Below are 55,727 nucleotides of genomic sequence, written 5' to 3' on the forward strand. Positions count from 1 at the left end.
GCGCTTGCGGCGTTGGCGCCTCGTATTTTTACGCCGCCGTTATCCTTGTCGAGATCGATCTTAACGCCAAACCTTTCGCATAGCTCGGTAATCACCGCTCCGCCTTTGCCGATAATCGCCGGAATAGCTTTTGGATCGACGCTAAAGTTTTCAAAACCCGGTAGAGCCGACGAGTTGATAACAATCTCGTCGCACGCGCTTTGCATCTTTTCAAGAATGCTTAACCGCGCGACGCGGGCGCGTTCCAAGGCTTCGGCGAGCAAGTTTAACGGCAGACCGCCGAGTTTAATATCCATTTGCAAGGCGCTTACGCCGTCTTTTGTCCCCGCGACCTTGAAATCCATGTCGCCGTCGTGATCCTCAAGCCCCGTAATATCGGTCAAAATCTTGTAACGATCGCCCTCGGTCATAAGCCCCATCGCAACGCCGGCGACGAGTTTTTGAAGCGGAACGGCGGCGGCTTTAAGCGCCATTGTAGCTCCGCATACGGTAGCCATCGACGAGCTTCCGTTGCTTTCTAATATCTCGCTGACGACGCGGATCGCGTTCTCGTAAGCGGGATCGATCTGACACTCGATCGCGCGTTTAGCGAGGTTGCCGTGTCCAAGCTCGCGCCGCCCGGGCGCGCCGATTCGCTTCGCCTCGCCCACGCTGAAACCGGGGAAATTGTAGTGGAGCATAAACTTCTCAAACGATTGCGCTTTGTTGGTTAGTCGCTCCAAACCTTGCCGATCGCTATCGCCGCCAAGCGTTACGACCGCTAGCGCCTGAGTTTGCCCTCTTGTAAATAGCGCGCTACCGTGCGCTTTTGGCAGCAGGTTGGTCTCGATTAGTATCGGGCGAATCTCGTCCAAAGCGCGCCCGTCGGCGCGGCGATCGTCCTCCAAAACGCTTTTGCGGGAGAGAAAGCGTTTTCGCGCCTCGATCGCAAGCTCGACGCTTTTTGTATCGTCGGTTTCAAGCGTCTGCGCGGCGCGTTTAACTATCTCTTTCAGCGCGCCGCCGCGTTCGCTTTTGGACATACGAAACAGCGCCTCTTTGATCGCGCCGTCGTAATGTTCGGCGACATGCGCGGCGACTAATTCGTCGATTTGATCGCTCTTTAGCGCAAAAGATTTGGTCTCTTTAGCCGCGAACGCGAACGCGTCTTCGTATATTTTCGCCGCTTTGGCGACGTTTTCTTGCGCCAAAGCGATCGCTTCCAAGAGCTTATCTTCGGGCAATTCCGCTTCGCAAACTCTCAACGAGCTAGACCATACGGCGCGCATCTCGATCATTAGCAACTCTTCGGCGCTACCGCAGACAAATAGATCGAGAACGCTTTTTTCCATATCCGAAAGCGTCGGATTTACGACGAAACGATCGTCTATCAGTCCGATGCGAACCGCGCAAACCGTCTTTTTAGCCGGCAAAGAGCCGACAAACAGCGCCGCGCCCGCCGCTAAAACCGCTAACCGTTGCAAATCCGCGTCCGCGTCGCAACTTAAGACGGTAACCACGATTAAAACGGGCGTTGTAAGCCCTTTTGGAAAAAGCGGGCGAAGCGTGCGATCGATAATTCTCGCGGTCAAGGTTTCAAAATCGCTAGGCTTGTTTTCCCGTTTTACAAAACCGCCCGGAAACTTGCCCGCCGCGTAGGTTTTCTCAATATATTGCACGGTCAGCGGCAGAAAATCGTCGTCGCTCTCTTCGGCTTCCTCGTAGGTAACGGCGGCTAACAAGACGTTAGAGCCCTCTCTAAACCAGACCGCTCCGTCGGCTTGATTGGCGTATTTGCCAAACTCGTATCTCTCTTGCGCCTTTATAGGCGCGACGCTAACGACCTTCTCGTTCATAAATCTCCTTTTGGTTTTTCAACTTTGATCTCGCTTTTTTCGCGGCTAAAAGCGTTGATTAGCGCCGCCGCGTCAACGTTTTCAAGCGTTTGATAGTAGCTCTTAGCCTCGACGTAGTGCGGCATGCGATGAGGCAGATAAAGGTCGTCGATCAAGCTGTAAAGCTCGACGGCTAGATTTTCGGGAATTACGGGCAGGGCGACGGCGACTTTGGCGGGGTTCATAGCGAACACCGTTTTAAGCGAGACCATCAACGTAAGCCCCGTATCCGCCCCTTCGTCCGCTAACATAACGTTTTTGCCAGCCATATTTCTTAGCGGCGCGCCTTTGCGGTATTTGTAGAGATAGCTTAAAATTTTCTCGTCGTGTTTGCGTTTGGCTTCGCCGTATATGTAATCTACGCTAATATCAAAGGCGTTCGCTAGAAAGTGATTGATCACAATCTCTTCCGTTTCGCTTACTACGGAAATCCAACAGTCTTTATTGATTGGAGAGCAGATCGGCTCGGTAAAAATATACTCTAGCGAGCCGCCGATCGCTTTAGCTATATCGAAAGCGATCTGCGAGCCTTGATCGCTCATAGCTAAAACCTCCCACTTCTCCTTTTTCATCTGCTGGATCGGCATAACGGCGAGCAGTTTTTGAGCGGCGTCGGCGCGGTTTTCAAAGAGGATCATTGCGCTAAACTCGCCGCGCTTGAACCGCTAAGCAGCAGATATTTCAGATCGTCGTCTATAAAATGCACGCCCGCTCCCGCGAAAAAGTTGTCCGCGTCGGAGTTGAGAAAATTATCGTAGCCGCCATATACGGCTATAAACTTCCACGGCAGATAACGGGCGGTAAATCTTAGATGCGCGTTAGAGCCGCGAATATCGTTGATAGCGTTGAAGTCATACGCCTCCAACGAGAGTTTAAGCCGATCGTCGTCGCTGAAATAATCAATCCCCACCCCGCCCGTATCGCGTATCAGCCCGCCGCGCAGTAGCCAATTTTTGTAGCGCTTGCCAAGCTGCGCGTTTACCAGAAACTCCTCCTCGTCGCTGTGGAGCTTGGGCAAAATCGCTTTGCCCGATCCGTCTAGGCGTTTGATCAGCGGCGCGGAACTTACGCCCAGCATATAGTAATTTGTCGGATTTGGCAGGTAGGCGACCGCGAGTTCGGATTCGCCGAAGCGATCGTCAAGCATTCTGACGTAACCTAGATCGATCTGTAATTCGGCTTTATCGACCTTGCCGAACATGCCGTCTAGGCTTTCGAGCGTGTCGGTTCCTTTATCGAAGAAATTTTTCACGCTAGAGATCGTTACGCCAAGCGACGAGGCGTTATCCTCGCGCTCGCCGACAAGCGCGATCAGGTTGTCTTCAAGATCGGAAAACTTCTCTAAAATTTCGGGTAGTTTGGCGTTGATGTCTTTTCCCGTTTTGCGAAACTCCGCGCTTAGATCGTCGATCTGCGCCATAATTTTCGGCAGGCTTTCGTTGATCGTCTTGCCCGCTATTCTAAACTCCTCGCCCGCCACGCCGAGTTTTTCGCCCATATCTTTGAGAGAGGCGATCGCCTCTTTGAGGTTGGCTCTAGTCTCCGCGTCAAACGCCTCGTTTAGCCCTTCCATAAAATGCTTAACTTCCTCGACCGCCTCTTCAATCGAAGCGTAGCGTTTATGTTTTTCAATGCGATCGCCCTCTTGTAGTAGCCGATCCGAATCGCCGTAAAGGATATTGATCGCGTTGCCGCCAAGCAACGACTCTTGCGCTATAACCATAACGGAATCGGCGGGTATTTTATGCCCGTCGAAAATAAATAGCGTCAATACCACCTTGTTGCGATCTATCTCCATCTTCTCCAAATATCCCGCCTCCACGCCGTGAACCCTCACGACGCTGTTTATCTCCAATCCGATCGCGCTTGGAACTTCGGCGAATAGGCGGTAGCCGTCCTTTCCGAAGTTAGCCACGCTCGAAACCCTTGTGGATAGCAGTATCAACGCGGCGATTCCAATTAGCGCGAATAACCCGACTTTAGATTCCGCGCGCATTAACTTTTCTCGTTCGCATAAAGCTGTTGGCTAACCTCGCCAAAAGGAATTAGAATTAATCGCAAATAGATTATATCGTTAATTTTAGACGAACTGCTTCGCGAGCCGACGTTATACGGGGTAGTAGCCCGCTCGAAGCTCAGCTCGCTTTGCCAGCAGCCGCTTTTGTGGTTTAGCGCTACTCTCCAGCCGCGAGTTTGGTTTTCAAGCAGATCGCGCTCGTATCGCCCCGAAATCGCGTCGTTAGCGCTTAACCGATAGCCGATCGAGGCTTGCATATAGCGTTTAGCGACCTGTTTGCCCGTAGGATTTTCGTATAAATGCGTTAGCGCGTATTCAAAGTCGCTAATAGAGCCGCTAAAATCGGTAACGCTAGAGACGACCGCGCTAAGATCGTGCGAATAGCGAAGTTTATTCGTTAGGCTTTGATCGAAAAGTTTTAGCGTCAATTCGTTTTCCAGATCAAACCAGCTCGCGTTATCCTCGATCGACGCTATCTGATTGGCGCGGTGGGTTAAAAAAGCCCTTCCTCTTTTGTCGTATAAAAACTGCGTAAGGTTGAGCGAAGCGGTTTTGTATCCGCTTTGTTTCGCTCCAGCGTCGGTAAAATCGCGATCAAAATCGCCCGTAACGCTATGATAAAACGGATCGGACAGGGACGCGCTAAATCCTATCGTATGAAAAACGTCGTTATACGGCTTGGCTAACAGCGTAGATAGACCGAGCGTAAGCGTTTGGCGGTTTTCGATCCCGCTTTCTAGCTTTGTCGCGATCTGATCTAAGTAGCGAATTTGATAGCGCGACGTTTCTAGTTTTGCGTCAAAAAGCAGATAATCGTCAAAAAGCGGCAGATGATAGCTAATAGGGACGTCGATCTCGTAATCCTGCGCTTTGTTTCCCTCTTTTCGCGTAAAATTGCGCGCTCTCGCATCCGCGCTAATAAGCAGATTATCAAAAAATAGCGATCGGGCGAATAGATGCCCGTGCGCCTCCGGCAAAATCTGCGCTAAAGCGTCGTTTTTTAGCGGGTTTTTGTAGTTTTTGAAATAGCGCGAATATACGCCTAGATAAGCGTCGTCGCCTTTAAGAAAATAGTCGGCTTTATTGGTTATCAGCGCGCCGATATCGCGATCCAATTTGCCGCCGTCTAACGAGTGTAGATCGATATACTCTATATCGTTGTAATCTTGATAGTCTATTATTAAGCCCTCTTGCGTATTAGACGACGGCGAGGTAAAAATCCGCGATCGCTCGTAAATAAGATCGCCGCCTTGTTTAACCTCTCTTTCATTGACGTAGCGCCCTAAATACTCCTGTTTATTTTTGAACCTGCCAAGGTTGATCGCGCCTTTTGAATAGGGCGAATCTACCCATCGAAAATACAATCCAAGCCCGTCGCCTCTTTTATAGCGCGCTTGATCCCAAAACTCCAAATCCCACCAATCGCTCGGCGCTAAATAAAAGGGCAGCTCAAAACGCGTTCCGTCGTCTTTGGAGCTGCCAAAACGGGGAAACAAAAAACCGCTGCGACGCTTATCGTCAGTGTAGTAGCCAAAAAACGGCATATAAAAAACGGGGACGCGCCCCGCGTAAAAAACGGCGTTGCGAATTTCCACCCACTGCTTTTCCTGATCGTGCCTAGCCTCGCTAAAGCGAAACGACCAGTCGGGGCTCGCGGGCGCGCAACCCGAAACGCTGCCTTGTTTGATAGTCGATATGTTGCCATCTACGATCGCCTCGTTGCCCGCGAGCCAGAGCGGACTTTTGTTGGAAACGGTAAAAAAGTGATCGACCATTCCGTCGCGACCATTTGCGTTTTGCAGTTTAAGGTAATCCGCCAGCATAAGATCGCCGCCGATTCTCGAAAAATAGACGTTGCCAAATAGTTCGGCTTCGCCCGTATCTTGGCAGTAGATCAAGCGATCGGCGCGCATATAAGCGCCGTCCTCGCCGCGTAGCGACACGTCGCCTTCGGCGACGGTAACGTTGTTTTCGCTCTCTACGCTCGCGGCTATCAACTCGAAACGGTTTTCGGCGAAGAGGGCGCCGCAGACGCTTAAAAAGAGCCAAAACGCCCTAGGCATCGATCACGATTACACGCGAAAGCTTATCGTGCCATGTTTGACGCAGAGGATCGACAAACGCCCACGCAAAGCCGAGCGCCATACACAGATCGCTCGCGACCCGCATCAAAGCTCTAAGCAAAGCGATGTGAAACGGCGGCTTGCTAAGAGCGCCAATCTCTATAACGACTATTTTCTGCCACATCTTGCCGAACGTAGCGCCGTATAACCCCACGAAAGCCGTTTGATAAACTATGTGCAGCAGCGCGATCCATACGAAGTAGGAGTTAATAATCTCTATCTGTTCGATCGCGGAACTAGCGGCGCTAAGAGGCTCCCACAACGCGACGAAAACAATCGCTCCGATCAGCGCTTCGTCCAGCAAATACGCCTTGATCCGCTTCGGATAAGAGGCGATCGTAAGCTCCTCGCGCGCTAAATCCCGCTCTATCTTGTCCATTATCGCAAAGCCTGATAAGCTATATCGGTTCTATATTGCATGCCGTCGAAACTGATTTTATCGATCAGGTTATAGGCGTTTTCGCGCGCCGATTTAATATCGCCGCCAAGCCCCATGGCGATCAGAATGCGACCGCCGTTCGCGATAATCTCGCCGTTCGCGCCTTTGGTTACGGCGGCGAAAAGAATATGCGCGTTTTCGTTTTCCGCGCCCTCGGCTATGGTAATGGGCGCTAGATCGCTAGATTTATACGGGTAGTTTCGCGAAGCGACCACCACGCCGACCGCCTTTTTATCGCTAAAGCGCGGTTTAACTTCGCTTAGCCTGCCGATCGCCGCGTTATAAAAAAGCTCGATTGCGCTCGAATCGAGCAGCGCCATCAGCGCCTCGCACTCTGGATCGCCAAAGCGAACGTTAAACTCCAGCGTATAAGGTTCGCCGCCAACGACCATAATCCCGCAGAATAAAACGCCCGTAAAGGGCATGCCGTCGGCTTTCGCCGCATCGATTGTCGGCTTGATAATTCTCGCTTTGACCTTCTCGATTAGCTCCGCGTTCGCCAAAGGCGTCGGGGCATACGCGCCCATTCCGCCCGTATTGGGACCCAGATCGCCCGTTAAAAGTCGCTTGTGATCCTGACAAGCGGGCAAAACGACGAAATCCGTCCCGTCGCTAACGGCGAAAACCGAAAGCTCGAAGCCGTTCAAAAACTCCTCGATCACGACGCGCCTGCCCGCTTCGGCAAAGCTAACGCCGCTTAACATATCTTGCGCGGTTTCGAGCGCCTCTTTGGCGCTTTGGGCGATAATCACGCCTTTGCCCGCGCACAGCCCGTCGGCTTTAACGACGATCGGCGCTCTTAGCGTTTCTATAAATTGTTTCGCTTCGTTTATGTCGCTTGTTTCAATATATCTCGCGGTGGGAATCTTATTTTTGGCTAGAAAGTTTTTCATAAAGGCTTTGGAGCCTTCTAGCCGCGCCGCCGCTTTTGAGGGTCCAAAAATAACTAGGTTTTTAGCGCGAAAAACGTCCGTTACGCCCTTTACCAAAGGCTCTTCGCTGCCTACGACGGTCAGTTTAACGTCGTTTTTGATCGCAAACTCGGCTAACTCCTCAAAGTCGGCGATCGCCACATTAACGCCCAGTTTATCGGTCGCGCCGTTTCCGGGGGCAAAGTATAGTTTTTCGCAATTTTTATCGGCTCTTAACGCGCGCCCGATCGCGTATTCGCGCCCGCCGCCTCCAATAATCAACGCATTCATTGGCGTATCCATATAAGATTAAAAAAACCGAACGGGCGTTCGCGCCATCATCTTTTGGTCGCGAGTCAAAAAGAGAAGAAGCCGTTTGACTCTTTAGGGGCAAGTCCGCAAGGGTTATGCCGCACACCAAGCCAAAACAGAGTTCTTTATAACGCGCAACTATGTTCGACCCAAATAGGTAGCGGGTAGCGCTCCGTCCAGCGGCGTTATTATAGCTTACCCTTTTATAACTCTCTCGCCCGCTCGTATTTTTGATATATCTTAGCCGTATTTACGCCTCCTTGCGCGACGCGGCGTTTAGCGAGGACAAACTAAAGATCGGCGCGTTTGCCTTTACGTTTCGCCTTAGCGCTATAACGCGATAGTATGTTCGCTCTTTGACAAATCTTCGTATTTGGAATATATCAATTCTAGTAGTTTCGTATAATAATCGTAATCTAATAATTCGTCAAATTTGTAGTCGTCGGCGTTTTCAAAAAACCTTTCAATGGAAAATACCATCTCTTCGTCAAATTCCATCTCCTCTTTGGAATATCTCGTTTGATCCTGTTCGCCAAAACGACGGATTTGACGCTTGAGCGTTTGGGCTTTAACGACTAAAATATGCTTATTTGCGTTTATGTAATCTACGCCGCCGTCATACACCGCTCTATATTGCTCGTATTCTAACGCCATTTAAGCCTCCGCGCGATTTGGTTTGCGCTATTATAATTTGACCGCGCTTACTTAAGCGACGCGGCGAAGGCTACAGCCGCGTCTATATCCGTTTTGGGGCTGATCTGATAGGGCGCGAAAGGTTTTAGCGTTTTTGCCGCGCTTTGCCCTAGCGCTACGGCGCGCCAATCGCTTCGCCATTTTGTTTGAGAGAAGAAGCTCTTAACGGCGCTTGGGGAACTAAACACGATCGCCGCGTCGTTTGGTATGAGGTTCGCGTCGATCGCTTTAGAACGGGTTTCATATACGACGAAACTTTGGCAGACTACGCCCTCGCGCTTTAATATCCGCTCTAATTCGCCGATAACCTCGCGCGCGCGCGGGTAGCAGAAGCGAAGATCGCGATAACGCTCCGCGATCGCTTCGGCTAGACGATTGGCGCTAGGCTTCGGCGACTCTAAGCAAACCGCGTAGCCCAGCTTCGTCGCAAGCCGCGAAGTCGCCGCGCCGATCGAGAAAACCTTTAGGCTTTTGCACTCGCCGTTTAGCCGAACAAGCGCTTTTACGGCTTGCTTCGAGGTGAAAATAACCGCGTCAAAATCGCTCGCGTCGATCGCCGCGTCTAAAAAAACCGTTTCGATCGCAGGCAGATGAATCGCGCCTTTTACGCCCTCTAGCGAAAGCGTTACCACAGGGCGCGCCGTCATTTTCGCCCGCTTGCCGCTTGATTATCTTTCATAAAACTTACTCGCTAACGTTTTAATTAACGCCGTTTCATTATACCCCGCGCTTCTTTTCGCGCGAATTAGCGATCGGTCGCGCCTTACCAAACGCATCAATGCGGCTAAACGGCGCGTTAGCGCAAGTTATCAAGCGTCGTTACGACCTGACGCATTACGTTTTGAACCTCTTTAACGCTTTCTACTAGAGAATCCATCTCGGCGGCGTTGGAACTCATAGAGTCGGAGCTGTCGCCGATCGTTTGCACGACGGCGCTAATCGACGCGCTTGTTTCGGCGAGGCTCTTTTGCGTGCGTTCGGCTAACTTTCTCACCTCGTCCGCTACGACGGCGAAGCCGCGCCCGTGTTCGCCCGCCCGCGCCGCTTCGATCGCCGCGTTTAACGCCAAAAGATTGGTCTGATCGGCTATATCGCCTATAACGCTTAACACCCCTTTTACCTGCTCCGCGTCGCGGCTTAGCTGGATTAGCTTATCCGCGAGTTCGTTCTCTTTCTGGCTTGTCTCGTTGATCTTGGCGACAAGAACGCCTATGATCGTTTCGGCTCTGGCAAGGCTCTCCTCGCGCAAAGCTACGATCGCCTTTTCAAGCGCCTGCGAGCGCTCCATAATCGTTTGCGCGTCCGCCTCTTTCGCCGCTTCCATCTCCCCAAGTTTGCCGCCTAAGGCATTGATTCCTTCAAACAATTTAAGAACGTCATGCTCTACGCCGTCCGTTTCCACCCGCTTGTCAAACTCGCCGCGCCCAAACGCCTCAAAGGTTAGTAACGCGCGATCGACGAGGTATGATTGAAATATATCAAGCATTTTGTTAAGGCTTTTCGCGAGCGTGGATAAGAGCGGATCCGCCTGTTTCGCGTCCAAGCGGCAGGAAAGCAATCCCTTTTGCACCTGCTCCACAATCAAGATCGCCTGCGCGATTGTGAGCATATACTCCTGCGTGTGGCTTACGAAATTGTCCGCTACGCCGTAGATCGCCTTTTTCAACTCGCCGTCGTTTGGAGAGAGAATCGGCATGCGATTGCGTTTTAGCCTGATCAGGTCTTTGAAGTCGTCGAGCGCCTCCAAAGCGCCCTGAGAGCCGCCTTTGCGACCGGCGCTCTTAGCGACAAACACGATCGCCGCCGCAAATAGCAAGGCGACGCTTGCTATAGCGATCGTCGCCCCCTCGTAAATAGCCGCCATAACTGCCGCGAACGCGATAAAAGAGAGAATCGCGATTTTAATCGTTCTGCTCATTGTAGCGTCTTATAAAGCGCTTCCGCTTCGGCGATTTCGGCGCGGTTTGGCTTGCGCCTCGCCGAAATATAGGCTTTTTCGCCGTCGCAGCTCGTGGTTTGCATGATCGTCGCGTAAACCCAGTAAAAATCGCCGTTTTTCGCGCGGTTTTTTACAAAGCCCGTCCAGATGTCGCCGCTTTGGATCGTGTCCCACAGTTGTTTGAACGCCGCTTTTGGCATGTCGGGATGCCTGACGATATTGTGTTGCCTGCCGATTAGCTCCTTGAGCGAATATCTGCAAACTTTCAGAAAATCGTCGTTCGCAAAGGTTATTACTCCCTTTTCGTTAGTCTGTGAAACCAAAAAGTGATCGTCGCGCAAAACAATTTCCGCCATTGTCGCACCCTCCCTTTCGCGCTTCAGAGTTTGAGATAAGACATTCTAGCCCTAAAGCGCTAAATTAAAATTAGTATAATGTCGCGTTTAACTCAATAAAAAGTCGCTTCGTAATGACCAACTTTAAAGTTTTTTCCGGTTCGGCGCACCCTCAGCTGGCGGCGGAGATATGCGCAAATATGGATCACCCGCTAGGACAAGTAACAAGAAGCCGTTTCAGCGACGGCGAAATCGGCATTCAAATTAGCGAAAGCGTGCGCGGTCAAGACGTTTTTATTATTCAACCGACCTGTCCGCCCGCAAACGACAATTTGATGGAGATACTGCTTATGATCGACGCGCTCAAGCGATCGAGCGCCAACAGCATTATCGCCGTAACCCCCTATTTTGGTTACGCGAGGCAGGATCGCAAAGCCGCGCCGAGAGTGCCGATTACGGCTAAATTGGTGGCGAATCTGTTGGAAACGGCGGGCATAGATCGCCTCGTAACGCTCGATCTGCACGCGGGACAGATTCAGGGCTTTTTCGACGTTCCCGTAGATAACCTTTACGGCTCGGTGATCTTCGCGGAGCATATTTGTTCGCGTAACTTTTCAAACGCCGTTATCGCTTCGCCGGACGTAGGCGGCGTGGCGCGCGCGCGAAGTTTCGCCAAACGGCTCGATCTCGACATCGTTATCGTCGATAAGCGGCGCGAAAGAGCCAATCAAAGCGAGGTGATGAACATTATAGGCGACGTGCGCAATAAAGACGTGATTATGATCGACGACATCGTAGATACCGGCGGCACGCTGCTCGGAGCGGCGCTGGCGCTCAAGGATCGCGGCGCGAAAAGCGTTATGGCGTGTTGTTCGCACGCGGTGTTGTCGGGACTAGCCTACGAGAAGTTAGAAGCGGGCGAAATCGACGAGCTTATCGTAACCAATACGATCCCGCTTAAGCGCCCCAGCGACAAGATCACCGTTTTAAGCGTCGCGCCTCTGTTTTCTGAGGTTATGCGCCGAATCGTTAATAACGAAAGCGTCAACGGACTATTTGAATAGAGTATATCTTGACTAAGTCGCTCAACTTAATATAATTAGCGCTATTATTGCCTCTCGAAAGAGAGGCGCATAATGATTACGAGACGAAAGTTTTTGCAAATTGCGGGCGCGAACGCCGCGCTTGCCTACCTAACGCCAAGCGAGCTATTGGCGGCTAAGAATATACCCGCGACGCTTGCCATAGGCGCCACAAACTACACGTGGGCGGTGGCGCTGGTGGCAAACGCGGGCGGCTATTGGCTGAAAAACGGGGTGGATATTACGGAGCGCGATTTCACTAACGGGCGCGACGCGATGCAAGCGATGCTATCCGATTCCGCTACTTTTTCCACCACTACGGACACCCCGCTGGTATTTTCGTTGTTGCGCGGCATTTCGCTTCACGCCGCGCTTGACTTCACTCGCCACACGCGAGATATGGTTATCGCCTCGATCGAGGGGCGCGGCGTAAGCGCTAACGATCCTCGATCGCTAAAAGGTAAAAAGATCGGAACGCCAAGCGGAACAAGCGGGCAGTATTTGGTTGCGCGCTACCTTAAATACGCGGGACTAAAAGACGGCGACGTAACGCTTGTGAATATAGCGCCAAGCGATCTGGTCAATACTCTGATTCGCGGCGACGTCGACGCTTTTTCTTGGTCTCTTACGGCGGCTAGAGCGGCGATCGATAAGAGCGGCGGCAAGGCGTTTTTATTAACGCAAGACGGATTTGAAAAGTTTTTCGTCTCTCATCACCTGTTGCTGACCAACGATCGGACTGTAGAGAAGCGCGGCGAACTGCTTGAGCGCGCCTCTAAAGCGTTTTTAGAAGCGCAAGAACGGATCGAGAACGATCCAAAATGGGCGGATCTGATCGCAAGTCGCGTTCGTATCTCTTCCGACGAAATTTTGAAATCTTCCGAAAACCTTGATTTTCGCGTCGGTCTGGACTCGCGATTGTTAGACGATCTGGTAATAGAGGCGCAGTGGGCGATCGAATCTAAACTTTCGCCGGAGCCAAAAGGCGATTTGCGTAAGATTTTGCGCGACGCGATCTACGAAGCGCCGCTCAAAAAAGTCGCTCCAGATCGCGTTAATTTGGGATAGCGCTAAGGAGGTTTGAAGCCGCCTTTAATAGATCGCCATCCTTTTTTTTCGTCGCGGAAACGACATGAAATGCCGTTTTTGATAAAGCGCGCGAAGTAGGGCGGCTTCGCTCAAATAGCATAATAAAGGGGGCGATATGCCTAGTTTATCGTTGTTTTATGGCAATTTTGACGTATTACGAAGCTGGCGAAAGACATAACAAACCGCATATTTACGCTGAATACGCGAGCGAGTAGGTTTCAGTTTCGTTTTGCGGCGAAATATCGAGTAGTTTCTGCGGCTAACTTGGCGACGTATCCTATTTCAAAACCGCTCGCGCCGTCAATACCCGCGTTGAATGAGGACATTGCCCCCGAAGCGCTATATGAAACGTCGCAAAGCGTAATTAAATCAACTTAAGGCGCGATCGCGCTACAAATTCTGATCATATATTGCTCTTCGCGTCGTTTCCAATCGCTGTTTTACCCGCGCGATCGCAAGGAGCGCGACAAAGCTATCAAACGGCAAGCCAACCGCCGCCGACGTTTCAATGCGCGTTATACCGCGTCTTTCTCATTGTCGTTCGCCTTTGCCGCTTTGGGTTTTCGTCCAATTTTTTGGTCAAAGGCGTATCTAAGCGAATATCCATCGCCAGATCGCGGTTTAATCCTATTGTCATTCCCGCGAAGGCGGGAATCTATGATAACAATCATAAAAAGATGGATACCCGTTTTCACGGGTATGACGAAAAGGGGACGCAGGAATGACGAGAGAGAATGACGGGGGTATGGATATCCGCCTATGCGTATGACGGGAATGGGTTCCCGCCTGTGCGGGTAGGCAAAGAAGGTCGTCATTATGGACGCATATCATAATCGCGCAAATGCTTACACAAAATTAGGCAATCTAAAAAGCGCCGCAGGGGACGCTCGCAAGGCGTGCGAACTTGGCGAATGCGATTTATTACGATATATGGGAGGAAAATAAACGATTGCGCGACTAACCGATTAGTATAGTCGCAAAAAAACGCCCGAAATCTAGCTCCCAAAAACCGCTTACGGTTTTGGGGCGAAAAAATCTACTATCGCCCTACTACGAACTTGTGGAAATCGCTATTTATTTAGGTAGCGAAACCTCTGTTAGCCAGAGGGCGAATAACAAGCGCCTATTAGACCTTTAGCGTTTATCGGCAATCGCGGCGCAAAAGGCTATTATTGGTTTTTGACTCGATCCCAAACAAGCGTCGCTTTGCCGTCGACCTCCTCGATCGCGCCCATACCGACAATGTTGTAGCCCGCATCGACATAGTGAATCTCGCCCGTTACGCCGCTTGCGAGATCGCTTAATAGATACATCGCGGCGTTTCCCACCTGATCGATCGTTACGTTTTCGCGCAAAGGCGCGTTTGCCTCGTTCCATTTCATAATCATTCTAAAATCGCCGATACCGGAAGCGGCTAACGTGCGAATGGGTCCCGCGCTGATCGCGTTTACGCGAACGCCCTCCTCGCCCAAATCCGCCGCCAGATAGCGCACGGAGGCTTCTAGCGCCGCTTTTGCCACGCCCATTACGTTGTAGTGAGGCACTACCGCCACCGCGCCTAAATAGGTCAGCGTCAAAACGGAAGCGCCTTTGTTGAATACGGGCAACAACCTCCGCACCGTTTCTATTAGCGTATAAACGGAGGTTTGCAAGGCGATATTAAACGCCTCTTTGCTCGTGTCTATAAATCGTCCGTCCAGCGCCTCTTTTGGCGCGAACGCCACCGCGTGAACGAGAAAATCGATTTTGCCCAAATCCCGCTCGATTTTCTCGCGCACCGCGTCGATCTCTTCGCTAGAGCTTGCGTCCAGCCTATAAACATACCTACAATCAAGCTCTTCTGCAATCGGGCGCACTCGCTTTTCAACCTGCTCGCTAAAATAGGTCAGCGCAAACTCGCCGCCCTGTTTTTTGATCGCCTTAGCGATTCCGTAGGCGATCGATCTGTTGTTCGCCACGCCTATGATAAGCCCTTTTTTTCCTTGCATAATCATTGCCGTTCTTGTCCTTTTTTGATTTTGTCGGCTATATCTAAAAGCGCGCAGAAGCGTTCGCTAATCCAACTTGCCGTTCCCACAAGCGCCCCGTCCACGTTATCTAACGACAAAATCGCTTCCGCGTTATCAACTTTGACGCTACCGCCATAAAGCAGCGGCTTGTCGCATATATTCTTAATCGCGCTATGCACCGAAAGAATATCGTCGCCTGTCGCGGCTTTGCCCGTTCCGATCGCCCACACGGGTTCGTAAGCCAAAACTAGGCGCGGATAGCTTAGGTCTATGCCGTCAAGTTGGCGCTCTATATAGGTCATAACCGCGTCGAAACCCGCCTCTTTGATCTCTAGCGGCTCGCCTACGCAGAAAAATATCTCATAGTCTAATCCGGCGAAGTATTCAAACTTTCGCTTCACGAGATCTAACCCCTCGCCTAAAATATGGCGGCGCTCGCTATGCCCGATCAGTATGGCGCGGACGGCAAACTCGTCAAGTTGCTCCGAACCTATCTCGCCCGTAAAAGAGCCGTTTTCCGCAGGCCAAGCGTTTTGCGCGCCGACGGTTATATTGCCTCTCGAGGCGCATAACGCGGTTGCAGGCGGAAAAACTACGGCGCGATCCGTTATGTCGTTTTGAGCGATATAGCCGCCTACGGCGTCGAGATAGCCTTGGACGCTGACTCTCGTATGGTTTGTTTTAAGGTTGGCGGCTACGATCATTGCCCCTCCTTGATTTCCAACGCCTTAACGCCGGGCAAAATCTTACCCTCCAAAAGTTCCAGCGACGCGCCGCCGCCCGTGGATATAAAAGTCATTTCGTCCGCGTCGTCCGCTCTTTGCACCACGTCGGCGGTATCGCCCCCGCCTACGATCTTAGTAGCGTGGCTTTCGGCGATTCTGTGCGAAATCTTAAAGCTGCCTTTGGCGAATTTGTCGATCTCGAAAACGCCCATAGGTCCGTTCCAAAGTATCGTTTGCGCTCCGTCTAAAACCTCCCTAAACAGCCGCGTAGTGGCGGGTCCTATATCCAAGCCTTTCCAGCCGTATGGAATCTCTTTCGAGGTCGTGTAGATCGTAACGGCGTTCGGGTCGATCGACTGTGCGCAAACCACGTCCACAGGCAGGTAGAACTTTACGTTTCGCTTTTTTGCCTCGTCGAGAATGCGAAGCGCGTCGGGAATTAGATCGTCCTCGACAAGCGAATCGCCCACCTGCTCGCCTAGCGCTTTTAGGAAGGTAAATGCCATGCCGCCGCCGACGATAATTTTATCCACCTTTTGGAGCAGGTTTTCTAACGCCTGAAGTTTGCCCGAAACCTTGCTGCCGCCGATTACCGCGATAAACGGGCGCGTGGGGTGTTGAAGGGTGCGATCAAAGAAGTTGATCTCTTTGTTGAGCAAAAATCCGGCGGCTTTCGCGTCGTCGGGGAAAAACTTGGTGATCGCCTCCACCGAAGCGTGAGCGCGGTGGCTTACGCCAAAAGCGTCGTTGATATAAACGTCCGCCATATCGGCTAGTTTTTTGGCGAATTCGTCGTCGTTTTTCGTCTCGCCCTTTTCAAAGCGAAGATTCTCTAGCAACAAAATCCCGCCGCTTGCCAGCTCTTTGGATTTTTTCGCCGCGTCCGCGCCGACTACGTCCGTAGCCAAAATCACGTCGCGCTTCAAAAGCGTTTGAAGCCTTTTAGCGACCGGAGCAAGCGTGTATTTAGCGTCAAACTCGCCCTTTGGTCGCCCGCTATGGCTGGCTAATATGATCGCGCAGTTGTGATCCACGCAGTAGTTGATCGTAGCCAAAGCCGAACGGATTCTGCGATCGTCAGTTATGTTGCCAAATTCGTCTTGAGGCACGTTAAAATCGCAACGGATAAAAACTTTTTTGTCCGCAATTTCAATATCTTTAATTGTTCTAAGCGTCATAGCAAACGCTCCTTTCAAAAGTTTGGATTTATGCGAACTCTAGCATACGCGCCGCGAAACCGATTTCGTTATCGTGCCACGCGCACACGCAAGCAAGCTCTCTAAGGCATAGCGTCAAACTCGTATCGACGATCGCGCTTTCCTTAAAACCGATTATATCCGTAGAGACTTTAGAATCGCTAACGACAGCGAGCGCGGCGTTTCGCGATCGCGTAAAAGCGGCGTTGATCGCTTCGGCGCTCGCGGCGTTTTTTAGCAGAAAGGTCGCCTGCATCATAGAGGCGTTGGGCGCGGGTATTCTAAGCCCGATCGCCGCCGCTTTGTCTTGGTAAAAAGCGTCGTATCTAATCAGGTTTTTCGCCGCGCTCGTAACGACGGGAATAATGTTGATCGCGCTTGCCCTACTCCTACGGCGCTCGTCGTTTCGCCCGTCTAACAGGCGCTGATCGCTTGTGTAGCTATGTATGGAAGTCCCCAAAACCGCTTTTACTCCAAAGTTCTCGTTTAGGACTTTGGATATGAGATAGAGCGCGTTTGCCGTGCAGCTACCCGCGCTTACGATCTCGGCGGCGGGAGCGCTAAGCGGCGGCGCTAACGCGACCGCACTATCGGCGCTTGGCGTAGAGATCACGACTCGTTTAGCCCCTTGATCGAGATATGGTTTAAGCTCGTCGTATTTCGTAAAAACGCCCGTGCAGTCAAAAACAACATCCGCGCCGCCAAAATCGCACGCTTTAGGGTTAGCGGCGCTGGAAAAGCGAAGGTCGCTTAGATCGGCGTTGAATCTTTTATGGACGGAGTCGCGTTCCAATAGATAGGTCTGCGTTTGGCGATCGGCTAGATCGTTGACGGCGATTAACCTATGCGTTTGCGACGCTAGAATCAATCTCGCGCACGCCCTGCCAATACGCCCAAAACCGTTAATCGCGATCGTAGCCAAACAACGCTCCAAATAAAAGGGCGAATTGTAGCGCATTTGGCTATACTTCGCGCTTTATTTACAAAAGGACGAGCTTGAGTTTGAACGAGAGATTAGAGACAATCGCCAAAGTTTTGGATCAAAACAAAGCGGAGCGCATAGAAAAATTTAACCTAGAAAGCAGCGATTATATGACGAGCGGCGTCGTCGTAGCGTCCGCGCTCGCGGATAAACATCTGATCGCGCTGGTCGATCATCTTAAATCGGCGCTAAAGCCGTTAGGCGAAGAGTTTTTGCATATCGACACAAGCGACGAGTGGGCGGCGATCGATCTGGGAGATATACTAGTACATATTATGAGCGAAAGCGCGCGCGATCGCTACAACCTAGAAGCCTTTTTGGACGAGTTCAAGAAACGAAAACTAGCCGCTTCTTTAAGATAGATCGTTACGATTTAGGCGATATACTAGCGCTTATTATGAGCGAAAGCGCGCGCGATCGCTATTGGCGTTATAATCGGCTTGCGCCGCGAGAGGCAATCTCGCTAACGCAACCTCGTCTATACGACATAGCCGCCGCCTAAGAGTTTATTGTCCTCGTAGAATACCGCCGCCTGACCGGAGGCGATCGCGAATTCCGGCTCGTCCAAAACCGCCTTGGCGCCTCCGTTTTCGTCTATCGTTACTACTCCGGGCTGTTTGTTGTTGCGATAGCGCACCTTGATCAAAGCGCGAAACGTTTTTTGCGGCGGCTCAAAAAAGAGATTTACCTTTTCAATATCAAACGCTCTTTGATAGATGCGACTCTTTGGCGCCACGACGATTTTGTTGTCTTCAGGCAGTATTTTTTGCACGTAGAGCGGCTCTTTCGCGCCGCCGACCGTAAAGCCGCGCCGTTTGCCGATCGTGTATTGCATATAGCCCTTATGCGAGCCGATCGTCTTGCCGTTTTCGTCGAGAACGTCGCCCGCTTGCTCCACGTTGAAATGTTTGCCGATAATATCGATATAGTCGGTCTCCACAAAGCATATTTCGGCGCTTTCGCGTTGCGTAGCCAAAAAGGCGAGTTCGGGTATCGCCGCCGCCATCTTTTTAACGTCGGGCTTGCGCCAATCGGCAAGCGGAAAAATTAGCCGCTTTAGCGTCTCTTTGCGCACGTTAAACAAAAAATAGCTCTGATCTTTGGTCGTATCGGTCGCTTCGTAAAAAAACTCCCCGTCGGTTTTGATGTAATGCCCCGTCGCCACATATTCGCACCCTAGACTATCGGCGAACTCCGCCAGCGCGCCAAACTTCAAATAACGGTTGCAGAAGGTGCATGGATTGGGCGTTTTGCCCTCTTTGTAGATGTTGATAAACGGCGTATAGACCTTTTGCGCAAACTCCTCGCGCTTATCTAAAACGTGATGGGTAAATCCAAAATACGCGGCGACTTTGCGCCCTTTTTCTATATTGGCGGCGTGCCTATCCTCGAAAGAGTGCATTTTCATATACGCGCCATGCACCTCGTAACCTTGCTCTAACAGCAGCTTCGCGCTCATCGACGAATCGACGCCGCCGCTCATAGCCACTAGAACCTTTTTCTTGCCGCTCACTTTATCCGCCTTTTGCTAGGATTATTTCAAGTAATCCGATTGGGATTAAATAATATTGCAATGTTAAGCCTTATTTGCTTACACTTTGCTTTTGAAATCTCAACAATGTTAATTGACAAGGAGGAAATCAATGGTGTGTATCTCCTCGAAGGGCGTGTATTCGCTCTCGGCGATGCTTTATCTAGCGCAACAGGGCGATAATCTCGTGCAGATAAAGGAGATCGCCGACGGCAGCAATATACCTCAAAACTATCTTGAACAGTTGCTGGTTCAGCTCAAAAAAGTGGGATTTGTAGAGAGCATTCGCGGCGCAAAAGGCGGCTATAAGATGGCGATTAGCCCCGAAAAAGTAACCGTGCTACAGATTCTCTACGCTATGGAAAGCGAGGGAATGAATCCCGAAAAATACGGGCTTGACTCGCCCGCGCTTGATATTTTCTGGGACGAGATCAACAGAAAGGTCGAAAATCTGTTCGCCGTTCCGTTGCAGGAGCTGGTCGATCGCGCCGCTAGGCTAAATGAAGCGTCAATGTATCACATCTAAACAAAAGGAAAACAGTGTCTAAAATCGCTACAAACGTTACCGATCTAATCGGCAATACTCCGCTAGTTCGCCTTAGCCGCGTAGGTAAAGGCTTCAATGTGATCGGCAAAGCCGAGTTTTTCAACCCCACGCACTCCGTCAAAGATCGCATAGGTTTTAGCATGATCGACGACGCGATTAAAAAAGGCGTCGTCGTTCCGGGTAAAACGATCATCGTCGAACCCACGAGCGGCAATACGGGGATCGCGCTCGCGAGCATTTGCGCGGGGCTAGGCATTTCGCTGACGCTGACTATGCCCGCGTCGATGAGCTTGGAGCGCCGACAGATTTTGGCGGCTTTCGGAGCGCATTTGGAGCTAACGCCGCCCGAACAGGGCATGAGCGGCGCGGTAAGAAGAGCCGAGGAGATCGTTAAAGAAAACGCGAACGCTATTATTCTTCAGCAGTTTGAAAACCCAGCCAACCCCGCGATCCACCGCTCTACCACCGCCGAAGAGATATGGCGCGACACGGACGGCAAGATCGATATTTTTGTCGCGGCGGTAGGCACGGGCGGCACGCTTACGGGCGTAGGCGAAGTTTTGAAGGCGAAAAAGCCGGAGATCGAGGTGATCGCCGTCGAGCCGCAAGCCTCGCCCGTGCTTAGCGGCGGCAAACCCGGACCGCACAAAATTCAAGGCATCGGCGCGGGTTTCGTGCCAAAAGTCTTGAATACGGGCGTATATAAAGAGGTTATACAGGTAGCCAACGAAGCCGCGATCGCCACGGCGCGTCGGGTGGCTAAAGAGGAGGGCTTGCTGGTGGGCATATCCTCCGGCGCGAACGTTTACGCGGCGCTGGAAGTCGCCAAGCGGGAGCAAAACAAGGGCAAAACGATTGTTACGATCCTGTGCGACACGGGCGAACGCTATCTTAGCGGCGGGCTATTCGAGTAAATAGATCAAACTAGCAAGCGCCAAGTTAGCTTATTGCTATAGCCCGATAAACTCGTAGAGGCTATTGTTTCTATTAAGAGGATCGGCATACGAGTTTGACGGCGATAAACATAAAACGCCTCCGCGCCCCAAAAAGCGCGGGGGGACAAGAGTTGTCCGCAAGCTATCGCCTAAAAGCGATGAAAGTATCTTAGATTTAAGTTGCGTCGAGGCGTCGCTATCCTTTCGAGACAAAAATTGATCTGGGCGCTTCGCGCGGCGCGCTACAAACGGCGGATAGAGAGAAAACGCCGCCTCGCGTCGGATTTTGGATCGCGAGCGATCGCCGAATAAACGCTTAAAATAGGCGGCGAAATTCGCTGAAGTTTCGGCAAATCGAGCGAGCGCGTAATTTTATCTTCGTTTAAGAGGCGATCGCGCCGCCGCGATTTAGCGCTTTGTCCGCTGGGTTTCAACGGCGGCGCAATAAGCGTTTTATCGAAAACGCCGCTCGAACCTTTATTGATGAAAAGGAGACGATCGCGCGGATCGATCGGCTAACTATCGTTCCGTTTTTGGCGCAAGACGAAGGGGAGAAAGCCGATTTACGCGCGATCGCCTCGATAAACAAAGCGTAGCGAGAGAAAAACGGCGCGTATCGCGAAGCGTTCAGGCGAATCGATATAGCCGCAAAATGACGCGGTATAAGAAATCCTGCCTTATCGAACCAAAGCCGCGACGCGCGCGAAAACGGCTTGGGATCGCGTTAAGAATGGAAGCGATCTAGCCCGCGAAACGAGCGATTTTCTATCGTTAACTTATCTTGGTATCGTTCCGAGCAATAGATTAAACGCGAATATATAATCATACGCCGCAAAAGACGGCGAGATTAAACGGGCGTTGATCGGTTATATTGAAACTATTTCCCGATATATTTAGCCTAACTAAAGTTATTTTTTGCCGCCGCCGCGAAAACGCCTAGAAAATAGCTTCGCCATAACCAATTAAGCGGCGCGAATTTGCCTTAAAACGTCTCGGCGGGCGGCATAATAAAAACGCCTAGAGTTTATTCGCGGTTTTTTGCAAAATCATCAGACGCTCGGCGATCGCGATTGCGCCGCCGTAGCGAACCTCTTTCGCAAGCTGTTTAGAAATATCCGTCAAATCGACGGGCAATATATTAAACAGCACTTCCGGACTCAAACGCGACTCCTCTACGCACCAGCCAAGCTCCTTTTGGCTTATATATTTCGCGTTTGCCATCTGGTGGTTACCCGCGGCGAAAGGATACGGAACGAAAAGCGCGGGCAGTCCGTTGGCGGTCAGCTCAAAGAGCGTTCCGGCGCCCGCCCTTGCCACCGCGAGATCCGCTTGCGTAAAAAGATCGACGAGATTGGAATTGAAAGCGAAAACGTCGGCGTCGACGGCGTTTTCCTCGTAGAACTTCCGCGCCTCTTCAAATCCGGAGCGACCGCACTGGTGAATAATTTTTACGCCGCGAGCGGTTAAAGCGGGCGCGACGCTCATAGCAAACTGATTGATCGCCTCCGAGCCTTGCGATCCGCCGAGAAAAATAACAGCGTTGATTTTCGAGCGAACCCGCGCTTTATCGAAAAAAACGCGCTTTACGGGATAGTCGGCGCACGGGCTTAGCGGATCGAACGACGAGTAAAACGCCTTGCAGAAGGGCTTTAGCCTGCGATTTAACGCGCCGCTCACCGCGTTTTGCTCGTGGATTACAAGCGGGATTTTCAGGCTTGCCGCCGCGATCGCCGCCGGCGCCGCCGCATAGCCGCCCGCGCTAAAAACCGCCTTTACGCCCAACGCGGAGAGGCTTTTTCTGGTTCTTAGAACCAACCGCCCGTTGTTTAGCAACGAAAAGAGTTTGCCTAATCCCTTTCTATTCATTACGCCTTTGCTTGGCAAAAACATCTTGTCGATAAAACCGGAATCCTTGCCAAACCACGCGCGATCCTGCCCGTGATCGGAGCCTATAAAAAACGGTTTAACCCCTTTGGCGTTAAGCGCCTCTTTAACAGCCGAAACGACGGCTAGATGTCCGCCCGTTCCGCCGCCCGTTAAAACTATCATAGTTTCGCTTTCTTGCTAATCATAAGCGCCATTCCGATCGCTACGGAAAAGGCGGTAAGCGACGCGCCGCCGTAGCTTAGAAACGGCGCGGATATGCCTTTTATCGGTATTAACCCCGTCGCGCCAAGCGCGTTCATTAAAAATTGCGATGCAATCATCACTCCGATTCCTATGCTAAAAAGATAGAAAACTGGATTATCGCTTCTATTGGCGATTTTGAATATTCTATAAATCACAAGCAAGATCAATAAACTTACAAGCGTTATTCCAAATAATCCCGTTTCTTCGGCAATCCCCGCGAGCGCGAAATCGTTATGCGCATCGCTAAGGAAACCTAATTTTACCACGCCAGCCCCAAGCCCCGATCCCATTAGTCCGCCGTGATGGATCGCGTGCGCCGACTGGATAACCTGAGAAGCGGGGCTAACGGCGGAAGCGTCAACGCGCAAAGCGTTCGCTATAAAATCGGGAAACAGCGAGAGAATATAGTCCTGCGCGCTGCTCCACCACTGCAACACGCGATCGATTCTATGCCGCGCTTGCAATATCAGCGCAAAACCGACAAACAACGATGACCCTATTAAAACGGTAAAAACCTTAACGCTAGAACCCGCAAAAAAGATCATCAGGCTCATCGTGCAACCAATCACTATCACCTGTCCTAGATCGTTTTGCGTTACGGCGATCAGAACGATCGCCACGACAAAGATAGCCGCGTAAGGCGCTATCGCGCCCAGCTCTCTAGCAAAGGTAAACTGCTCTTTGCCCGTTTTGGGGCGATAGAGTTTTCTAGTCAAGCTCCACGCCAGAAAATAGACGAAGCCTACTTTGAAAAACTCGACGGGCGTAACGCTAAGCGATCCGAATCTAATCCACCGCCTAGCGCCGTTTATGGCGGGAACGATCGATTCGGGCATAAACGGCATAAAAAACATCAGCGCGAAAAAGAAAAAAAAGATTCCAAAGCCGATTTTTGACGCCCATCTGTCCGGATCAAGCCTCGCGAGCCCCCATATCAAAAACAACGAAACGCAAGCGTATAGACCTTGCCTAAGAAAGAAATAGTAGTGCGGCGCGCCGATTCGCTGCGTCAGGTAAAGCGGCAGCGAAAGGGCGAACAGCACGCCCGCGAAGATCAACGCGGCTGTATAGATAAATAGATAACGATCGCTCAAGTTATTTTATTGTCGCAACGTAACGACGGGACCTTCCGCGGTCCTCTCCAAATCGTAACGATACGACTTGTCCAGAAAAATCACGACGCGATAGCTTCCCGTATGCCGCCCGATCGACGCTCTTTGAAAAGTTCCGTTCGGATTTAACGGCAAAGAGAGGCTTTGCACGGCGGCGGCGCGAGAGAAATCCAAAACCAGTCTCGCGGGATTTTCCAGCGCGAAATCGCGTATTAACGGATCGGAGGTTTTAAACGCGATTGCTTTATCGTCGTATTCAAGCGTCAAAAAGTCCATCGCCTTAAAACGCGCTATGCTTGGCAAAGCGGCGCTAGCGCTAAGCGTTCCAGCGCCAACCGCCGCAAGCGCCCGCAACTCGGAGAGCGAGCGGTTTTTCGCCGCTTGCGCCGCCAGAGTTCCGCGCTCGTTTTCGGCTATTTTTACGCCGTCTTGACCAACTATAGCGTTAATCGCGGTTTGGTTGTCGGTAAAGATAGCCCAGCTTAGCGGGCTGTAGCCGTGCGCGTCGATCGCGTCCGCGCGCGCGCCTTTAGCCAAAAGCGCGCCGACCGTCTCCTCGCTTTTGAGCAGGATCGCCCACGTAAGCGGGGTCATTCCTTCGTCGTCGGTAAGCTCTAGGTTCGCCCCCCTTTCGATCATCTTTAGCGCCAGATCGTTTTGAGCGGTTTTGATCGCGTATAGCAAAAGCGGGTGTTCGCCCACCGCGCCCAAGTTTGGATTGGCGCCTGCGTCTAGTAGCGAAAGCGCCATTCGGCGGTAATCAACGCCTGTTATCCCCCCTAAAACGGCGATTGTCAGCGGCGAGGGAAACTCCGCGCCGCCGATATTTGGATTTGCGCCGCACGCGAGCAGGGCTTTGGCGCTCTCTAGCGCCCCCTCTTGCAGCGACAAGACTAGTAGCGGAATCCTATGCGCCGCCGTCGCTTCGTAATTAGCGCCCGCCTTGCACAGCCGTTCGATCATAGAGCGATCATTGGCTTGCGCGGCTATCGCCAAAGGCGAAAAACCTCGCCCGTCAACGGCGTTTGGATCGGACTTTTTGCCTTCAATATGCCGCCTTAGCTCTTGATCCAGCTCCTCGATTGTCTCTACGCTCGCGTCGGGCGACCCGGCGGCGGCGTAGTAATCAATCAACGTCGCCGTCAGCGCGTTTTGCGCGGGGAGGATTTTTTCGTTTTGAGCGGTTTCGTCCTCGCTTGGCTCGATCGTTACGCCGTGCGGACGAATGCACGCGGACAACAAAAAGCCTAACGCGATCAGCGTTCCTAAAACTCGCATTACTCTTCTCGTTCTTTGCGGGATCTATAATAGCTCAACACGGCGAAAACCGCCAGAGCGACTATAAGCCCAAACACGCCGCCAACCAGCGCGGCGGCGGCGATTGCCAACACGGTCGCCGCGTTGTCCCACGCCCAATTCGACGCGAAACTCGCCGCTTTGCTAACGTATGGCGCAGCGCGTTTAGCGCCGTTTTTCGCCCAATTCCACGCATTTGCGAACGCTTCCTCGCAACGTTTTTTGCCCCCTTGAGTTTCGCCTCCCTTTTCCGAAGCCGCGCCGTCAAGCTCCGCCGCTTGCGGCTTTACTTCTTCGCCCTCGCTCGCCGTATTTTGCTCAGCTTGTTCCGATCTTTTCTTTGGCATTTCCTATCCTTGTAATGTAATTTCGTAAATTGTAGCGATCATACAGATTTTTGACTAAAGCGCCGAGCGCTTAAACCGCGAATAGGAGCGATCGCCAAATCAAAAAGAGGTTCTAGGTTTCGAGGCGCGAAATTTACTCTTGTTTGGAGCCTTTATAACGCCGTCCGCGTCCGCCGCGTCAAGCGCGGCTTTAACCGCCTCTACGATACGCCGATCCGAAGAGATATTAAACCAATTAAACTGCGCGCCGCTTTGCATTACGCCGCTTAATAGATCGCCCGAATCGCGGTTTTGCAAATCTAATTCCGCCACCTCGAAGCCGTCGTTAGTTTTGGCAAGCTCCGTTAAGCGGGCGTTGCGCGGATTATTCGAGTAGAAAAAACATCGCGCCTCCTGCCCCGCTCTGCCCACGCGCCCGCGAAGCTGATGAAGCGTCGCGAGTCCTAGCCGATCCGCGCCCGCGACGACGATCGTGTTAAGTCTTGGCAAGGATATGCCGACCTCCACGACGGTGGTGGCGAGCAAAATCGCGCCGTTTTCCCTGAAGTCGAGCAAGGTTTCCTCTTTTTCCCGATCTTTGCCGTGCGTAACGTAAACGCGATCAAAACGGCTCTCCCAATAGCCTCTCGCCTCTTCCAAGCTCCGATATTCGTTAGTTTCGCTCGCCTCGATTAGCGGATAGACGATCAAAACTTGAGCGCCGAGCGCGATCTGCTCTCTGATATGCGCGATCAGCTCGCCAAAATCGTTGCGATCGATCACTCGCGTTTGAACGCGCCTCTTAAACGGCATAGTTTTGATTGTCGTGATTTGCAGCAGCGAGCTTTGAATCATCGCCAGCGTGCGCGGGATTGGGGTCGCGGAAAACTGAAAAAAATGCGGTTTGGCGCCGCCGCCGCTTGTGAGATCGCCGAGCTTTTTACGCTGGTTCGCGCCGAAGCGGTGTTGCTCGTCGATCATCACGCAGGCGGCTCTGGGCAACTTGCGGTAAAGCAACGCCTGCGTGCCGACGATGAAATCCGCGTCAGGCTCGCTTAAAAGGTTTTTGCCGTCGATTGTATCCTCTTTTTGCGTTACAAAGCCGATTTTCAGAAAACCGCCCAAATAGTTGCGCGCCTCTTCGTAAAGCTGATTTGCCAGCAGAGTCGTCGGCGCCATCAATATCGTTCGCGCCTTGCCGACCATATAGGCGATCGCCAGCATTACCATCGTTTTGCCGCAACCCACGTCGCCTACGATCAATCTTCGCGCCTGAACGTCGCGAGAGAGATCGCTTCGGCACGCGGCGATCGCGGCGAGCTGATCGTCGGTTAGCGCAAACGGCAGGCTTTTGATAAACGGCGCGGGATCGGCGGTAATCGTCGCGATCGCGCTTAATACCAGCCGTTTGCGGCGCAGCCTTTTCATAAAGGAAAATATCTCGGCGTATTTCAGCGCGTAGATTGTCTTGGCGTTATCGAGGCTCGGCATAGTTCGCGGAAAGTGAAGGTTTATCAACTCTTTTGCGATCTCGATCGGCAGACCTTCGGCGATCAGTTTTTGTTCGCCGACGTTGGCGGCGATCGCGGCTTTCGCGGCTTTGTTTTTGTATTGCGGCTCGATAGCTCCGGTCGTTTTTACCGCGATCGGCTGAATTATCTCAAGCCCCGCTCGTCCTCGCTCAACCTTGCCATAAAGGTTCAAAATCGCGCCGCGCGTATATTGCGCCTTTTGCCAGCTTTTGGCGTGAAAATAGACGGCGCTTACCTCCGCGCGCCAATTTTGCGAAAAGAGCCGCGCGATAAAAATCTTGTCCGTATCGCGCGTATCGATTACGCGGGCTACGCACAGACAGCTTGCGCCAATCGACGGATATTCGCCGACTCGCAGATCGCGCCAGCTATTAGGTATTCGCAAAGCCGATTCAATCGCCGACGCGGCGCTTGATTTGGCGTTTATATCGGGCGGTTGTTTTATCAATTTGCGTTTATTTAGCGCGGCGGCGCGAATAGGGGCTTGGTTTTCGCGATTTGCCGTTTGCAAAAGGCGTTTTGATAGGCTTTTGATAGCCCGTTTGCGCGATCGCGGTCAATCCTATGCCTCCCAGCTCGCTAAAGCGTCGTTATTTTCCGTTGGTTACGATAAAAAAACTTAACCGCAGAATCTCGGAGTGAGCGGCTATAAATTGATTTAGCTCGTCCAATTTAAGCGTCTCGATCTTTTTTAGCTGCTCTTGCTGCCAGCCGATCGGTTTGCCGCGATAAAAATCGCCGTAGGCGCGATTTAGACGCTGAATCATCGTTTCGTTGCGAAGCGGCTCGCTTCCCAATATAAAGCGGCGCGCCTCGTCTAGCTCCTTTTGCGTCGCGCCGTTTTTGACAAAATCCGCTATAACGCTTTTTACGACGGCGATCGCCTCCTCTTGCGACTCTAGCTTGGTTTGCAGATGCCCGTTAAAACGCGCGTTCGTCAAAGATAGATTAACGTGCGAATACGCGCTGTAAGCGAGTCCTCGCTGGACGCGAATCTCCTCCATCAGGCGGCTGCCAAAGCCCGACGCGCCGAGGATAAACGACGCGGCGACGGCTTTGTAACCCTCGTCGTCGTCAAAACGCAAATTAAACGGCGCGCCAAAGTAGATATACGCCTGCTTGGTGTCGCGTTTGATCGTTCGCGTTTGCCCGTCGCTTGCCGTTTCGTAGAAGGCGATCTCCGCTTTTTTGCCGCTTGGCAAGGCGTTTAGTATCTTTTCGCTCCACGCCTTCGCCTCTTGAGCGCTAAGATCGCCGCCGAATAAAAAGGTCGCGCGCTCTTTTACCAGCGCCGTTTTAATATGGTTTTCAATCTCTTTCAGCCCGATCTTTTCCACGCTTTTCCAGTCGCCCATTACGGGGCGTTCAAGCGGCGTATTTTTGAAAAGCGTTTCGTTCAGCCCGCGCTCGGCTACATAGTCGAAATTCGTTTCTAGCGAGCCGAACTCCCCTTGCGCGGCGATCTTGATCTTCGCGAGCGCGTCGGCGCTCAAGTTGGGATCTCGCAACAAAGCGCATAGCCTGTCGATCCCTTCGCCGAACTCCCCTCTTAACGAGCTAAGATGAATGGAAAAGTTCTCTTTTCGCGCCTGAAAATCAAGCGAGATCGCCTTCTCTTCCAAAGCGCGGGCAAACGCGACCGCGCCTAGCTTTTTCGTGCCTTGATCTAGCAACGCGCTCGTCAGATAAGCCACGCCTGAGTTTTTGCCGTCGCTAATCGATCCGGAGCCTAAAAACACGATCTGCAGACTAACGATCGGCAGTTTGCGATCGGCTTCATACAAAAGCGGCGCGCCTTTGACGTATTCGATATTCATAGCCAAAACAAATCCTTGCAGTAAAAATAAAACGGCGCAAAAACGAGCCATAGTCGCCTCCAAAAAGATAATGTTAGCAAAATCAACCGCGCCGAAAAAAACTAAGATGAGATAAAATCTCGCGTTTTTAACAAGCTACGAGGCGGATAAACATGCACCGACCAGCGATAGAGCGGGTAATTAAAGCGATCGAAACGGTTAAAGTCGGCAAGATGGTTATACTGATCGACGACGAGGATCGCGAAAACGAAGGCGATCTGATGTATGCGGGCGCGCTTTCCACGCCGGAACTGATGAATTTTATGATCAAAGAGGCGAGAGGGCTTGTGTGCGCCGCGCTGGATCGCGCGATCGCCGAGCGGTTAAATCTCGCGCCGATGGTAAGCAAAAACACCTCCGCGCACGAAACGGCTTTCACGATAAGCGTGGACGCAAAAAGCGCCAGCACCGGCATTTCGGCTTACGAGCGCCACGATACGATCGCGCTTTTAGCCGATCCGCTTAGCTCTAGCGACGATTTGGTTAGCCCAGGTCATATCTTCCCGCTGATCGCCAAAGACGGCGGCGTTCTCGTGCGCGCGGGGCAGACCGAAGGTTCGGTCGATCTCTGCCGCTTAGCGGGATTGGCGTCGTGCGGCGTAATCTGCGAAATCCTTAAAGAGGACGGCTCTATGGCTAGACGTCCCGATCTAGACGAGTTCTCGACGCGGAACAATATCCCGATCGTTTATATCGCCGATCTGATCGAGTATCGGCTTGAACGCGAATCGCTTGTTAGCCGCCGCCAGATCGAGGTTAAAGAGCTGTTCGGCGCGAGCGTAACGATCAGCGAATGGGTCGATCATCTAGGGCGCGTTCACAACGCGGCGGTTTTCGGAGAGATTGGCGAGGAGTGCGCCGTCAAGTTTCATCTGATTGGCTCCGACGCGGCGCTGATCTTGGACGATAGGCGTTTTAGCGGACTACTTAAGGCGATCGAGTATCTTAAACAAAACGGCGGAGCGTTGCTACTGCTGGAATCTAACGCCAGAAGCGCCAAAAAAGAGTTTGGCATAGGCGCGCAGATTTTAACGCGGCTTGGAGTAAAGCGACTTACTCTGCTCGCCACGCAGGAGTTCGACGAGCCTACGGCTCTCGCCGGTTTTGGGCTGGAGCTTAAAAACACGCTTCTGCCGTAGCCCGTTTGTTTTGGCGACGCGCGATAGATTAACTTATTTATGTTTTTCAAAGGCAGGCAATGCAAAAACGAGGGTTTTTCCTAACTCATTCGCCCATAAACGCGCGTTTCGCGCAAAACGCGAAAGATTTCGTCGTGGAGGAGATAGCGCTTTACGAGCCAAGCGGCGCGGGCGATCATCTATTTGTGAAAATTAGAAAAAAGGGCGTTTCCACTTGGGAGGCGGCGCAGGCTTTCAGCGAGCGAATCGGCGTAAAAACGCGCGATATAGGCTACGCTGGGCTGAAGGACAAGAACGCCATGAGCGTTCAAACGCTCTCTTTTCCAGCCAAATTTGAATCAAAGATCGCGACGTTCGAGCATAGCGCGATCAAGGTTTTGGATATTCGCAGGCATAACAACAAGCTAAAGATCGGACATCTTAAAGGCAATAGGTTTTTTGTCAGGCTTAAAAAAGTCGGCGCGATCGACGCGAAAAAGATCGACGGCGCGATCGCGCGGATCGCAGAAAACGGCGCGCCAAACTTTTTTGGGTTTCAGCGCTTCGGGCGCGACGGCGACAACTACGAAAAAGCGAGGGCGTTTTTGGACGGAGAGGCGAAAATACGCGGGCGTAAAATGCAGACCTTCCTTATCAACGCGCTTCAAAGCGAGCGCTTTAACGCGTGGCTTACGCGCAGGATCGAGCTTTCAAGCGCGATAAACAGTTTCGGCGCGAAGCAAATCGCCAAAGAATACAAGCTAAACGCCGACGCGATCGAGGAGCTAAGCGCGCAAACGCAGTTTTTCAAACTTTTGGAGGGCGATATTATGCTCCACTATCCGCACGGCAAGCTCTATTTCGCGGAGGATTTGACCAAAGAAGCCGATCGTTTCGCCGCCAAAGAGAGCGCCCCGACGGGCGTTTTGAGCGGACATAGGGCTATGCTTGCCAGAGGTTTTGCGGGCGAGATCGAGAGCGAGTTTTTCGAGGATATTCCTTCAAGCGGCGATCGCCGCTACGCGTGGATTTTTCCGCAAGAGCTAACTGGCAAACACGTAGAGCAAGAGGCGCATTACGAGCTTGGTTTTTATCTGCCTAAAGGCTCTTACGCCACCGCTTTGATCGAGGAGATATTGCATTGCGAACTAAGCGGCGATCCAAGCGGACACAATGAGAATTAGCTAAAATCCCAAATAATGAAAAGATTGCTGATTCTTGCCGACGGGGAAGTCGCCGAACGATACGTCAAGCGCATAGTAGATACCTATACGGACGCCAACCTGTACACAATCGTATATTATCGCGGCGAGATCGCGCGGAGCGAAACGATCTATTGCGAATTTCATCGCTTTGATCCGACTAGTTTCAGCAAGTTAGAAGCCGTCTTTTCCAAGCAGACGGCAGCCGCTTACGTGGTGATGAAAGAGCCGCTAGACGCCGTGCAGGCGTATAAGAACTTGCGGGCGTTGAGCCGCGAGTTGATAATCTACGCGCTAGATTCCGGCGGGTTAAACGAACTGCCAAACGACGATCCAAACCTACAGCGCGTTTCGGCGAGCGAGCTGCTTGCGAACCGCTTAATGGCGCTAACGCCCAACATTCCCGTAAGCGCGCAATACGTGGGGCTGGGCATAGGCGAGATAACTGAAGTCAAAGTGCCGTTTGGCAGCGCCTACGCCTACCGCCATATAAGCCACGTAACGCAAAACAAGTGGCGGATCGCGGCGATATACCGAAGCGGGGAGCTGCTTCTGCCGTTTCCTACGTTGATGATCCGCCCGGGCGACAACCTGCTTTTGGTGGGGCAGCCCAATATCCTAAAAACCGTCTATCGCGCTATTAAAATTGAAAGCGGGCAGTTTCCCGCGCCGTATGGACGCGCGATATATATGCTGATCGACATTTCGCGCCGCCGCGAGAAACAAGCCGAAGCCGAGCTTGAGAACGCGCTAAGCCTCCACAGACGGCTAAAAAACCGACCGCTGTATATCAAAGCGATCAATCCCGACAGTTGGACGGCGCTGAAAAAACTGCGCGATATTAAACAGTCCGATATATACGTCGATATAGCCTATCGGACGTTCGACCTTGAAAAAAACCTGCTTAAAGAGATATGGCGCTACAACGCGGGGCTACTCGTAGTAAGCGACGAATTTTTTAGCAAAAAAGCCAATAGGCTTTTGGCGCTTAAATCGCAAAAACCGATCTGGAAACTTGGAACGGATTCGATCTCGCAACTTAAAAGCTCGGCTATGATTCTAAGCGCCAATCCGACGTTAGAGCAGATCTCTTCCGTTTTATTCGATCTCTCGGCGCAGCTTGCGACCGATATAGAGCTGTATCCGTCTAAAGGCGACGAAGCGGGCGAAAACGAGGCGCTGGAGCATTACAAGAACCTAGCGGCGATTCACTCGCGATCGATCGGCGTAAAAAACGACGAGGATAACGTGATTATGACGCTACGGCAAAAAGAAAACTTACTGCTGTTTTTCCCCTTTGACGAGGCTATGACGCAAAATAGTTTGCTAGATTTTATGAAGCTGAGGCAAGCCGAAAGAATGTATTCGTTTTTGAGCGAGCGGCATCAGCTTTTTATTCCGGTGTTATAGATGATTATAGATATAAACCTGCGAAAAAATATAGACGACGGCTATAAAGTTCATATCGGCGATCTTGGCGAGCTGACGTTCGATACGAAAGTCGCGATCGTTACCAACAAAACTATAGCCGCGCCGCACTTAGACAGGTTAAGATCGCGCGTATTCGCGCCGGAGATTAGCGAGATTATTATAGAGGATGGCGAGCGCTATAAAAACCTTGAAACAATCGGAAAAATCGCCGATCGCCTGTGCGAGTCGCGGCTCGATCGCAAAAGCGTTTTGATAGCGTTTGGCGGCGGCGTGATCGGCGATATGACGGGTTTTTGCGCCGCGATCTACCAGCGCGGCATATCGTTTGTGCAAATTCCGACGACTCTGCTTGCGATGGTTGACGCGAGCGTGGGCGGCAAAACGGGCGTTAATAACGCTTACGGCAAGAATCTAATCGGCGCTTTTTACCAACCAAAGAGCGTCCATATCGATCAAAGATGGCTGGCTACCCTGCCAAAACGCGAGTTTGCGGCGGGAGCGGCGGAGATCGTAAAGATGGCGGCTACGCTAGATCGCGAGTTTTTCGAGCGGCTAGAAAACGCCGATCTTAGCGACGAAAAAGAGCTTGCCTACGCGATCGCGCAATCCATTCGCATTAAAGCCAATATCGTTATGCAAGACGAGAAAGAGAGCGGCGCGCGGGCGATATTAAACTACGGGCATACCTTCGGACACGCTATCGAAAAAGAGAGCGGATACGGCGCGTATTTGCACGGCGAGTGCGTCGCGATGGGTATGATCATGGCTAATAATCTAGCGGTCAGTCTAGGGCTTCTCTCAAGCGGCGAAGCCGATCGGATCGATAAAACTCTCCGAAGGTTCGGATTAACGGCGCGATACAAAACTCCCGACGCCAACCGTTTCTACGAGAGCTTTTTTCACGATAAGAAAACGCTGAGCGACAAAATCCGTTTCGCTCTGCCGCGCGGAATCGGAAATTACGTTTTTATCGACGACGCGGCGAAACGTTTAGCGATCGACGCGATAATCAAGGGCGGCGAATGAAATTAGCGCGCGCGTTGTCTTTGTTCGCCGCGATCGCTCTAGCTTGCCTAGCCGATACGAGCGAGGCGCAAACGCGGCTTGACGAGATAACGGCGCAGATCGCGAAAATAGACGAGGCGCTCGATTCCGATCGCAACGTGTGGATCAAACGCTTTATCGATCGGCGCGATTTTCTCGCTCTGCAAACCGAACAAGCGCAGATCGCCGCGGAGATAAAACAGCTTGCGAGCAGACGCGACGCGGCTTCCAAACAGCGGCGCGATCTGCTGGAAGAACGCGCTAAAACCTTGAAAATACGGCTTGAGTTGCTTGGCGAATCCTCCGACGCCTCGCCATACGACAGCGCTTCGGGAATCGATCTTGTCTCCGACGCTCCGGAGGTGAAAAACCCTTTCGCGATCATAAGCGGCTTCTCGTATATTCGCGAAAGCTCGCAACTGCTAGACGAACAGCGGGTTAAACTTCAATCGCTCCGCGACACGATCGAGGGCGAAAAAGAGCGCCAATCGTTAATAGAACGCCAAAACGCGCTTTTGCTTCAGCTAAATCAACCGAGCGTCGCCGCCGAATACGCCGAAACGATCGCGCTGCTAACCTCCCTAAACAATATAGAGGAGGTGTTGTCCACCGCGCTTAGCGTGCAGGAAAAGCGCTTTAGCGCGAACGAGGCGCACGTAAAAGCGCAGATCGAAGGGGAAATATCCAAACTGATTTTAATAGCGTCGGCGGTGGCGGCTCTTATCGCTTTGGGATTCTTTCTGAAGCTGGTGGTTAAACGCGCCGTAGCCGACGCGAATCGGATATTTAGCATCAATCGCGCCGTTAATATCGCGACCTTTCTTATCGTAGCGCTGATCTTGCTGTTTAACTACATTAACAATATCGTCTATTTCGTTACGCTGCTAGGATTTATATCCGCCGGTATCGCGATCGCCATGAAAGACTGGTTTATGAGTCTGCTAGGGTGGCTTGTGATCGTGATTGGCGGATCGGTGCATATCGGCGATCGCATTCGTATCGTGCGCGACGGCGACGCGGTAGTCGGCGACGTGTTAGAGATAGGCTTGACGCGCATTATGCTCTTCGAGGATATTACGCTCGCCACTTTCGATCTTAACCGCAGGGCGGGACGGATTATACATATTCCAAACAACTACGTCTTTACAAATATCATTCAAAACTACGCCTACGGCGAAATGCAGACGGTGTGGGACGGCATAGATATTGTCGTTACGTTCGATTCCAATCACAAAAAAGCGCGCAAGATCGCAAAAGAGATCGCCGCTAAGCACGCGATCGGCTATACCGATCAGACGCGCAAACACTACAACAATCTACGAGCGCGCTTCAATTTTCGCGCCGTCAGCGTGGAGCCGCGCGTCTTTACTTTTGTCCATACTTACGGGGTAAAAGTGAGCGTCTGGTATCTGACCAACTCTTACGCTACGCTGTCGCTAAGAAGCGCGATCAGCGCGGAGATAGTCGAAGCGTTTAACGCCGCCGACGGAATTATCATCGCCTACCCCACCTACGCGCTCGATACGCTAAAAGCGATCGAGGCGGCGCGCAGCGATCTTTTTAACCGCGCCCAACCCTAAACAAACCCGCGATCCGCGCGGCGAAACGCGAAAGTCTTTTTTTAATCTAAACTAAATCGCGCGTATCTTAAAACGCTTTGAGCGCTAATTTAATGAAAATAACTTTATTATTACGCAAGCGATTTATGCAATGATAATCATTCTATAATGTCGGACAAATTATCACACGGAGTTTGAATGAGATCGATCGTATTTACTACGGCGCTCGTCGCGGCGGCGTTCGGCGCCGAATTGGACGACGTGCTAAAACAGAGCGCGGCGGATATGCAAAACGCCGCGGCTTTACAGGCTAGAATCGACGCGCTGGACGACGAGACAAAAGCGCTGTTAGACGAATACCGCCGCGTAACGCGCGAGATAGAGATTCAAGAGCGCTACAACGCGGAGCTAGAAAAGCTAGTCGCCGCGCAAGACGAGGAGACGAGGAGCATACAAAAACAGATCTACGCCGTAGAGGAAACGACCAGAAGCGTGTTGCCGCTGATAAGCGAGATGATCGAAGGTTTTGAAAGCCTCGTATCTTACGATCTGCCGTTCCTGCCCGCCGAGCGAGAGGATCGCGCGGCAAAGCTAAAAACGCTGACAAACCGCGCCGACGTATCCATAGCGGAAAAATACCGCGTCGTGCTGGAGGCTTACGCTATCGAAAGCGAGTATTCGCGCACGATCGAAGCCTACGCGGGAGAGTTGGAGGACGGCAGAGCCGTCGATTTTTTGCGGTTGGGACGAATCGGGCTTTACTATTTGACGCGCGATCACAACGAGGCGGCGAGATACGATATGGAGTTAAAAGCGTTTACGCCGCTTAACTCTGGCGACAAAGAGTCCTTAATAAACGCGGTCAAGATCGCCAAGAAAGAGAAGGTGGCGGATCTGATCGCCCTGCCGCTTAGCGCGCCAAAGGATAAACAATGAAACGAACGCTGATTGTTTTTACGCTCGTCGTTTGCGCGGCGTTTGGCGATAATTTGGATCGATTGCTAGAAAAGGTGCGCTCAAACGGAGAGCGGGAGCGTCAAGCCGAACTGGCGCGCGTCGATCGCTTTTTAAAAGAGCGAAACAACGCGGCTACGCTTTTGAAAAACGCCAAAGCCGAATACGATAAAGCTCAGGCTAGAGGGCGCGCGTTAGCCAACCAAGCGGACGCGAACGAAAAGAAAAACGCCGATCTGAACGACGAGTTAAGACGAAAAAGCGGCGGTTTGAACGAGCTTTTTGGCGCGTTCAATCAGCGCGTAGGCGAATTTAAAGCCGAAACGGACGATTCGATCGTATCGGCGCAAGTTCCCGAAAGATTCGAGCGGATTCTAACGCTCGTAAACTCGCGCGAACTGCCAAGCTCCGAAGATTTGAGGGGCTTTTGGGCAATGCAGCTCGAAGAGATAATCCTAAGCGGCAAAATCGAGCGGTTCAACGCGATCGTAATCGATAGGCGCGGAGAAAAACAAGAGCGAACCGTCGTTAGGCTCGGCGCGTTTGGGGCGACGTCGGAAGGCGAGTATTTTGTTTGGAAAAACGGCGCGATCACCGCCAGCGCGGGACAGCCAAGCGGCGGCGTTCAACGGCAAGCGCGAGCTTTCGAGAGCGCCTTAGAGCCTAAAGCGATCGCCGTCGATCCTACGCGCGGCTCTCTTTTGGAGCTATTCGCTCTGCGTCCTAGTTTTGCGGAGCGAATGACGCAAGGCGGCGCGATCGGCTATCTGATCTTAACGCTGGGCGTTTTTGGCGTCGGCTTGGGATTATGGCGCATCGTCAAACTGCGCTCGATTGATAAATCCGTCAAGCGCCAACTGGCAAATATCGGCTCGCCGCGCGGCGATAATCCGCTAGGTCGCGTGCTACTCGAAACCAAGAGCAAAGAGAGCGCGCTCGATTTGGAGATAGGCGCGTTGGAAAAGGGGCAAGGCGCGATAAAACTTTTAGCCGCCGCCGCGCCGCTTTTGGGGTTGCTAGGCACGGTGGTGGGTATGATCGGCGCGTTTCAGGCGATCACGCTCTTTGGCGCGGGCGATCCTAAGATGATGGCGGGCAGCATATCGCTGGCGCTGGTTACCACCATGCAAGGGCTTATCGTAGCGGTGCCTCTGCTGTTTATACACGGCTTTTTGCGTTTTAGAAGCCAGACGATAGGCGATCGGCTAGAAAGCGTCTGCCTATGAACGCTATCGCGCGTTTTTTGGATAACGGCGGGCTTGCGATGTGGCTGCTTGCCGCGCTTAGTTTCACATTATGGACGCTGGTTTTTTGGCGCTGGTTTTTTGGCGCGAAAGTTATGACGCTTCTTAAAACCATCGTCGCCATCGCGCCGCTTCTTGGGCTTTTTGGCACGGTGATGGGCATGATCGAGGTGTTTGAGGCGATCGCGCACTACGGCTCTAGCGAGCCTAGAGTTTTCGCGTCCGGAATAGCCCGCGCCACTTTTCCCACGATGGCGGGTCTGACGATTGGGCTGCTTGGATTGTTTGCCTCGACGAAATTTGTCTATTCGTTTGGGCAAAACGCGGCTAAAGGAGGCGGATCGTGAGAAGGCAAAGACGCGACGAAGAAACGGGCGTGGATATGACGCCGATGCTCGACATCGTATTTATTATGCTGATCTTTTTTATCGTTACCGCTTCGTTTGTCAAGGAGTCTGGTATTAGCGTTAATAGCCCTCGCGCCTCGACCGCGCAGACGCAGGATCAGGCGAGCGTGATGATCGCTATTAACGAGGCGGGCGAGATATGGATAGACGGGCGCATAGTGGATATTCGCGCTATAAGAGCCAACGTCGCGCGCTTAAAGGCGCTTAATCCTGAAGGCGCGGTCGTTATCCAAGCCGACGCGAACGCGAAAACCTATCTGCTCGTCGAGGCTATGGATCAAGCGCGGCAGGCGGGAGTTGAAAATGTATCGATCGCGGCGCGCCCCAAATAGGGCGCTTGTCAAAGGTTTCGGCGCGATCTTTTTTGGCGCTTGCGCGTCCGTAACCACGCTGTGGCTAATGGCGCTCGCGACCAATTTCGCGCCGAGCGAAACGCGAAACGGCGATTTTGACAAAATAGTCGAATTTATCAGACTGCGCGAGGAGAGCGCGCTAACGCCGCAGACCAGAACGATCACGCCGCCAAAACCGCCGCCTCCGCCGGAGCTTCGCACGGAAGTGGACATAGGCTCTATTGAAGAGACAAACGCCTACGCCTTCGCGATCGATCCTTCCATGCTCTCTATGAAAGGAATAGCGGTTGGTCGCGGCGTCGCGGAGCGAGGGCTAATCCCCGTTTCTGGAATCCCGCCGAACTATCCTCGCGCCGCAAAAATGCGGGGGATCGAGGGAAACGTGGAGCTTGAGTTTATCATTACCGAAAGCGGCGAGGTAACCGACATAATCGTCATAGGCGGGGTCAACGGCGATTGGTTTACGGAAACGGCTATACGGGCGCTATCGCGCTGGCGTTTCTCGCCCAAAATAGTAAACGGCAAGCCGGCGCGCCAGCTTGCTAGGCAGGTATTTACCTTCAAATTGGAGAACGAACGATGAGAACGATTTGGCTTTTATCGGTTTTTTGCGTTTTGCTTAACGCCGCTCTGCCGCTTGAGGAGGCGAAAGCGCATTTAGACGCGGGACGCTATAAAGAGGCTTACGAACCGCTTAAACAGGCTATATCCATGGTTGAAAACCCGCCGATCGCTTGGCGGCGCGTGCTGGCTTCGCTATGTCTTGAAATCAACAACACCAAAGAGGCGATCGAGGCGTTTAAGGGCATAGTGATCGAGGAGGAATCGACCGAAAGCGACTTTATGGGGCTGTTTTACGCGTATTCGCTATTGGGCGACGATAAAAACGCGCTTGGAGTTTTGAGCGCCGCGCAAGCCGCTGGCAAATTGGACAAAGAATCCAGCCTCGCGATCTATTCGAGCATGTTAGCGCAAGGCGGCGGCGCGATACGAGCGGCTAAACTCTTACGCCGCGCGATCGACGAGAACAAAATAGCCAAAACCCCGCAAAACTACGAAAGGCTTTTTTACGCATATCGTCAGGCGCGAGAGCATAAGGAGGGGCTGCGCGCCATTCGTTTGGCGAACTCTCTGAGTCCTAGCGAGCGGTTTTATTCGCAAGCGGCGTATGTCGCGTTTGAATCCGGAGAGTTTAGCGCGGCGATCGAAGCCGCTCAAAAAGCGATTGAACTTGACGCTAAAAACGCGCATTCGCTTAGGCTGTTAATCGGCGCGTGCGCTATTGAAACGAAAGACTATATGCTTGCGCGATCGGCGTTCGCCGAAGTCTTAAAATCGCCCAAACACGCTAAACAGGCTAAAAGCTGGCTAAACTATTTAGACGAGCTTACTATTAAGCAGAGCTTAAATTAAAAGCCGTTTAAGCGCGCTTAACGTATCGGCGCTTATCGCGCTTAAGAAAGTCGTCTATTTACGCCCGCTTCAAACCTCGAAAAGCGCGGGCGAAGCTATGTCGCGGCGTTTATAAGTTAGCGGCAAATCCGCCTTAAAGTTTGGCAAATGTCGCGAGCTTGGAAAACAACGCGCAAAGCCGTTATGATCGTTAAATTGCAAACAAGAGGCAATGATAAAACAAATATGGCGAATACAACCTGATTTCAATCCATAAATCGCGCGCAAAGTCGCTTTTGAAGCGTATAGTCGGGTAAAACAAGGCGATCTATAACGCCGCTTTGCTATAAAACGTTAAGCGCGAATGGAAATTAAACCCCGATTTCAACGCCAGCTACGCGATCGCGCCTTCTCGTTCAAAAGTCGCGTCGGAGCTTTGGAGGTCGCCTTTGCGGTAGCGTATGGCGTTTTGGCGATCCAAAAGATCGCGAATGACTTGCGCGCCAAAAGCCAGCCGCATCCAGCGTTTCAATACGCGTCCTACCGCCCCCGCCATTCCCGCACGGAGCAAGCGTGAGCGTTTCGTAATCAAAGGCGGGTATCTATCTCTCTCTGTCGTACCCGCGCGGAGCAAACGCGAGCGCTTCTATCGCTCCGCGCGGGAATGACGGTAATGTGGATTACCGTAATCCTGCGCGCCTTGCGCTCCTAGCGAAGCGGGCGTTGCGCGGGAATGACGGAGGGGGCGGTAGGCGTTGGCTGAAATATCGGCGGCGGCTGGCTGTTGTTTGGCGTTTTGTCGCGCTCCTTGCGAGCGCGTGGATTGAAACTTTTCCTTTCCAGCGTTAATCAGCTGGTTAATCCGTCGCGCGGTTTGCGAGCGTGCGGATTGGAGGTTTTTGCCTAAGATTGACGCGCCGAAAAAGGCGCGGGCTGGCTTTGCGTTAGGTTTGTTCGCCGATCAAAACAGATAGCGCAAGTCGATTTCCTCGATATTTGGTCGCTCTCTAACGCGATGCTTAAACTGCTCTTGCAGGTTTTCTTGCAGTTCCTTGACCTGACGTTGCCTCGCGGGTTCGCTCGTTTTTGCCGCCACCCCGCTCAACGATTCGATTAACGCGCGCAAATCAAGAGAGCAATCGAGCGCGTTCTGCCGCCTTCTGACCGCGCAACGAAGCGGCAACGCCACATTTTGCCACCCTTCGCTTATCTCGCACGGAAAACGCCAGCGCGCGTTATACGAGAGCGACAACGAGCCTTTTAACGCGCCCCGCTCCTCGTAAAGCGAACCGCTTAACACAAACGGATCGCTCGCGAGATAGATCGCGTCCATTCCGGCCGGTCTTTTGCTTAGCCAAAACTGCATAGCCTCAAAACTTTGCGACGGCGAGGGCGCGTATTTGGGCATCTCGCGCCCTTTTGAAAAAGCCGCCGCTTTGCAGTATAGCTCCGAAAAGTTCAGCCCGCGCAGAACGCCGTTTGCCGCGCAGGTCTGTCCGCTCGCGCACGCTCTTTTTTGCAGATCGCCGCTCGCGAACGGATAACCAAAATTGGTAAGCAACCTTTGCAACCCGTCCATTTTTTTCGGAGTAGGCGGCTCCTCGATCAAAGGTTCGTAAACAACGCTCGGCTCTTGCGAGAGATTTGCCTCGCCGACGCTCTCCGCGTCGGTCGCGTTGATTTCGTCCGATAGCGTCGCGTTCTCTTCCAACGCGTAAAATTGCGCTTTAGGCGGCGCTCTTACTATCGCGATTTCAACGCGGCTTCTGCTAAAAAGCAGATCCAAAGGCGCGGGCGCGAAACGATTCGCCCCTAATATAAATAACAGGACGCAAAAAAGCAAAACGAGCGGCGGCGTTAGGCGAAACATCAGATCCCCGCCATCGCGCGGACGGCGGCGGCGCGATCCTCTTGGCGCATAAAATATTCTCCGATCAAAAACGCGTCCATGCCGATCTCGCTAAGCTCCAGCAGCCGCTCGCGCGAATGCAAGCCGCTTTCGGCGACAATGATCTTGTCTTGAGGAATCAGCGCGATAAGTTTTTCAGACAAACTCATATCCATCTCTAGCGTGTCTAAATTGCGATGATTTATTCCGATAATCGTCGCTTTGGCGGCGATCGCTTTGCTTAGATCGGTTTTATCGTGTATCTCCACAAGCGCCTCCATTCCTAGATTTCGCGTTTGCTCCAGCAACGACGAAAGCTCTTTGAGGCTTAGTATATTGGCGATTAGTAGCGCGAAAGAGGCGCCGTAAACTAGCGCTTCAAGCAGTTGATAGCGATCGACGATAAAATCTTTGCACAAAAGCGGCAGGCGGTTGTGCCTGCGAATCAGCGAAAGATATTCCAAATCGCCTTTAAACCATTGCGGCTCGGTCAAAACGGATATTGCCGCCGCGCCGCCTTTTTCGTAGTCGGCGGCGATCGCGATCGGATCGAAATTTTCGCATATATCGCCGCGAGAGGGGCTGGCTTTTTTAACCTCCGCGATGATTTTGAGCGGCTTGTTTTCCTCTTTTTTCAGCGCGGCGATTATATCGATCGGATAAAACGGATTTAACGCCATAGCGCGCCCAAGCGTCTCTTCGGGCATGGCGGCTTTGCGCTCTTTTACTCTTTCGCGCGTAACTCTCACAATTTCGTCAAGTATCATCGTTAGTTCTTTGTTAATGATTGTTCGTAACTTTTTTTGATCGCGTCGTAATGCTCTAGCACCGTTGGATCGCTTTTTTCTTCCGCCGCCACTTTCGCGATCAGATCGTAGGATTCTTTGAAGCGTCCGAGCTTAAAATATCCCCATGCCAGCGAATCGGCGTAATATACGTTGTTGGGATCGATCTTTAGCGCCAGCTTAACATACTCCACGCCGCGTTCCACGTCCACATCATGATCGATCAAAAGATAGCCCAGATAGTTAAGATATATATGATGTTGATTTGTCGCCACAACCTTTTCAAGCGCGCTGATCGTTTGCTTTGCAAGCTCTATATTCGCGTCGCCGCCAGCTTCGTATTTAAGCATGGCGCTTAAAGCCAAATAATCGATCTTGCCGCTTGCCCTATAGAGTTTAGAGGCGATCGCGGCGGCTTTATCAAAACGTTTGTCGTTTCTATACAACTCTAGCAATATCTCGTCGTTAAAGCGCGTCTCTTCAAGCCAAGCGCTTAACGATTTATAGTTTTTGTCGATCAAATACAGTTCGATAATTTTTTCGCCCACCAGCCGATCGGGACGTATTTTGTATATGCGTTTATACGCGCTCGCCGCGCCGCCTGCGTTGTTTGATTGAGCGTATAGAGAAACGAGCCTAGAACAAATATATTCGCTGCAGCCGCGTTCGGCGATATGCGTTTCGTAATAGGCGATCGCCTCTCGCGTTTTGCCAAGTCTTTCGGCTAGTATTGTCGCCATTCTGTCGAGCGCTATGTCGCCGGGCGCGATCGCGTAGGCGCTTCTATAGGTTCTAAGCGCTTTTGAATCCTCTTTGTTCAACGCGTATAGATCGCCAAGCGTTAAATAAACGTCTAAACTTCGCTCTTGTTTCGCCAAAATTTTAGCGTTCATAATCGCGTTTTCTAGATCGCGTTTGCCGTAATAACTCGCCGTTAAAACGCGCCGCAAAAAAATATCCTCGCCCTCTTTAATCGCTGCGTTAGCCTCTTTGATCGTTTCATCGTAGCGCCCCGCCTTAAACAGCGCCTCGATCCAGCGAAAACGGCTGACTTTATCGCCGTCGTTTATGTATATAATGCGGCGATATTCGCTAGAGGCGTTGTAGTCCATTCTGTTTTCCGCGTCTATCGACATAATTTCGTATAGATCGCGGCTGTATCCCGCCGCGAATATTGCCAGCGCCGCCGCCGCCAAAATTAAGAGCGATCTCATACGATCGCTCCCGCGCAGGCTAGAGTTAGCCGCTCGATCTGCTCGTTCATGCCAGCCCAAAACGGAAACGATTTGCATTGCGTCGGGCGCGCCGCGTAGATTTTGCAACCGCTATCGCCAAGAAAGACGCACTCGAAACCGCGTTTTGTTTCGCGCTCTTTAACCCGCCAACCCTCGCGTTCTCTACGAAAATATAACCCTCGCGTCGCCGCCTCGCCTTCGCCCAACAGCGCGGAGATCGCGGCGATCTCTTTATCGCTCGCCCATACGTCCCCGCTTTCGCCCGCGCAGCATCTAGAACCGCAACGTTCGCACGCTTGCGGATCAAAGGCAAAATTAAAGCCCTCTCGTTTAATCAAGCCACGCATAGCGTCCCCGCTTTTTTGCCGATCAGGCGTATATCGGCGCTTATTCCGTCTTTGTCGCGTAGAATAAGCGGCGGTAAAACCTCCGTGGCTTTAACCGCTCTTTTCCCCGCGCGAACGAAGATCAGCCGCGCCGAATCGCCGTTTGTTTTATGCGCGAATTGAATCGCGCGCGTTTTCCAGCGCAGATCGCCGAGCGTTTTTAACAGCGACGAAACCTTTGAGGCGTCGTAGCAGAAAAACAGATCGCCGTTTGATTTGAGCGCTCTTCCCGCTCGGCGCAAAAAATCCTCGATCGGAAGCGCGCAGGCGTATCTGGCGAGTTTTAGCGACGGATCGGGGCTTGCGGCGGTTTTGGCGCCGTAGAAAGGGGGATTGCATACGATCGTATCAAACTTTTCGCCTATATCAAATTTGAGAAAATCGTCCGCAAAAAAACGCGCCGATATGCCGTTTAACGCGCCGTTTTGAACCGCAAACCTCACCATCTCCTCCTGAATATCCACGCCGACAAGCGACAAACCGAAGTCCCTAGCCAACAGCAAGCCTATAATCCCGCAACCGCATCCCACGTCTAACAGCGATCCGTTAAGCCGTTTTTGCGAAGCAAAGCGATACAGCAAAATAGAATCGGTGTTGTAACGATACCCTTTTTCGGGCTGTCGCAGTTCCATGCAAGCCTTTGGCGAAATAGCGCGATTATATCCAACCTTCTATCAAGTCCGATCAAAACCCGACGAAGCTATCGGCGATAGCCGCTTTGCGGCGCGGCGTTTTTGCCTAGCTATCCGTCGTTTGCTTTTTGATCGCTAACTTTTTCGCGCCGCCTAAAATATCGTCAAAACGCGCGCGATCGGGAGCGCTCGGCGGTTTTTCGCGCGCCGCTTAGCCAGAGCATTACTCCTTTTTGCGCGTGCAATCTGTTTTCGGCTTCTAAAAAGATTGAGTCGGCGTGCGCCTCAAAAAGCGCGTCGGTTACCTCTTCGCCCCTGTGCGCGGGCAAGCAGTGAAGCAGCGCGGCTTTTTTGTCGGCTAGGGCGAAAAGCTCCTCGCTTACGCCAAAACCGGCGAAATCTTTCAGCCGCTTTTTGCTCTCTTCCTCCTGCCCCATACTTGTCCAAACGTCGGTGGCGACGATATTTGCGTTTCTGATCGCCTCTTTTGGATCGTTGCAAAAACGTAGCTTCGCCCCGCTTGTAAGCGCGAAGCCTTTCGCCAACTCGATCCACTTTGGCGCGATCTCGTAGCCCTTTGGCGCGGCGACTCTAAGCTCGAAGCCCATTTTGGAGGCGAGCATAAGGTAACTATTCGCCATATTGTTGCCGTCGCCAATCCACGCGACAATCGCGCGTTCGTCGTAGCCAAGCTCCTGCATAGTCATATAATCCGCCATCAACTGCGCGGGGTGAAAATCGTCGCTAAGCCCGTTGATAACGGGCGCGCTAGAATAGGCGGCAAACTCCTCTAAGCGGCTGTGCGCGAAGGTGCGGATCATCACCATATCCGCCAGTCTGCTTATCACGCGCGCCGTGTCTTTCATCGGTTCGCCGCGCCCTAGCTGAATGTCGCGCGAGGATAAAAAGATCGGCTGCATTCCAAGCTGCGCCGCGCCGATCTCAAAACTTACGCGCGTGCGCGTCGAGCTTTTTTCAAAGATCATCGCCAGAGTTTTGCCCGTAAGCGGCGCGCTCGCTTTGCCCGCCTTCAGATCGCGCTTAATATCGCGCGCCAAACTTAAAATCTCAAGCAACTCGCTCTTTTCGTAATCTTTCAGGCTTAAAAAGTGTCTCATCGCGCGCCCCTGTCCAACAACTCGCAAACCTCTTTGGCGTGATAGGTGATAATCATGTCCGCGCCCGCTCGTTTGAAGGCGATCATCGTCTCCATCAACGCGCGATCGTAATCGATCAATCCCGCGCTCGCCGCCGCTTTCAACATCGCATACTCGCCGCTTACGTTATAAACGGCGATCGGCAAGTTGGTTTGATCGCGCAACGTTCGCGTTATGTCGAGGTAGGCGAGCGCTGGCTTGATCATAAGCATATCCGCGCCTTGCGCCTCGTCCTCTAAACTTTCGGCGATCGCCTCGCGCGCGTTCGCGGGATTCATCTGATAGCCGCGCCGATCGCCAAAACTCGGCGTCGATTGCGCCGCCTCGCGAAAAGGTCCGTAGTAGGCGCTGGCGAATTTTGTCGAATAACTAAGAATGGGCAGATTTTCAAAGCCGTTTTCGTCTAACGCGGCGCGAATGGCGCCGACGGCGCCGTCCATCATACCGCTAGGCGCTATGCAGTCGCTTCCCGCTTTGGCGTGAACGAGCGCCTGTTTGGCGAGATTAAACAGCGTCGCGTCGTTATCCACTTGACCGCGCGAGTCAAGAACGCCGCAATGCCCGTGATCGGTATATTCGCAAAAGCAGAGATCGGTGAAAACCAACAGATCGTTCGCGGCTTGTTTGAGCGCGCGCGTCGCTTCCGCGATAACGCCTTGATCGCTTAACGCGTCGGAGCCAATTTCGTCTTTTTCGTCCGGAACGCCAAAAAGCATAATCGCTTTAATCCCCGCCTTTTGCGCCGCTTTTGCCTCTTTGACAAGCTCGTCGATCGAGAGCTGGAACACGCCCGGCATCGAGGCGATCTCGTTTCTTATGCCTCTGCCAAAGCGCGCGAAAAGCGGATAGATCAGATCGTCTTTGCTTACGACGGTCTCTTTTACCAGATCGCGCATAGCGGCGTTTAACCTGAGCCGCCTAAAACGTTTGAACATTTATGTTCCTTTGAAAAAAGCCGTAATTTTACCCTTTTTGTCGGTTAAAGCGCGTTTCGCTAGAGTGTTACGATCAAAAAATTGGAAAAGGAGACGTTATGCGTCAATATAAGGTTGTTATCTATCAAGAAGGCGCGTTAAGCTCGCTACTGTTAGGCGCGGCGAAAGTCGATCCCGTTAAATTCAGCGCGTTTCTCACAAAGAACGCGGCGGAAGGCTGGCGGGTGGTAACTATGGAAAAAGACCTGCGCCGCATGCTACTTTTTTGGAGCAGGGAAGCATACGTGGTAGTTATGGAAAAGGAAACGGCGTGAAGACGCTAAAAACGGCGGCTATCGCCGTCCCTCTAACGACGCTAGTCGCGTGGGGCGCGTTGGCGTTGGCGCAGTTGTGGGCGAACCTTTTTTCGGACGACGCGTTCGCGAAAATAACCGCGTCGGCGGCGATCGTAATCGTAATCAGCGTGATCGTGGCGCTCTCCGTTCGCTCTTACGTCGAAAACGCGGAGTTGAAAAAACAGGGCTATTTGGACGATTGACCCGCATTTAATTTTTAACTTTTGACTTTAAGATTAACTATTCGCGCGCGGCGAAACTTAGCGTTTAAGGTTGATAGCGTTTTGTATTAGCTGATCGTTTGTGGTAATCGCCTTTGCCGCGCCCTCGTAAGATCGTTGATAAACGATCAGATCGCTTAGCGCGACCGCCGCTTGAACGTTACTGCTTTCAAGCGCGCCTCCCGTTACCGACGGCAGTTGCGCTCCGTTCGCGTCAAGATAAAAAAACGGCTCGCCGGAGTTCGCGCTCTGCATAAACTGATTGTTTCCAACGCGCATAAGCCCTTGATCGTTCGCAAAATGATAGACGGCGATCTGTCCAACCTCGCTCTGTCGCCCGTTGTCAAAAACGGCGACGATATAACCGCGCTCGTCGATCGCGTATTGTTCCAAATTCCCCTCGATAACGCCGTCGGCGCTAACGCTCGCGCTTTGCGCGAAGCCGTCGTCCGCTTTTAGGTTGAAATTAAAATTGATCGGCGTTCCTCCGTTATCAAGAACGACGCTCGTATCGCCGATCGCCGCGCCGTTTAGATCCAGCGCCACGATCTTTGTCTGTTTAGAAAGCGTCGAGTAAGCCTCGATCGAAGCGGAGCTTATCGAGGCGTTAGCCGCCGGCGCGGCGTTTAACGAGCAAAAAAGCCGTAGCAACGCTTCGGGCGTATTATCGCCGCCGTAAACGCCGCTTGAGATCGTCTGATTCGATCCGTTTGTCGTCGTTATTTTGCCGTTTGCGACGCTAACGGACGCGCCGACGAGATTGGCTATTTGATCGATCGCGCTCGCGTAATCGCCGATTGTCTCTCCTTGCGCGTAGGCGACGTTTCCAAGACTCATCGGCGCGAAAATCGCGTTTGGCAGATTGCTTTCGCCGTTTGCGAAATAGAGGCGATCGCCTTTTGGATAAACGATCAAATTCGTTCCGTCGCGGCTCGTTTCGTAACCCGCCGCGCCAAGTATCGCGGCTACGCCCGCCGCCGTAATTAGCGCGTCGTCGCCGTCCGCGCCGAGATATTCGTAACTTGCGTCGTCAAGCGTAAAGCGGACAAAAGGCGCTTCGCCGTCGGCTATATCGCTCGCAAGCGGTAGCGAATAGCCTAGTCCGATATTAGTGGAGGCGGGCAGTTTGCCAAAGCCAAACCATAGATTTTCGCCGCCTTTTAATTCAAGCTCTTTGCCGTCTTGGACAATCGAGCTTAGATCGGAAGCGGCGCTCATCGCTCCAAGCCGTTTTAAGCTCGCCGTCGCCTCGTATGTCGCGCCGCCGTTCGCATCTGCCGGCGCGATCAGCCGCGCCGAACTTGCAAGAACAAGACGATCTCCGTTTGGAGCTATCGCCGTTTGTTCCGCGCTTATCGCCGATTGTCTGAAAACGGAGCTTTGAAACGCGGTTTTTTCTAAACCGTCGAAGGTAGAAAACGCCGTCAAAAGGCTTTCGGGCGAGTTTCCGCCGTTCGCGACGAGCAACGAAAAATTGTTGGCGCCGTTAGCCGTAATCTTGCCGTTGTAATCGGTAAAAAAGTCGGTTTGCGGATAGATCGCTCGCGCCGTTTGCGCGATCGTCTCTTGCAGATCGCTTAACGTCGAGCTTGCGTTAGCCGTCCATATCGAGGCGTTTAGCGGCGCTAAAAACGGGTCGCTCGAATTGGCTATCGAAAGGGCGTTCGGCGACGAAATCGCGATATTCGCGCCGCTTCTTGAGGCGTTCGCCGCGCCGCTCGCGTTTATCGCGTTTGCTATCGCCTCGCCGATCTCGTCCTCGCTCGCGCCGAGCGCCCACGAAACGTTTATCGCAACGCCGTTTAGCTCGAAACCGAGCGGAGAGACGATATGCTCGTTGATCGTTATCGTTTTTTTGATCTCCCCAAGCGCGGCGAATACGCCGGCGTTATCGCCCGCCGCGATCAGCAGATTATCGCCCGCGTTCAGTCCCATATAAGCGCCGTTTTGATCGTATAGCGAAGCGATCGGCGCGTTTTTGTCCGCCGTTTTTGTTTGCGTAACCGAATACGGAAAATTGGCGTTCAGCGCGCCGTTTTTGGTGGCGATCGGCGGAAAAACGATATTATCGGGCGCGAATAAGGGCTGTTGCGCGGTTACGCCGTCGATCGCGCCCGCGTTTACGCCATGAACGATTTTCCATACGCCGCCGTCGTTGATCATAGCGCCCCAACTCGTGCCTAAGAGATAGTTTCCGTTTTGCGTTACGATATTGCCGTTCGCGTCGCGGCTGAACGCGCCGTCGCGCGTGTAAACGATTGTTTTTGCGTCGTAGATATTCGATCCAACCACGCCAAACCAGCCCTGTTCGTTGATCGCTACGTCGAATGCGTTTCCCGTTTGCGTCGCCGCGCCGCTTCGCAGATCGATTCTCGTCGCGCTTGTTCTTACGCCTACGCCGTCGTCGCTTGAAAGCGTTTGCGAATTGAGCGCGAGGCAACGATCGTATAGCGAAGCAAACTCTATCGCGCTCGCGCGGTAGCCCGTAGTATTGATATTGGCGATATTATTCGCCGTTGTGTCGATTGCGTTTTGATGAGTTTTCGCGCCCGTTAACGCGCTCCAAAAACCGCTATTCACGTCGGGTTTTCCATTCGCCGATCACTGCCGCTCCCTTACCGAGACGATCTGATCGAGCGTATAGTATTGACCGCCCAGATATAGTTGCGGCTCGCTTTGATTTAAAACGACCGATTCAATCGGATAAACGCCGAGATTGCTAACGTAGCTTTTGCCCGAAACGCTTCCGGTATATTCGGCGCGTATGGCGTAAACGCCCGCGCCCACCAATTCGCCGGCGCTATTTTTGCCGTCCCACGTAAACTCCTGCAAGCCCGCCGCGCCGCTAGAGATAACCTCCGCTCTGATCTGAACGCCGTTTGAATCCGAAACGATAAACAGCCCGTTTTCAAAACTCTCTTCGTAAAAGAGATAATCTTTATATTCCTCGCCGTTTTCCGCAAACTGCACCGCGTTAAGCCCCGTATCCGCCAGCTTGCCGACCGCGCCGATTAGCTGATAAGCGCTTGTGAGCCTAAACTCGGAAACCATATTCTCCATCGCCTTTTGGATATTCTCCTGCGACTCAATCACCGCCATATCCGCCGTCTGCGAGAGCATTTTATCGGTGTCCATCGGGCTTGTCGGGTCTTGATACTGAAGCTGAACGAGCAACAGTTTCAAAAAAGCGTCTTTATCAAGCGCGCTATTTGGATTATACGTGATAGTAGCGTTTGTCGTCCCGCCCATAAAATCGATTGCTTCCGTAGCCATTTTGCCCTCCGCCGCTCGCGTTTTTTAGCTTATTCAAGCAACTTTTATGCCGCTAATTGCCATATTTAACCCGTTCAGCCGTTTTTATCCTCGCTCGCCGCTTCTCGCGTCGTTAGCGCGGCGAAGGCAAGTTTAAGAGGCTTAAAGGCGGCAAAACGCGAAGAAAAAACGATCGATAAAATTGGACTGCAACGCGCGCATATCGCCCCCGTCCCCGCCCTGCCGCGCGGAGCGATAGAGCGGTTTACCGCCTATAATCGCGGAGAAAAAGCGGAAATCTATCTCTTTTGCGTCTCCGACGTATCCATATACCAATTATTTACAGGCGCGACAAATAGCGCGGGAACGAGGGGGGGTATTGACGCTTGACATTGTTATTCAGGGTTTGAAGCGTATAATTGGGCATTACGCCTTTAAGGAGCGCCGATGGGACGGAAAAAAGCGCTTGCCGCGCTTGCCTTTGGAACGTTTATTGTAGCCGTAGGTCTGCTTTGCTATACCCTTAGCGCCGCTAGAGCCATAGACTATCTTGGCTCCGATTCAAAAGCCTGTATCAACTGCCATGTGATGAACGTCTCTTACGCCACATGGGAGCATAGCGCGCACAGAAACGCCGTCGCGTGCGTCGATTGCCATCTGCCGCGCGAAGGTATCGGCAAATACGCGGCGAAGGCGCGCGACGGTTTTAATCACGCCGTCGCGTTCGCCTTTGAAACGTTCGAGCAGGCGATTGTCATAAGCGACGACGGGGCAAAACGCGTTCAAGCAAACTGCGTAGCCTGTCATGCGAGCTTGGCGAGCTCGCTAATAAAAAACGCCGATCTAAACCATCGTTTCGACGAGCAAACGGCAAACGGCGATCGCCTATGCTGGTCGTGTCATCGGCAAACGCCGCACGGCTCGGTTCGCGCCGTTAGTTCCGCGCCGAATAATCTCGGCGTAAAATTTTAATCGGTAAGGAGAGTGGAAAAATGAAAAAGTATATCGCGCTTTTAGCGGTTTCATTGGCGGCGATTGTCGCGCTTGGCTTTCTGGTTTCGGACGTTAACGCCAAAGAGGAGGAGCGCCAAAAGATTAACGCCGGCAGGCAGATCAATATAGAAAATCCCGCGCAGACCTCTCAATGGCGCCGCTACTTCCCGCGCCAATTCGACGGCTGGAAAAAAACCAAAGAGAGCGACAAAGTCGCGGATATGATCAAGAAGTGGCCTGCGCTGGCGATCGTTTGGGCTGGTTATCCCTTTAGCAAAGATTACAACGCGCCGCGAGGGCATTATTACTCCGTTATGGACAACATCAACACGCTTCGCGTCGGCGCGCCTAGCGAAACGGTCGATAGCCCGCTTCCGACGGCTTGCTGGACCTGTAAATCGCCCGACGTAGTTCGCTTGATGGAGACTAAAGGCGATCTGGAGTTTTATAGCGGACAATGGAACAAATGGGGCGACGAGGTTGTGAACGCGATCGGCTGTTACGACTGTCATACGGCGGATACTAGAGAGCTAAAAATGGGGCGCGCTTACGTGAATAACGGTCTGCGGGCGGCGGGTATGCCGACGTTTGAAGACTCGACGCACCAAAACAAGCGCGATCTCGTTTGCGCGCAATGCCATAGCGAATACTATTTTCGCCCCACGCCAAACGGCGACAAAACGGCGAGGGTCGTAACCCTGCCTTGGAAAAACGGCTTGGGAGCGGAAGAGCAGATGAGCTACTACAACGACGGCAAGAATTTTCCCGACGGCAAGCCGTTTAAAGATTTTGAAAACAAGCTGTCAAAAACGCCGATCGTAAAAGCGCAACACCCCGATTATGAACTGCATCTTACGGGCATTCACGGCAAAAAGGGCGTATCTTGCGCGGATTGCCATATGCCTTACAAGCAAGAGGGCGCGACTAAATACTCCGATCACCAGATACAAAGCCCTCTTGATACGATGGATCGTAGCTGTATGCCCTGCCACCGCGAGAGCGAGACTAAGCTAAAGTCTATCTTGGAGGAAAAATACCAACGCAAAGAAACGCTCTTTGGTTTGGCGGTGAATAATCTAGCCGCCGCGCACCTTGAGGCGCAAAAGGCGTGGGAAAGCGGCGCGAGCGAAGCGGAGATGGCAAAGGCGCTTAACCTGATTCGCGAGGGGCAGTGGCGTTGGGATTACGCCTCCGCAAGTCACGGCGGATTCTTTCACGCGCCCGACGAAACGCTGTTTGTTTTCGCCAAGGCTAACGATTACGCTTTGCAAGCTCGCGCGGTTTTAAGAGAGATTCTCGTTAAACGAGGCGTAAAAGATTACGTGGTTCCCGATTTCAGCTCGAAAGCAAAAGCGCAAAAGCTCGCCGGTTGGGATATGGAGGCGCTAATCTCCGACAAACAAAAGTTCAAAGACGAAACGGTTCCGGTCTGGATCGAAAGGGCGAAAGCGCAAGGTTTGCTCGACGAGAATATTAGGGATTACAAAGACGATTCGGCTTCGTGGTTTGGCAAAAGCGAGTAGCGCCGCAAAAAACGTCTGGCGTAGAAACGCGATCGGGCTATCGCCGTTGCTAACCGTTATTGACGCGCCGCGCGAGAACGGCGAGGCTTTGTAACCTCTTGGCGTTCTGTCCGCGCCCTCCTTGCGGGCGTTTGCGCGATCCGCGCGATCCGTCAAAAGATCGCCGTCGGCTAACGAGGCGCTTTCAAGGTTTGAGCGCGTATAGTCGCGGCGGTTTTCAAGAGGTTATCGCGGATTAAGCGATCAAAATCGATTTGAAATAGCGATCTTTTACGCTAATCGCGCGATCATTTATGTTAGGTTAGACGTTCTAAAAACGCTCGCGAAGCGCGTTAATCGGGCGATCGCAAGTTGTCGCAAACGATAGGGCGAGGCAAACTTTTGCGCTATTAGCCGATCAGGGTTATTTTTGCCCGCGATCGTAGCGAGCGCTCGCCAAAAAATCAAGTTATGGAGGGATTTTTGCTTGCGCGGGGGAAAACGCTATTTAACGAGGAATTATGAAAATTGATAACGATATAGCCGTCCAAAGCGCTTTGGAGCGCTCCGTCGGGCAAAATGACGCGGCGCAAACGCGCAAGGTTGAAACCGCCGATAAAACTAGCGCTAGAGCAAACCGCGCGACGCCTGAGAACGAAGCCGCCGCTAAAACGTTCGCGGCGAACGCGGCTAAGTTGAGCGCAAGCGAGTTTTACGCCCAAGCCAAGCTGTTTTTCTCGCAAAGCGCCGAAGCGGGGACGCTTGCCGAGAACGCGGCGCAAACGGCGGAAAAACTGACCGCGCTTGTTTTCGACGCGGCGGACGACGAAGAAAACCTGCTTAAATCCGCTAAATCCGGATTTTTGGACGGTTTTGATAAAGCGGCGCAAAATTGGGGCGGCGCGTTGCCGCAAATCGTCAATCAGACGCTTGATCGCGCTATAGAAACTATCGATTTTCGGCTACATTCGCTTGGTTTTCCCCTATTAAATATGATCGCGTAATAGCATTCTCGCGGAAATTAAGCTACTATACGCGCCTGAACGTTCGCAATTAAGGAAAGGTTTATGGCGCAAACGGCTACCACGCAGGACACCCGCTACAAACAGGTCGATAGGGCAATGCGCAAGCTCGGCTACGAGAAAAGCGCGTTGATAGAGGCTCTGCATGTGGCGCAAGAGGTGTTTGGCTATCTAGAAAACGACGTTTTGAGTTTTATAGCGGCGGGATTAAGACTGCCGCAAAGCAAGGTTTACGGCGTAGCGACCTTTTATAAGTATTTTCAACTAAAGCCAAAAGGCAAGCACGCCTGCGTCGTATGCACGGGCACCGCCTGTTATATTAAAGGCGCGAATAAGTTGATCGAGGCTATGGAGAAAAAATACGGGATCAAGCCCGGCGAAACGACGGAAGACGGCGAACTTTCGCTTTTGACCGCCCGCTGTTTCGGATCGTGTTCGCTCGCCGCCGTCGCGGTGTTTGACAAACGGACGGTCGGCTATCTTAACGAGGAGAGCGTAATCGCCGAAAGCGAAAAGATGACAAGCGCCGCAAACGATTAAGCGGTCGGCAAAACGCGTCGAAATCAAAGAGGAGATCAACGCCCGCCTTAATTTGCGCGCCGATCGCGGAAACGACGACTCTCTTTGCCATACCCGTAAAACAGTTTTTATAGACGCTAAGATGAGTATTCGCAGATGACGATCCTCTTTACCATACCCGTAAAACGGGTATCCGACGCGCCGAAGGCGTGAAAAATCGCGTCGTTCCCGCGCCCCCCTCTCGTCATTCCCGCCCTTCCCCATCATTCCCGCGTAGGCGGGAATCCATCTCCATAATTTTCATTAGATCGCCGTTTAATCTTATTGTCATTCCCACGAAGGCGGGAATCCAAATACGCCGAAGGCGTGAAAGGAAAGATTGACTTCTGTCGGGGCGGGCGCTTTGCGGGAATAACAATGCGCGACATACCGTCCCCTCTCGTCATACCCGCGCGGAGCGATAGGGCGGTTTACCGCCCGTAATTGCGGAGGAAGGCGGGTATCCATCTTTGTTAAGCAATCGTAATGTTAAGCGTATTGATAGCGTTCTTTTAACTTTTTTTATGGATTCCCGCCTACGCGGGAATGACGGGAGAAGCGGGAATGACGAGAATGCGGATTTGCGCCTTCCTACACGCTCTCTTGCGCGCCTAGCGCTTCTACCAAGGGGCGCTCCTCCTGGTCATACCGCGTGCGGAGCAAACGCGAGCGCTTTGTAATCGCGGAGCAAAACGAGTATCCGCCTATCTCTCTGTCATACCCGCGCGGAGCGATAGGGCGGTTTACCGCCCGTAATTGCGGAGGAAGGCGGGTATCCATCTTTGTTAAACAATCGTAATGTTAAGCGTATTGATAGCGTTCTTTTAACCTTTTTTATGGATTCCCGCTTTCGCGGGAATGACAGGGGGCGCGGAATGACGGGAGAAGCGGGAATAACGGGGACGCTGGTTTTAGCGAAGCGAGGAAATGATAACGCGGTTAGTTTTTATGCGCGTTAGACAAGTTTGTAAATAAGGATTAAAAAGGCGATCGAGGCGCTTTGTTAGGCGCTCGATCGCGTTTTGTAGGCTACTGGAGTAGTCTTAGGACGTTTTGTTGAACGGCGTTAGCTTGGCTTAACGCGTAGCTTCCGCTTTGAATTAGAATGCTCTGTTTGCTGAAGTTAGAGCT

54 protein-coding genes and 1 pseudogene are annotated in these 55,727 nt (G+C 52.3%); 23 read left to right on the top strand and 32 right to left on the bottom strand.

The features are described from left to right. The 10 genes and pseudogenes from LBF86_03185 to LBF86_03230 form a co-directional block, all read right to left on the bottom strand. The coding region (locus tag LBF86_03185) for a polyribonucleotide nucleotidyltransferase (protein ID MDR0664506.1) at positions 1–1,835 on the bottom strand (1,835 nt) is incomplete at its 3' end. Next, complete coding sequence (locus LBF86_03190; GenBank protein ID MDR0664507.1) at positions 1,832–2,512, bottom strand: phosphoribosyltransferase; 681 nt, start codon at positions 2,510–2,512, stop codon at positions 1,832–1,834. The genes LBF86_03190 and LBF86_03185, both read right to left, overlap by 4 nt. Next, positions 2,509–3,870 carry an MlaD family protein gene (locus LBF86_03195; protein MDR0664508.1) on the bottom strand — a complete coding sequence of 454 codons (1,362 nt, stop codon included), beginning with the start codon at positions 3,868–3,870 and terminating at the stop codon, positions 2,509–2,511. The genes LBF86_03190 and LBF86_03195 overlap by 4 nt, the downstream gene beginning before the upstream one ends. Beyond that, on the bottom strand, positions 3,870–5,954 hold the full coding sequence (gene lptD, locus LBF86_03200; GenBank protein MDR0664509.1) for an LPS assembly protein LptD: 2,085 nt from the start codon (positions 5,952–5,954) through the stop codon (positions 3,870–3,872). Before lptD ends, LBF86_03195 begins: the two co-directional genes overlap by 1 nt. After that, positions 5,947–6,393 carry an RDD family protein gene (locus LBF86_03205; protein ID MDR0664510.1) on the bottom strand — a complete coding sequence of 149 codons (447 nt, stop codon included), beginning with the start codon at positions 6,391–6,393 and terminating at the stop codon, positions 5,947–5,949. The genes lptD and LBF86_03205 overlap by 8 nt, the downstream gene beginning before the upstream one ends. Beyond that, positions 6,393–7,655: a phosphoribosylamine--glycine ligase gene (purD, locus tag LBF86_03210; protein MDR0664511.1), complete on the bottom strand. Its 1,263-nt coding sequence runs from the start codon at positions 7,653–7,655 to the stop codon at positions 6,393–6,395. The genes LBF86_03205 and purD overlap by 1 nt, the downstream gene beginning before the upstream one ends. Before the next feature lie 351 nt (positions 7,656–8,006). Beyond that, the gene (locus tag LBF86_03215; protein ID MDR0664512.1) at positions 8,007–8,330 is read right to left on the bottom strand and encodes a hypothetical protein; all 324 of its coding nucleotides are present in this window, start codon (positions 8,328–8,330) and stop codon (positions 8,007–8,009) included. 47 nt (positions 8,331–8,377) lie between these two features. Beyond that, positions 8,378–9,016 (bottom strand): uroporphyrinogen-III synthase, encoded by a 639-nt coding sequence (locus LBF86_03220; protein MDR0664513.1) that lies wholly within the window; start codon positions 9,014–9,016, stop codon positions 8,378–8,380. A 203-nt stretch (positions 9,017–9,219) separates the two neighbouring features. Beyond that, positions 9,220–9,525 (bottom strand): annotated as a pseudogene (locus LBF86_03225) (methyl-accepting chemotaxis protein). 758 nt (positions 9,526–10,283) lie between these two features. Next, the gene (locus tag LBF86_03230) at positions 10,284–10,664 is read right to left on the bottom strand and encodes a PAS domain-containing protein (GenBank protein MDR0664514.1); all 381 of its coding nucleotides are present in this window, start codon (positions 10,662–10,664) and stop codon (positions 10,284–10,286) included. Between the two features lie 113 nt (positions 10,665–10,777). Between LBF86_03230 and LBF86_03235 the strand changes: the two genes are divergently transcribed. Next, positions 10,778–11,707 (top strand): ribose-phosphate pyrophosphokinase, encoded by a 930-nt coding sequence (locus LBF86_03235; GenBank protein ID MDR0664515.1) that lies wholly within the window; start codon positions 10,778–10,780, stop codon positions 11,705–11,707. A gap of 72 nt (positions 11,708–11,779) precedes the next feature. After that, a complete protein-coding gene (locus LBF86_03240; protein ID MDR0664516.1) occupies positions 11,780–12,793 on the top strand; it encodes an NrtA/SsuA/CpmA family ABC transporter substrate-binding protein in 1,014 nt (337 codons plus the stop codon). Positions 12,794–13,983: 1,190 nt separating this feature from the next. On the opposite strand, the gene fabI is transcribed toward LBF86_03240, so the two are convergent. Genes fabI through LBF86_03260 form a run of 4 tightly spaced genes read right to left on the bottom strand, consistent with a single transcriptional unit; the run spans position 13,984 to position 17,666 of the window. Beyond that, positions 13,984–14,808, bottom strand: coding sequence for an enoyl-ACP reductase FabI (gene fabI / locus LBF86_03245; protein ID MDR0664517.1), 825 nt, complete (start codon positions 14,806–14,808; stop codon positions 13,984–13,986). Continuing rightward, complete coding sequence (locus LBF86_03250; protein MDR0664518.1) at positions 14,805–15,527, bottom strand: triose-phosphate isomerase; 723 nt, start codon at positions 15,525–15,527, stop codon at positions 14,805–14,807. The genes fabI and LBF86_03250 overlap by 4 nt, the downstream gene beginning before the upstream one ends. Beyond that, the gene (locus LBF86_03255; protein MDR0664519.1) at positions 15,524–16,726 is read right to left on the bottom strand and encodes a phosphoglycerate kinase; all 1,203 of its coding nucleotides are present in this window, start codon (positions 16,724–16,726) and stop codon (positions 15,524–15,526) included. Before LBF86_03255 ends, LBF86_03250 begins: the two co-directional genes overlap by 4 nt. A 28-nt stretch (positions 16,727–16,754) precedes the next feature. Then, complete coding sequence (locus tag LBF86_03260; GenBank protein MDR0664520.1) at positions 16,755–17,666, bottom strand: hypothetical protein; 912 nt, start codon at positions 17,664–17,666, stop codon at positions 16,755–16,757. Between the two features lie 80 nt (positions 17,667–17,746). Between LBF86_03260 and rsfS the strand changes: the two genes are divergently transcribed. Continuing rightward, entirely contained in the window at positions 17,747–18,088 is a 342-nt protein-coding gene (gene rsfS, locus LBF86_03265; GenBank protein MDR0664521.1) for a ribosome silencing factor, read from the top strand. A gap of 116 nt (positions 18,089–18,204) precedes the next feature. Here the strand turns inward: rsfS and mnmA are convergent, their stop codons facing one another. After that, on the bottom strand, positions 18,205–19,239 hold the full coding sequence (gene mnmA / locus LBF86_03270; protein ID MDR0664522.1) for a tRNA 2-thiouridine(34) synthase MnmA: 1,035 nt from the start codon (positions 19,237–19,239) through the stop codon (positions 18,205–18,207). A gap of 130 nt (positions 19,240–19,369) precedes the next feature. Between mnmA and LBF86_03275 the strand changes: the two genes are divergently transcribed. The 3 genes from LBF86_03275 (at position 19,370) to LBF86_03285 (ending at position 21,335) form a co-directional block, all read left to right on the top strand. After that, positions 19,370–19,783, top strand: a complete 414-nt coding sequence (locus tag LBF86_03275; GenBank protein ID MDR0664523.1) for an Rrf2 family transcriptional regulator — start codon at positions 19,370–19,372, stop codon at positions 19,781–19,783. 23 nt (positions 19,784–19,806) lie between these two features. Next, positions 19,807–20,718, top strand: coding sequence for a cysteine synthase A (gene cysK / locus LBF86_03280; protein ID MDR0664524.1), 912 nt, complete (start codon positions 19,807–19,809; stop codon positions 20,716–20,718). Positions 20,719–21,155: 437 nt separating this feature from the next. Further along, the gene (locus LBF86_03285) at positions 21,156–21,335 is read left to right on the top strand and encodes a hypothetical protein (protein ID MDR0664525.1); all 180 of its coding nucleotides are present in this window, start codon (positions 21,156–21,158) and stop codon (positions 21,333–21,335) included. Positions 21,336–21,756: 421 nt separating this feature from the next. On the opposite strand, the gene LBF86_03290 is transcribed toward LBF86_03285, so the two are convergent. The 6 genes from LBF86_03290 to LBF86_03315 all read right to left on the bottom strand — a co-directional run bounded on the left by LBF86_03290 (position 21,757) and on the right by LBF86_03315 (position 29,003). Further along, positions 21,757–22,788, bottom strand: a complete 1,032-nt coding sequence (locus LBF86_03290; GenBank protein ID MDR0664526.1) for a glycosyltransferase — start codon at positions 22,786–22,788, stop codon at positions 21,757–21,759. Beyond that, entirely contained in the window at positions 22,785–23,963 is a 1,179-nt protein-coding gene (locus tag LBF86_03295) for an FtsW/RodA/SpoVE family cell cycle protein (protein MDR0664527.1), read from the bottom strand. The genes LBF86_03290 and LBF86_03295 overlap by 4 nt, the downstream gene beginning before the upstream one ends. 6 nt (positions 23,964–23,969) lie before the next feature. Next, on the bottom strand, positions 23,970–25,259 hold the full coding sequence (locus tag LBF86_03300; protein ID MDR0664528.1) for an AMIN domain-containing protein: 1,290 nt from the start codon (positions 25,257–25,259) through the stop codon (positions 23,970–23,972). Beyond that, positions 25,259–25,624 carry a hypothetical protein gene (locus tag LBF86_03305; protein ID MDR0664529.1) on the bottom strand — a complete coding sequence of 122 codons (366 nt, stop codon included), beginning with the start codon at positions 25,622–25,624 and terminating at the stop codon, positions 25,259–25,261. The genes LBF86_03300 and LBF86_03305 overlap by 1 nt, the downstream gene beginning before the upstream one ends. A 99-nt stretch (positions 25,625–25,723) precedes the next feature. Next, positions 25,724–27,646: an ATP-dependent DNA helicase RecG gene (recG, locus tag LBF86_03310; protein ID MDR0664530.1), complete on the bottom strand. Its 1,923-nt coding sequence runs from the start codon at positions 27,644–27,646 to the stop codon at positions 25,724–25,726. 79 nt (positions 27,647–27,725) lie between these two features. Then, the gene (locus LBF86_03315; protein ID MDR0664531.1) at positions 27,726–29,003 is read right to left on the bottom strand and encodes an insulinase family protein; all 1,278 of its coding nucleotides are present in this window, start codon (positions 29,001–29,003) and stop codon (positions 27,726–27,728) included. A 101-nt stretch (positions 29,004–29,104) separates the two neighbouring features. Between LBF86_03315 and LBF86_03320 the strand changes: the two genes are divergently transcribed. The 11 genes from LBF86_03320 to LBF86_03370 all read left to right on the top strand — a co-directional run bounded on the left by LBF86_03320 (position 29,105) and on the right by LBF86_03370 (position 39,716). Continuing rightward, complete coding sequence (locus LBF86_03320; GenBank protein ID MDR0664532.1) at positions 29,105–30,130, top strand: bifunctional 3,4-dihydroxy-2-butanone 4-phosphate synthase/GTP cyclohydrolase II; 1,026 nt, start codon at positions 29,105–29,107, stop codon at positions 30,128–30,130. A gap of 59 nt (positions 30,131–30,189) precedes the next feature. Beyond that, on the top strand, positions 30,190–31,293 hold the full coding sequence (gene truD / locus LBF86_03325; GenBank protein ID MDR0664533.1) for a tRNA pseudouridine(13) synthase TruD: 1,104 nt from the start codon (positions 30,190–30,192) through the stop codon (positions 31,291–31,293). A 15-nt stretch (positions 31,294–31,308) separates the two neighbouring features. Continuing rightward, the gene (locus LBF86_03330) at positions 31,309–32,721 is read left to right on the top strand and encodes a hypothetical protein (protein MDR0664534.1); all 1,413 of its coding nucleotides are present in this window, start codon (positions 31,309–31,311) and stop codon (positions 32,719–32,721) included. After that, on the top strand, positions 32,722–33,768 hold the full coding sequence (gene aroB, locus LBF86_03335) for a 3-dehydroquinate synthase (protein MDR0664535.1): 1,047 nt from the start codon (positions 32,722–32,724) through the stop codon (positions 33,766–33,768). After that, entirely contained in the window at positions 33,765–35,366 is a 1,602-nt protein-coding gene (locus LBF86_03340) for a mechanosensitive ion channel (protein ID MDR0664536.1), read from the top strand. The genes aroB and LBF86_03340 overlap by 4 nt, the downstream gene beginning before the upstream one ends. A gap of 177 nt (positions 35,367–35,543) precedes the next feature. Further along, a complete protein-coding gene (locus LBF86_03345; protein ID MDR0664537.1) occupies positions 35,544–36,281 on the top strand; it encodes a DUF3450 domain-containing protein in 738 nt (245 codons plus the stop codon). Continuing rightward, positions 36,278–37,525 carry a MotA/TolQ/ExbB proton channel family protein gene (locus LBF86_03350; GenBank protein ID MDR0664538.1) on the top strand — a complete coding sequence of 416 codons (1,248 nt, stop codon included), beginning with the start codon at positions 36,278–36,280 and terminating at the stop codon, positions 37,523–37,525. The genes LBF86_03345 and LBF86_03350 overlap by 4 nt, the downstream gene beginning before the upstream one ends. Further along, positions 37,522–37,890 (top strand): MotA/TolQ/ExbB proton channel family protein, encoded by a 369-nt coding sequence (locus LBF86_03355; GenBank protein ID MDR0664539.1) that lies wholly within the window; start codon positions 37,522–37,524, stop codon positions 37,888–37,890. The genes LBF86_03350 and LBF86_03355 overlap by 4 nt, the downstream gene beginning before the upstream one ends. Beyond that, positions 37,887–38,282, top strand: coding sequence for a biopolymer transporter ExbD (locus LBF86_03360; protein MDR0664540.1), 396 nt, complete (start codon positions 37,887–37,889; stop codon positions 38,280–38,282). The genes LBF86_03355 and LBF86_03360 overlap by 4 nt, the downstream gene beginning before the upstream one ends. Continuing rightward, entirely contained in the window at positions 38,254–38,886 is a 633-nt protein-coding gene (locus LBF86_03365) for an energy transducer TonB (protein ID MDR0664541.1), read from the top strand. The genes LBF86_03360 and LBF86_03365 overlap by 29 nt, the downstream gene beginning before the upstream one ends. Continuing rightward, positions 38,883–39,716 carry a tetratricopeptide repeat protein gene (locus LBF86_03370; GenBank protein ID MDR0664542.1) on the top strand — a complete coding sequence of 278 codons (834 nt, stop codon included), beginning with the start codon at positions 38,883–38,885 and terminating at the stop codon, positions 39,714–39,716. Before LBF86_03365 ends, LBF86_03370 begins: the two co-directional genes overlap by 4 nt. 373 nt (positions 39,717–40,089) lie before the next feature. On the opposite strand, the gene LBF86_03375 is transcribed toward LBF86_03370, so the two are convergent. From LBF86_03375 to hemB, 8 genes are all read right to left on the bottom strand, one after another. Beyond that, the gene (locus LBF86_03375; protein ID MDR0664543.1) at positions 40,090–40,227 is read right to left on the bottom strand and encodes a hypothetical protein; all 138 of its coding nucleotides are present in this window, start codon (positions 40,225–40,227) and stop codon (positions 40,090–40,092) included. A 429-nt stretch (positions 40,228–40,656) separates the two neighbouring features. Then, on the bottom strand, positions 40,657–41,565 hold the full coding sequence (locus LBF86_03380) for a hypothetical protein (protein MDR0664544.1): 909 nt from the start codon (positions 41,563–41,565) through the stop codon (positions 40,657–40,659). Next, positions 41,565–42,350: an indole-3-glycerol phosphate synthase TrpC gene (trpC, locus tag LBF86_03385; protein MDR0664545.1), complete on the bottom strand. Its 786-nt coding sequence runs from the start codon at positions 42,348–42,350 to the stop codon at positions 41,565–41,567. Before trpC ends, LBF86_03380 begins: the two co-directional genes overlap by 1 nt. A 2-nt stretch (positions 42,351–42,352) precedes the next feature. After that, entirely contained in the window at positions 42,353–43,582 is a 1,230-nt protein-coding gene (locus LBF86_03390) for a hypothetical protein (GenBank protein ID MDR0664546.1), read from the bottom strand. Beyond that, complete coding sequence (locus tag LBF86_03395; protein MDR0664547.1) at positions 43,579–43,950, bottom strand: YkgJ family cysteine cluster protein; 372 nt, start codon at positions 43,948–43,950, stop codon at positions 43,579–43,581. Before LBF86_03395 ends, LBF86_03390 begins: the two co-directional genes overlap by 4 nt. After that, complete coding sequence (locus tag LBF86_03400; protein MDR0664548.1) at positions 43,938–44,621, bottom strand: methyltransferase; 684 nt, start codon at positions 44,619–44,621, stop codon at positions 43,938–43,940. The genes LBF86_03395 and LBF86_03400 overlap by 13 nt, the downstream gene beginning before the upstream one ends. A 164-nt stretch (positions 44,622–44,785) precedes the next feature. Then, positions 44,786–45,739 (bottom strand): ornithine carbamoyltransferase, encoded by a 954-nt coding sequence (gene argF, locus LBF86_03405; GenBank protein MDR0664549.1) that lies wholly within the window; start codon positions 45,737–45,739, stop codon positions 44,786–44,788. Continuing rightward, on the bottom strand, positions 45,736–46,713 hold the full coding sequence (gene hemB, locus LBF86_03410; protein MDR0664550.1) for a porphobilinogen synthase: 978 nt from the start codon (positions 46,711–46,713) through the stop codon (positions 45,736–45,738). Before hemB ends, argF begins: the two co-directional genes overlap by 4 nt. Positions 46,714–46,811: 98 nt before the next feature. On the opposite strand from hemB, the gene LBF86_03415 reads away from it, so the two are divergent. Further along, complete coding sequence (locus LBF86_03415) at positions 46,812–47,027, top strand: DUF4177 domain-containing protein (protein ID MDR0664551.1); 216 nt, start codon at positions 46,812–46,814, stop codon at positions 47,025–47,027. Continuing rightward, the gene (locus LBF86_03420; GenBank protein MDR0664552.1) at positions 47,024–47,251 is read left to right on the top strand and encodes a hypothetical protein; all 228 of its coding nucleotides are present in this window, start codon (positions 47,024–47,026) and stop codon (positions 47,249–47,251) included. The genes LBF86_03415 and LBF86_03420 overlap by 4 nt, the downstream gene beginning before the upstream one ends. Before the next feature lie 57 nt (positions 47,252–47,308). Here LBF86_03420 and LBF86_03425 read toward each other — a convergent pair whose 3' ends face one another. Both LBF86_03425 and LBF86_03430 read right to left on the bottom strand, forming a co-directional pair. Next, a complete protein-coding gene (locus tag LBF86_03425) occupies positions 47,309–49,849 on the bottom strand; it encodes a flagellar hook-basal body complex protein (protein MDR0664553.1) in 2,541 nt (846 codons plus the stop codon). A 21-nt stretch (positions 49,850–49,870) separates the two neighbouring features. Continuing rightward, entirely contained in the window at positions 49,871–50,542 is a 672-nt protein-coding gene (locus LBF86_03430) for a flagellar biosynthesis protein FlgD (protein MDR0664554.1), read from the bottom strand. Between the two features lie 426 nt (positions 50,543–50,968). Between LBF86_03430 and nrfH the strand changes: the two genes are divergently transcribed. The 4 genes from nrfH to hoxE all read left to right on the top strand — a co-directional run bounded on the left by nrfH (position 50,969) and on the right by hoxE (position 54,578). Next, positions 50,969–51,493: a cytochrome c nitrite reductase small subunit gene (gene nrfH / locus LBF86_03435; GenBank protein MDR0664555.1), complete on the top strand. Its 525-nt coding sequence runs from the start codon at positions 50,969–50,971 to the stop codon at positions 51,491–51,493. 20 nt (positions 51,494–51,513) lie between these two features. Next, complete coding sequence (locus LBF86_03440) at positions 51,514–53,037, top strand: ammonia-forming cytochrome c nitrite reductase subunit c552 (GenBank protein MDR0664556.1); 1,524 nt, start codon at positions 51,514–51,516, stop codon at positions 53,035–53,037. A 500-nt stretch (positions 53,038–53,537) separates the two neighbouring features. After that, entirely contained in the window at positions 53,538–54,020 is a 483-nt protein-coding gene (locus LBF86_03445) for a hypothetical protein (protein ID MDR0664557.1), read from the top strand. A 63-nt stretch (positions 54,021–54,083) separates the two neighbouring features. Beyond that, positions 54,084–54,578 (top strand): bidirectional hydrogenase complex protein HoxE, encoded by a 495-nt coding sequence (hoxE, locus tag LBF86_03450; GenBank protein MDR0664558.1) that lies wholly within the window; start codon positions 54,084–54,086, stop codon positions 54,576–54,578. A 1,047-nt stretch (positions 54,579–55,625) separates the two neighbouring features. Here the strand turns inward: hoxE and LBF86_03455 are convergent. After that, the coding region (locus tag LBF86_03455; GenBank protein MDR0664559.1) for a flagellin at positions 55,626–55,727 on the bottom strand (102 nt) is incomplete at its 5' end.

Source organism: Helicobacteraceae bacterium (assembly GCA_031258155.1).
Classification (GTDB): domain Bacteria; phylum Campylobacterota; class Campylobacteria; order Campylobacterales; family SZUA-545; genus JAIRNH01.

Bases quoted from the DNA above. Each gene is read 5' to 3' on its own strand.
- LBF86_03190 (MDR0664507.1), bottom strand. From the start codon at position 2,512: ATGATCCTCTTTGAAAACCGCGCCGACGCCGCTCAAAAACTGCTCGCC.
- LBF86_03195 (MDR0664508.1), bottom strand. From the start codon at position 3,870: ATGCGCGCGGAATCTAAAGTCGGGTTATTCGCGCTAATTGGAATCGCC.
- lptD (MDR0664509.1), bottom strand. From the start codon at position 5,954: ATGCCTAGGGCGTTTTGGCTCTTTTTAAGCGTCTGCGGCGCCCTCTTC.
- LBF86_03205 (MDR0664510.1), bottom strand. From the start codon at position 6,393: ATGGACAAGATAGAGCGGGATTTAGCGCGCGAGGAGCTTACGATCGCC.
- purD (MDR0664511.1), bottom strand. From the start codon at position 7,655: ATGAATGCGTTGATTATTGGAGGCGGCGGGCGCGAATACGCGATCGGG.
- LBF86_03215 (MDR0664512.1), bottom strand. From the start codon at position 8,330: ATGGCGTTAGAATACGAGCAATATAGAGCGGTGTATGACGGCGGCGTA.
- LBF86_03220 (MDR0664513.1), bottom strand. From the start codon at position 9,016: ATGACGGCGCGCCCTGTGGTAACGCTTTCGCTAGAGGGCGTAAAAGGC.
- LBF86_03230 (MDR0664514.1), bottom strand. From the start codon at position 10,664: ATGGCGGAAATTGTTTTGCGCGACGATCACTTTTTGGTTTCACAGACT.
- LBF86_03235 (MDR0664515.1), top strand. From the start codon at position 10,778: ATGACCAACTTTAAAGTTTTTTCCGGTTCGGCGCACCCTCAGCTGGCG.
- LBF86_03240 (MDR0664516.1), top strand. From the start codon at position 11,780: ATGATTACGAGACGAAAGTTTTTGCAAATTGCGGGCGCGAACGCCGCG.
- fabI (MDR0664517.1), bottom strand. From the start codon at position 14,808: ATGATTATGCAAGGAAAAAAAGGGCTTATCATAGGCGTGGCGAACAAC.
- LBF86_03250 (MDR0664518.1), bottom strand. From the start codon at position 15,527: ATGATCGTAGCCGCCAACCTTAAAACAAACCATACGAGAGTCAGCGTC.
- LBF86_03255 (MDR0664519.1), bottom strand. From the start codon at position 16,726: ATGACGCTTAGAACAATTAAAGATATTGAAATTGCGGACAAAAAAGTT.
- LBF86_03275 (MDR0664523.1), top strand. From the start codon at position 19,370: ATGGTGTGTATCTCCTCGAAGGGCGTGTATTCGCTCTCGGCGATGCTT.
- LBF86_03290 (MDR0664526.1), bottom strand. From the start codon at position 22,788: ATGATAGTTTTAACGGGCGGCGGAACGGGCGGACATCTAGCCGTCGTT.
- LBF86_03300 (MDR0664528.1), bottom strand. From the start codon at position 25,259: ATGCGAGTTTTAGGAACGCTGATCGCGTTAGGCTTTTTGTTGTCCGCG.
- LBF86_03305 (MDR0664529.1), bottom strand. From the start codon at position 25,624: ATGCCAAAGAAAAGATCGGAACAAGCTGAGCAAAATACGGCGAGCGAG.
- LBF86_03315 (MDR0664531.1), bottom strand. From the start codon at position 29,003: ATGGCTCGTTTTTGCGCCGTTTTATTTTTACTGCAAGGATTTGTTTTG.
- LBF86_03320 (MDR0664532.1), top strand. From the start codon at position 29,105: ATGCACCGACCAGCGATAGAGCGGGTAATTAAAGCGATCGAAACGGTT.
- truD (MDR0664533.1), top strand. From the start codon at position 30,190: ATGCAAAAACGAGGGTTTTTCCTAACTCATTCGCCCATAAACGCGCGT.
- LBF86_03330 (MDR0664534.1), top strand. From the start codon at position 31,309: ATGAAAAGATTGCTGATTCTTGCCGACGGGGAAGTCGCCGAACGATAC.
- aroB (MDR0664535.1), top strand. From the start codon at position 32,722: ATGATTATAGATATAAACCTGCGAAAAAATATAGACGACGGCTATAAA.
- LBF86_03340 (MDR0664536.1), top strand. From the start codon at position 33,765: ATGAAATTAGCGCGCGCGTTGTCTTTGTTCGCCGCGATCGCTCTAGCT.
- LBF86_03345 (MDR0664537.1), top strand. From the start codon at position 35,544: ATGAGATCGATCGTATTTACTACGGCGCTCGTCGCGGCGGCGTTCGGC.
- LBF86_03350 (MDR0664538.1), top strand. From the start codon at position 36,278: ATGAAACGAACGCTGATTGTTTTTACGCTCGTCGTTTGCGCGGCGTTT.
- LBF86_03355 (MDR0664539.1), top strand. From the start codon at position 37,522: ATGAACGCTATCGCGCGTTTTTTGGATAACGGCGGGCTTGCGATGTGG.
- LBF86_03365 (MDR0664541.1), top strand. From the start codon at position 38,254: ATGTATCGATCGCGGCGCGCCCCAAATAGGGCGCTTGTCAAAGGTTTC.
- LBF86_03370 (MDR0664542.1), top strand. From the start codon at position 38,883: ATGAGAACGATTTGGCTTTTATCGGTTTTTTGCGTTTTGCTTAACGCC.
- LBF86_03380 (MDR0664544.1), bottom strand. From the start codon at position 41,565: ATGTTTCGCCTAACGCCGCCGCTCGTTTTGCTTTTTTGCGTCCTGTTA.
- trpC (MDR0664545.1), bottom strand. From the start codon at position 42,350: ATGATACTTGACGAAATTGTGAGAGTTACGCGCGAAAGAGTAAAAGAG.
- LBF86_03390 (MDR0664546.1), bottom strand. From the start codon at position 43,582: ATGAGATCGCTCTTAATTTTGGCGGCGGCGGCGCTGGCAATATTCGCG.
- LBF86_03395 (MDR0664547.1), bottom strand. From the start codon at position 43,950: ATGCGTGGCTTGATTAAACGAGAGGGCTTTAATTTTGCCTTTGATCCG.
- LBF86_03400 (MDR0664548.1), bottom strand. From the start codon at position 44,621: ATGGAACTGCGACAGCCCGAAAAAGGGTATCGTTACAACACCGATTCT.
- argF (MDR0664549.1), bottom strand. From the start codon at position 45,739: ATGAGACACTTTTTAAGCCTGAAAGATTACGAAAAGAGCGAGTTGCTT.
- hemB (MDR0664550.1), bottom strand. From the start codon at position 46,713: ATGTTCAAACGTTTTAGGCGGCTCAGGTTAAACGCCGCTATGCGCGAT.
- LBF86_03415 (MDR0664551.1), top strand. From the start codon at position 46,812: ATGCGTCAATATAAGGTTGTTATCTATCAAGAAGGCGCGTTAAGCTCG.
- LBF86_03430 (MDR0664554.1), bottom strand. From the start codon at position 50,542: ATGGCTACGGAAGCAATCGATTTTATGGGCGGGACGACAAACGCTACT.
- nrfH (MDR0664555.1), top strand. From the start codon at position 50,969: ATGGGACGGAAAAAAGCGCTTGCCGCGCTTGCCTTTGGAACGTTTATT.
- LBF86_03440 (MDR0664556.1), top strand. From the start codon at position 51,514: ATGAAAAAGTATATCGCGCTTTTAGCGGTTTCATTGGCGGCGATTGTC.
- LBF86_03445 (MDR0664557.1), top strand. From the start codon at position 53,538: ATGAAAATTGATAACGATATAGCCGTCCAAAGCGCTTTGGAGCGCTCC.
- hoxE (MDR0664558.1), top strand. From the start codon at position 54,084: ATGGCGCAAACGGCTACCACGCAGGACACCCGCTACAAACAGGTCGAT.